Here is a 56,127-nt window from a genome sequence, read left to right on the forward strand (position 1 = left end):
GGCTTCGTCCTTCGTTCGTGGGTCGGTGCGCCGTGCCCGGCCCACCGACCCACGAACGAAGGACGAAGCCACCTGTGGCCGATCACTACGAAGTGCTGGGCGTCGACCGTGACGCCTCCGCCGACGAGATCAAGAAGGCGTACCGCCGACTCGCCCGCGAGCTGCACCCCGACGTTAACCCGAGCGCGGACGCCTCCGAGCGCTTCAAGCTCGTCACGCACGCCTACGACGTCCTGAGCGACGCCCAGCAGCGGGCGCAGTACGACCGCGGGCCCCAGGAGGGCTTCGGCGGCGGCGCCCAGGGCTTCGGCGGGTTCGGCGACATCTTCGAGACCTTCTTCGGGCAGGGCGCGCAGGGCTCGTCCCGCGGGCCGCGCTCCCGCCGCGAGCGCGGCCAGGACGCCCTGCTGCGCGTGGAGGTCTCGCTCGACGAGGTCATCTTCGGCACCCACCGCGACCTCGAGGTCGACACGGCGGTGCTCTGCGAGACGTGCCAGGGCTCGTGCTGCCAGCCCGGCACCTCGCCGGTGACCTGCGACATCTGCCACGGCTCCGGCCAGATCCAGCGCACGGTCCGCTCGCTCCTGGGCAACGTGATGACGGCGAGCCCCTGCGGCACCTGCCGCGGCTACGGCACCGTCATCGCGACCCCCTGCTCCACCTGCCAGGGCCAGGGACGCGTCCGCGCCCGCCGCACCATCCCCGTCGACGTCCCCGCGGGAGTCGACACGGGCCTGCGCCTGCAGATGCCCGGCAGCGGCGAGGTCGGCCCGGCCGGCGGCCCCAACGGCGACCTGTACCTCGAGATCAAGGTCAAGCACCACGACGTCTTCAGCCGCAACGGCGACGACCTGCTCTGCACCCTCGAGGTGCAGATGACGGACGCGATCCTCGGCTCCACGGCGTCGCTCAAGGCGCTCGACGGCGACATCGAGATCGAGATCAAGCCGGGCACGCAGAGCACCGAGATCGTCACGATCAAGGGACGCGGAGTCACGCGCCTGCGGGGCAGCGGACGCGGCGACCTCCGCATCGGCATCCAGGTCGTCACCCCGACGAAGCTGGGCCACCGCGAGCGGGAGCTGGTCCAGGAGCTCGCGAAGCACTACAAGCCGCAGAAGCCCGCGCTGACCCACTTCCAGCAGGGCCTCTTCTCGAAGCTCCGCGACCGCTTCCTGGGCTGAGCCCGTGGCGCACCACTACATCGACGAGTCGCTGAACTCTGAGGGCTTCGTCGTCGGGGGCCGGCTCGCGCTCACCGGCGCGGAGGCACGGCACGCCTCGACCGTCAGCCGGATCCGCGCGGGCGAGAGCGTCCGGGTCGGCGACGGGCGCGGACTCGTCGCGACCGCGGTCGTCGAGAGCGCGGAGCCGGCGCGAGTGGTGCTCGTCGTGGAGTCGGTGCAGGAGTCCCCGGTTCCGTCCCCGCGCCTTGTCCTCGTCCAGGCCCTCGCGAAGGGCGACCGCGACGAGCTCGCCGTGCAGGCGGCGACCGAGCTCGGGGTGGACGAGGTCGTCCCGTGGCAGGCCGTGCGGTCGATCTCGCGGTGGTCCGGCCCGAAGGAGGAGAAGGGGCGCGAGCGCTGGCGCGCCATCGTGCGCGAGGCGAGCAAGCAGTCGCTGCGCCCCCGGGTGCCCGAGGTCGCGCCGCTCGAGCAGGTGCGCGGTCTCGTCGCGCGCGCCGCGACGTCCCGGGTGCTGGTCCTCGAGCCCTCGGCGCAGGCGCGGCTCTCCCAGGTGGTCCCGGACGGACGCGACCTGGTGCTCGTCGTCGGGCCCGAGGGCGGCATCGCTCCGGAGGAGCTGCGGCTGCTCGCGGAGGCGGGCGCCGAGGCCGTCGCGCTCGGCGACTCCGTCCTGCGCACCTCGACCGCAGGTCCCGCTGCCATCGCCGTCCTTTCGGCCCGCCTGGGCCGCTGGTGACGCTCCTCCACAGCCGACTCGGGGCTCCGGAGCAGGGTGCCGTGGGCGAACGCGCCGCCCGTCGCGCACGGGCCCCGTTTAAGATGGGTGCATGAGCGAACCCACCGTCTTCACGCGCATCGTCCAGGGCGAGATCCCGGCCGATGTGGTGTTCGAGAACGAGCGCATCCTCGCGATCACCGACATCGAGCCGAAGGCGCCCGTCCACCTCCTCGTCTTCCCGAAGACCCAGGAGCACGCCACGGTCGCCGCCCTCGCCGCCGCCGATCCCGCCCTGCTCGCCGAGATGGTGCAGGTCGCCCAGTCGCTCGCCGACGCCCACAGCAACGGTCAGTTCCGCCTCGTCTTCAACTCCGGCGAAGAGGCGGGCCAGACCGTGTTCCACGTCCACGCCCACGTCCTGGGCGGCCACCAGACGGAAGGCTCCCTTGCCACCGGTTGAGAACACGGGCGCGAGCCCCGACGAGCGTCCCGCCCCCGGCGCGGACGCGTCCGAGACGACGCGGCGCGTCGTCGCCGTCGACGGAGTCGCGATGGTGCGCCTCCTCGGACCTCAGGACCGCCTCATCCGGGCGGTCGAAGGACGATTCCCCGACGTCCGGGTGCACGTGCGCGGCAACGAGGTGACGCTCGACGGCGAGCGCGAGCCCGTCGCCGCTGCGACGCGCCTGGTGGAAGAACTGGTGCGCATGACCGCGAGCGGGCACGATCTCGACCCGGAGGGCGTGCGCGAGTCCGCCCGCATCCTGCAGAACGGCGGGCCGGTGAGCCCGGCCGAGGCGTTCGGCCAGGCCATCCTCACGGCGCGGGGACGGAGCGTGAGGCCCAAGACGCTCGGGCAGCGCGAGTACGTCGACGCGGTCGATCAGAACACCATCGTCTTCGGCATCGGCCCGGCCGGAACCGGCAAGACCTACCTGGCGATGGCGAAGGCCGTGCAGTCGCTGCAGCGCAAGGAGGTCGAGCGGATCATCCTGACCCGCCCGGCGGTCGAGGCGGGGGAGCGGCTGGGCTACCTGCCCGGCTCGCTCACCGACAAGATCGACCCGTACCTGCGCCCGCTCTACGACGCGCTGAACGAGATGATGGACCCCGAGATCGTCCCGAAGCTGCTCGCGGCCGGCACGATCGAGGTCGCTCCGCTCGCCTACATGCGCGGGCGCACGCTCAACAACTCGTTCGTCGTGCTCGACGAGGCGCAGAACACGACGCCCGAGCAGATGAAGATGTTCCTCACCCGCCTCGGCTTCGGCTCCAAGATGGTCGTCACCGGCGACATCACCCAGGTCGACCTGCCGACCGGCGCGAGCGGACTCCGCCTCGTGACGCGCGTGCTCGACGGCATCGACGACATCCACTTCTCGCGCCTGACCAGCGAGGACGTGGTGCGCCACAGCCTGGTCGGCCGCATCGTGGACGCGTACACCGAGTACGACCAGCAGAAGCAGGCGCAGCACTTCGAGCGCGAGCAGGCCCGGGAGTTCGCGAACCGCGCCGAGCGCCGCGGCCAGGCCGCCCGCCCGCCCGGCGACCGCCAGCCTCCGCGCGGCTGAGCCCGCCCGCCCCTCCCGAACCGAAGGAAGACCCGCCCCCGTGAGCATCGAGATCAACAACGAGTCGAGCGTCCCCGTCGACGAGGCCGCCCTGCTGCGCCTCGCCGGCTACGCGCTCGACTCGCTCCACGTGCACCCCGACGCCGAGCTCGCGATCGTGCTGGTCGACGAGGGCGCGATGGAGCAGCTGCACGTGCAGTGGATGGACGAGCCGGGGCCGACCGACGTGCTCAGCTTCCCGATGGACGAGCTGCGTCCCGGGACCGAGGACGAGCAGACCCCCGCGGGGCTCCTCGGCGACATCGTGCTCTGCCCGCAGGTCGCGCAGTCCCAGGCCGAGTCGGCCGGCCACTCCGTGCTCGACGAGCTGCAGCTGCTGACCGCCCACGGGCTCCTGCACCTGCTCGGCTTCGATCACGCCGAGCCGGAGGAGGAGCGCGAGATGTTCGGCATCCAGCGCGACATCCTGGTCGGCTTCCACATCAGCGAGCGACGCCGCTAGAGCGCGCCGTGCCCACTCTCCAGCTCCTCATCGCCGCCCTCGCGCTCGTCGCCGTCGGCGGCTGGTTCGCCGCGACCGACGCCGCACTCGGCGTCCTCTCGCGCAGCGACCTGCTCGACATGGCCCAGCACTCCCGCAGCGCCCGCGCTCTCCGCGCGATCGCGGGCGACATGAGCGCCCACGTCAACGTCGTCAACTTCTCGCGGATCGCGGCCGAGACGACGGCCGCGGTGTTCGTCACCACGGTGCTGGTCGTCGAGGTCCCGCAGCTCTGGCTCGCGCTCCTGCTGGCGGTCCTGATCATGGCGGCGGTCTCGTTCGTCCTGGTCGGCTCCAGCCCCCGCAGCGTCGGGCGCGCCAACGCCCGCGCGGTCCTGTCCACCAGCGCCTCGCTCGTGCACGTGCTCCGGCTCGCGCTGGGTCCGGTCGCGCACGGGCTCGTGGCCCTCGGCAACCGGGTGACCCCGGGAACCGGGCGCTCGGCGGGGTTCTCCTCCGAGGAGCAGCTGCTCAGCATGGTCGACGAGGCGACCGAGCAGGACGTGCTCGAGCAGGACGACCGCGAGCTGATCCACTCGATCTTCGAGTTCAACGACACCTTCGTCCGCGAGGTGATGGTGCCCCGCACCGACATGGTGACGATCGAGGCGACCTCCTCCGTCGGCGCCGGCATGGGGCTCCTGCTGAGCCGCGGCATCTCCCGGCTCCCCGTCATCGGCGACGGCGTCGACGACGTCCTCGGCGTGCTCTACCTGCGCGACGTGGCCCGGCACACCTACGAGCGGCCGGACGACGACGACACGGTCGCCGATCTCGCGCGCCCGGCGCTGTTCGTGCCCGAGTCGAAGAAGGCCGACGAGCTGCTCCGCCAGATGCAGCTCGAGTCCAACCACCTCGCGATGGTGGTCGACGAGTACGGCGGCATCGCGGGCCTGGTGACGCTGGAGGACCTTATCGAGGAGCTCGTCGGCGACATCTCCGACGAGTACGACCGCGAGGTCGACCTCTTCGAGGAGACGGCGCCCGGGGTCTACCGCGTCTCGGCGCGCCTGCCGGTGGACGAGCTCGGCGAGCTGTTCGAGCTCGACCTCGAGGACGACGACGTCGACTCGGTCGGCGGACTGCTGACCAAGGCCTACGGGCGCCTCCCCGAGCGCGGCGCGACGGCGCGGATCGGCGGAGTGCTGCTCGAGGCCGAGCAGGCGGACCCGCGCCGTGGGACCATCTCCACGGTGATCGTCCGCCGCGATCCCGATCTGGACACCGCCGGCGAGCCCGGCACCGGCCCCGTCGCGATCATCGCGGACGGCGGCACCACCACCCCCAGCCCGAGCACGGCTCCCACCCGCGGAGCCACGGGCGATCAGCACGAGGACGCACGATGACCGACACCACTCCCGCCGCCGCTCCCTACCGGGCGGGCTTCGTGTCCTTCGTCGGCCGCCCGAACGTGGGCAAGTCGACGCTCACGAACGCCCTCGTCGGCGAGAAGATCGCCATCACGAGCTCGAAGCCCCAGACCACGCGGCGCGCGATCCGCGGCGTGGTGCACCGCACCGACGGCCAGCTGATCGTCGTCGACACCCCGGGCATCCACCGGCCGCGCACGCTTCTCGGCGAGCGGCTGAACTCGCTCGTCACCTCGACCCTCGGCGACGTCGACGTCATCGGGATGCTGTTCCCGGCGGACGAGCCGATCGGCCCCGGAGACCGCTTCATCAACGAGCAGCTCGACTCCTTCCCGCGCGCCCGGAAGGTCGCGATCGTCTCGAAGGTCGACCTCTCCTCGAAGAAGTCCGTGGCGAAGCAGCTGCTCGCCGTCTCGGAGCTGCGCGAGTGGGACACGATCGTGCCGATCTCGGCCGTGACCGAGGAGCAGCTGGACGTCCTGGCCGTCGAGCTCCTGCGCCTGATGCCCGTCTCGCCCGCCCTCTACCCGGAGGAGGCGGTGACCGACGAGGACCTGTCCTCGCGGATCGCCGAGTTCATCCGCGAGGCCGCCCTCGAGGGCGTCTCGGACGAGCTGCCGCACTCCCTCGCCGTGACGCTCGACGACATGGTCGAGCGCGAGGACGGCTCGCTGATCGACATCTACGCCAACGTCTTCGTGGAGCGCGACAGCCAGAAGGGCATCATCATCGGCAAGGGCGGCCAGCGCCTGCGCGAGGTGGGAGCCGTCTCCCGCGAGCAGATCGAGCGCCTGCTGGGCCGTCGCGTGTTCCTCTCCATCCGGGTGAAGGTCGCCAAGGAGTGGCAGCGCGACCCGAAGCTGCTCGGGCGCCTGGGCTTCTGACGCCGGAGGGACGACGGCGGTCACCCTCGCGGACGACGCCCCCGGGCGCGCGGACCCGTAGCGTGGTCCTCATGCGCGCCCTCCTCGACCGACCGGCGGCACTGCCGATCGCCGGGGCGCTGCTCGCCGCCCTCCATCTGCTGCTCGGGCTCACCGGGGTCACTCCGACCGAGCGGATCGCCGGCGGCCTCGTGCTCGCGCTGGCCCTCGCCGTCGCGGGATTCCTGCCCGCGCTCGCCCCCTCGCTCGTCGCGGTCGGCGCGCTCGCCGACGGAGGCGTCCTGCTCGGCGGCGTCCCCGTCGACGGGGTGCTCGTCGGCCTGGTCGTCCTCTGGCAGACGACCCGCCGGGTGGGCCCCTGGACCCGTGCCCTGGCGCTCGCGGGCGGCCTGATCCTCGCCGGGATCGGCGGCGTCACCGTCGCGCTCGGCCTCTCCGGCCCGCTCGATCCGTCCGGGCTCCCGGCGCGCGTGGAGTTCGTGGTCCTCGCCCTGGTCGCCCTCGCGGTCGCCTCCGTGCTCGGTGCGGCGAAGGTCCTCGTGTACCTCAACGCGCTGCGGGCGCCGGTCCTCGCGGGCGATCGGATCGACGCGCTGCTGACCCGGGTCGCCGGGCCGCAGGACCCCTTCGCGGTGGGGGTCGCCGGTGGTCAGGCGCTGGTGCTCCTCCTCGTCGCCGGCCTCCCGTTCGCCGGGGTGGAGGGCGCGATGCAGCTGCTGGTCGCGGGCGTGCTCGCGGTCGCGCTGGTGCTGCACCGGCGGTCCCCGGTCCTCGCCCTCTCGATCGCCTGGGCCGGTGCCGCCCTGCAGATGAGCGCGAGCCTCGCTCCCGGACCCGCGGATCTGGCCATCCTGGCCGTCCTCTTCGGCGCCGGCGCGTCGGAGTCGCGGCGGGTGCGTATCGCGGGCGCGGTGTCGGCCGTCCTCGGCGCCGTGATCGCCGTCGTCTACCTCGTCCTCGTCTTCGACCTCGTCGCGAGCGCCTACGACGGCCTCCTGTCGGCCGGAGCCACCTTCGGCGGGATCCTCGCGACGCTCGGCCTCTCCTGGACCATCGGACTGCTCTCCCGCTCGGTCCGCCGGGCGCGTGAGGGCCAGACCCTGCGCGCGCAGGCCGAGCAGGAGCGCGCCCGGGCGCAGCGCGAGCTCGACACCGTGGAGGAGCGCAACCGGATCGCCCGCGACATGCACGACGTCGTCGCCCACTCCCTCGCCGTCGTGATCGCGCAGGCGGACGGCGCGCGCTACCTCGGCGCCACCAGCCCCGAGCAGACCGACGCCGCGCTGCTGACCATCTCCTCCGTCGCCCGGGACGCCCTCGGCGACGTGCGCGTGCTCCTCGCCCAGCTGCGGCACTCGCAGAGCGACGGCCCGCAGCCCGGCGCGCGCGACCTGCCGGCCCTCCTCGACAGCGTGGGCGGAGCCGGAGCCCCCGTCCGCGCCGAGCTCGCCGTCGACCTGGAGGCGGTGCCGCGCGCCGTCGGTCTGGCCCTGTACCGCATCGCCCAGGAGGCGACCACGAACGCTCTCCGCCACGGCCGCCCGGGCTCGCCGCTCGACATCGCCCTGCGCCAGGACGGCGGCGAGCTCGCCCTGACCGTGCGCAACGCCCGGTGCGCCGACGTCGAGCGCGACTCCCTGCCGGGCGAGGGCCACGGCCTGGTCGGCATGCGCGAGCGCGCCGCGCTCGTCGGGGGAGTGCTCGCCGCCGGCCCGGTCGGGGACGACTTCGTCGTCGACGCGCGCCTGCCCTCCTCCCCGTCCCTCGCCCGCACCGCCCCACCCCTCGCCTCCGGAGGCAGCCCCACATGACCGACACCATCCGCCTCGTCCTCGTCGACGACCAGGCCCTCTTCCGCGCCGGCATCCGCATGCTGCTCGGCTCGCAGCCCGACCTCGAGGTGGTCGGGGAGGCCTCGGACGGGGCGGAGGGCGCGGAGCTGGTCGCGCGGCTGGCCCCCGACGTCGTGCTGATGGACATCCGGATGCCGGGCGTCGACGGGATCGAGTCGACCCGGCGGATCCTCGCGGACGCGCAGGAGCGGCGGGTCGAGCCTCCGCGCATCCTCGTGCTGACCACCTTCGACCTCGACGAGGCGGCCGCGCGCGCCATCCGGGCGGGCGCGAGCGGCTTCCTCCTGAAGGACACGGAGCCCGGCTTCCTCCTCGCCTCCGTCCGCACCGTGCACGCGGGGACCGCCGTGGTCGCCGCCTCCGCGACCCGCGAGCTCTTCGAGCACTTCGGAGCGGCGGGCAGCGGACGCGAGACCCCGCCCGCCTTCGCGACCCTCACCGACCGCGAGCGCGAGATCTTCCACCTGGCCGCGCGGGGGATGAGCAACACCGAGATCGCGCGCGCCGAGTTCCTGAGCGAGGCGACGGTGAAGACGCACATCAGCCGCACCCTCGGCAAGCTCGGCCTGCGCGACCGCGTGCAGCTGGTGGTCTACGCCTACGAGAACGGCCTGGTCTCCTAGAGCGGGGCGCCGGGGTGACGCGCCGCGGGGGCGGTGCTACCCTGACCGGGTGCGCTTCGGACAGCTCCTCCTTCTCCGCCGCGACGAGATCTGATCCTCAGGCCATCCTCGTCGCGGAGTCCGTCGTCGGCTGAACCATCCCTCGCCCGCGAGGTCGATCCGCATCCGGATCCCCGCGAGACCGCCCGACCGGCACCGCCCACCAGCGGAGCCGCACGCGAGCGGGATCGGTCACGAGCGAGAACAGACACGTGCGCACCACTGCGCCGGGAGAGCACCTCATGCTGAACAACCAGAAGCCGTCGCCCATGCCGATCGGCAAGTACCGTCCCTTCCACGAGCTGATCGCCGTGGACCTGCCCGACCGCACCTGGCCGTCGAAGCGCATCACCGCCGCGCCCCGCTGGTGCGCCGTGGACCTCCGCGACGGCAACCAGGCGCTCATCGACCCGATGAGCCCCGAGCGCAAGCGCATCATGTTCGATCTGCTGGTCCGGATGGGCTACAAGGAGATCGAGGTCGGGTTCCCGAGCGCGAGCCAGACCGACTTCGACTTCGTGCGCAGCCTCATCGAGGAGGGCGCGATCCCCGAGGACGTCACCATCCAGGTGCTGACCCAGGCCCGCGACCACCTGATCGAGCGCACCTACGAGTCGATCCGCGGCGCGCGCCAGGCGATCGTGCACCTCTACAACTCCACGAGCGTGCTGCAGCGCGAGGTCGTGTTCCGCAAGGACCGTCAGGGCATCATCGACATCGCGCTGGCCGGCGCCCGCAAGTGCCGCGAGATGGAGTCGACCGTCCCCGGCACGGCCGTCTACTACGAGTACTCGCCCGAGAGCTACACCGGCACCGAGCTCGATTTCGCCCGCGAGATCTGCGATCGCGTCGTCGAGGTCTTCGAGCCGACTCCCGAGCGCAAGGTCATCCTGAACCTGCCCGCCACCGTCGAGATGGCCACCCCGAACGTCTACGCCGACTCGATCGAGTGGATGAGCCGCAACCTCGCGCAGCGCGAGAACATCGTGCTGTCGCTGCACCCCCACAACGACCGCGGCACGGCCGTGGCGGCCGCCGAGCTGGGCTACCTGGCCGGCGCGGACCGGATCGAGGGCTGCCTCTTCGGCAACGGCGAGCGCACCGGCAACGTCGATCTGGTCGCGCTGGGCGTGAACCTGTTCACCCAGGGGATCGACCCGCAGATCGACTTCAGCGACATGGACGGCATCAAGCGCACCGCCGAGTACTGCAACCAGCTGCCCGTGCCCGAGCGCAGCCCCTGGGCGGGCGACCTGGTCTTCACCGCCTTCAGCGGCTCGCACCAGGACGCCATCAAGAAGGGCTTCGAGGCGATGCAGGCCGAGGCCGAGCGGACCGGCCGCAGCGTCGACGAGCTCACCTGGGCCGTGCCCTACCTGCCGGTGGACCCGAAGGACCTGGGCCGCTCCTACGAGGCGGTCATCCGCGTCAACTCGCAGTCCGGCAAGGGCGGAGTCGCGTACCTGCTGAAGACGGACCACGCGCTCGACCTGCCGCGCCGACTGCAGATCGAGTTCTCGGGCGTCGTGCAGGCCAAGACCGACGCCGAGGGCGGCGAGGTCACGAGCGAGCAGATCTGGACGGTGTTCCAGGACGAGTACCTGCCCGCGCCCGCCGAGCGCGCCGACGAGAAGTGGGGCCGCTTCGAGCTGCTGCGCACGAACACGTCGAGCGATCTGGGCGGCAGCATCGCGCTGGACGCGGTCCTCCGGGTGGGCGACGAGCGCGTCTCGGCCAGCTCGCGGGGCAACGGCCCGATCAACGCCTTCGAGGCCGTGCTGGAGCAGCAGGGCGTCGAGGTCCGGGTCCTCGACTACGTCGAGCACGCGCTCAGCGCCGGCGGCGACGCGCTGGCCGCCTCGTACGTCGAGTGCACGGTGAACGGCCGCACCCTGTGGGGCGTGGGCGTGGACGCCGACATCTCGACCGCCTCCCTCAAGGCCATCGTCTCGGCCGTCAACCGCGCCCTGCGCGAGGAGGTCCCGGTCCGCGAGCTGGCCGGCGCCTCCGCCTGATCGGGCCCGATCCCCGCCGGGGGAGCCGTGATGCGTCGCGGCTCCCCCGGCGTTCCCGTGCGCGGACCGCGCGGGACTCCGCTCCCTGCGTCCGGGTCGGCCGCCGCTAGGTCCGGCGGCGCCAGCGCAGGCGCGGCACCCCGCTGAGCGCGCGCTGCTCGGGCAGGCTCCAGCCGTAGCGGACCGCGAGCAGGCGGATGACCGTGGTCACGCCCACCGCGAGCGGCGCGGCGAAGTCGATCGTCACTCCGAAGCGCAGCGTGAGGACCAGGACGCCGGTGCCCACCGAGGCGGCGACCGCGTAGAGCGAGCCGACGTGCATCAGCGCGATCGGCCGGTTCAGCAGGATGTCGCGGACGACGGATCCGCCGACGGCCGAGACGGTGCCGACGAACACGGCCGGCACCTCCGGCACGCCGAGCGACAGGGCCTTCGTGGTGCCGATCGCGCCGAAGAGCCCGAGGGTCAGCGCGTCGAGGGCGGTGATCGTCCCGTCGACCCGGTTCAGCAGGTGCTGGAGCAGCATCCCGAGCAGGGAGGCGGTCACCGCGACGATCAGGTACGCGTCGGTGTGCAGGGCCACCAGGGGCGTCTGGAGCAGCAGATCGCGGAGCACGCCGCCGCCGAGGCCGGTGGCCGTGCCGATGATCGTGACGCCGAGCAGGTCGATCCGGCGGTCGCGGAACTCGCCCGCGAACATCGCGCCCTGGAGGCAGCCGATGGCGATCGCGAGCAGGTCGGCCCAGGCCGGGATCTCGAAGAGGGAGGCTGCCACCCGGACATCGTTCCACGGCGCGGGCCCTGCTCCGGCCGGGCTGCCAGCCGGGTGTCGGGGGTCGGGGGGATAATCGGAGGATGCCCACCTATCGCGACGAAGCCGTGGTGCTCCGCACGCACAAGCTGGGCGAGGCCGACCGCATCGTGACGCTGCTCTCGCGCAGCCACGGCAAGATCCGCGCGGTGGCGAAGGGCGTTCGCAAGACCGGCTCCAAGTTCGGCTCGCGGCTCGAGCCGTTCATGGTCGCCGACCTGCAGCTCTACGAGGGCCGGAGCCTCGACATCGTCACGCAGGCCGAGTCGCTCGGCGCCTACGGTGCGCTGATCGCCGCCGACTACGACAGCTACACGGCGGCGAGCGCGATGGTCGAGACGGCGGACCGCCTCACCGACGCGGACGCCTCCCTGCAGCAGTACCTGCTGCTCGTCGGGGCCCTGCGCTCGCTCTCGAAGCACGAGCACGAGCCGGTGCTGACGCTCGACTCCTACCTCCTGCGGGCGCTCTCGATCGCGGGCTGGGCGCCCAGCTTCGAGGACTGCGCGCGCTGCGGCGCTCCCGGGCCCCACGGCGCGGTCGTGGTGCAGCTCGGAGGCGTCGTCTGCGCCGACTGCACGCCGCCCGGCGCACCGCGGGTCGCTCCGGAGGTCGTGGTCCTGCTGGGCGCACTGCTCACGGGAGACTGGGCCCACGCCGAGACCACCGAGCCGACCACGCGGTCGCGGGCGAGCGGAGTGGTCGCCGCCTACACGCAGTTCCACCTCGAACGCGGTCTGAGATCCCTGGAGCACGTCACCCGATGAAGCCCTTCACTCACAAGGACGCCGAGCCGTACCGCCCCCTCGACTGGACCGGGATCCACCCGCCCGCGATCCCGCGGAAGGCCGTTCCAGGGCACGTCGCCATCGTGATGGACGGGAACGGCCGCTGGGCGAACTCCCGCGGCCTGACGAGGATCGAGGGGCACAAGCGCGGCGAGACGGCGCTGCTGGACGTCGTGGCCGGAGCGATCCAGATCGGCGTCAAGCACCTCAGCGTCTACGCGTTCTCGACCGAGAACTGGAAGCGCTCGCCCGAGGAGGTGCGCTTCCTGATGGGCTTCAACCGCGATGTGCTGCACCGCCGCCGCGATCAGCTCAACGAGTGGGGCGTGCGCATCCGCTGGGCCGGCCGGAAGCCGCGCCTGTGGGCGTCGGTGATCAACGAGCTGCAGTTCGCCGAGCGGATGACCGCGGACAACGACGTGCTGACGCTCACCATGTGCGTCAACTACGGCGGGCGCACCGAGATCGCCGACGCGGTGCAGCGGCTCGCCGCCGAGGTCCAGGCGGGGCGGCTCAAGCCCTCCGGCATCTCCGAGAAGACGATCGCCAAGGCGCTGTACGTGCCGGAGATGCCGGACGTCGACCTCTTCGTGCGCTCCTCCGGCGAGCAGCGCACCAGCAACTTCCTGCTCTGGCAGAGCGCCTACGCCGAGATGGTGTTCCTCGACCGGCTCTGGCCGGACTTCACGCGGACCGACCTCTGGGACGCGATCGAGCACTACTCCGGCCGCTCCCGCCGCTTCGGCGGCGCGGTCGACGTCCCGGGGGCCTCCTCGTGATCCGGGCCGGAATCGTCGGCTTCGGGCTCGCGGGCAGCGTCTTCCACGGTCCGTTCCTCGCGGCGGATCCCGCTTTCGAGGTCGTCGCCGTCTCCACCCGCGACGCCGGTCGGAGGGCCGCGGCCTCCGCCGCGCATCCCGAGGCCCGGATCGTGCCCGACCTCGACGCGGTGCTCGCCGAGCGGCCGGAGCTGGTCGTGCTCGCCTCGCCGCCGTCAGTGCACCGGGAGCAGGCCGTCCGAGTGCTCGAGGCCGGAGTCGCCGTCGTGATCGACAAGCCCTTCGCACCGAGCACGGCCGACGCGGACGCGATCATCGCCGCTTCCGAGCGGAGCGGTGCGCCCGTCTTCGTCTTCCAGAACCGGCGCTGGGACGCCGATCTGCTCACCCTCCGCCGCCTCCTGGGCGAAGGGGTCCTCGGCGAGGTCCTCCGCTTCGAGTCGACCTTCGAGCGCTGGAGCGCGCCGAAGACGGGCCGGTGGCAGAGCGAGACGGGTCCGGCCGAGGGTGGCGGGATCCTCTTCGATCTCGGCAGCCACCTGGTCGACCAGGCGCTGCTGCTGTTCGGCCCGGCGGTCGTCACGGCGGCCGAGACCCGGACCGTCCACGAGGGCTCCGCGAGCGAGGACGACGCGTTCGTCTCGCTCCTGCATCACAGCGGCGTCCGCTCCCACCTCACCATGAGCCGCGTCGCCCGGGCGACCGGCCCCCGCTTCCGCGTGCTCGGCACCCGCGCCGCCTTCAGCGTCGACGGTCTCGATCCGCAGGAGACCGCGCTCCGCACCGGCGGCGCCCGACCGGACGACGACGGCTTCGGCGAGGTCGCGCCGGAGGGATGGGGCGTCCTCGTCGACGACTCCGGCGCACACCCCGTGCCGAGTGAGCGGGGACGATACGCCGCGTTCCTCGAGCAGGTCGCGCGGTCCCTCCAGGACGGCGCTCCCTCGCCGGTCGACGTCCGCGAGGCCCGCGAGGTCGTCGCCGTGCTCGAGCAGGCGCACGCCCTCGCCGCCCGCTGACCGGGCCCGCCGCCGGCGCGCCCGGTCGCTCCCCGGTCTTGGCGATCCGGCTCCGGAGCGTCATCCTCGAGAGGTGAGCACCGCACTGCCGAACTCCGCCGACCTGCGCGCGCGCTTCGCCGGTGCCCGCGGCTACCACAACGCCTGCACCCTCGGCCTGCCGCCGCGGCAGACCGTCGAGGCGCTGCGGGCGGACCTCGACGGCTGGTCGTCCGGGGAGAGCACGGCCGCCGCCTACGGCGCTGTCGCCGAGCGCGCGCGTGCCTCGTTCGCCGCGATCGCCGGCGTCCCGGTCGACCGTGTCGCGATCGGCTCGCAGACCTCCGCCATGGCCGCCGTGCTCGCCGCCTCGCTGCCCGACGGGGCCCGCGTGCTCTGCGTGGACGGCGACTTCTCCTCCATCGTGTTCCCCTTCCTCGCCCAGGCGCACCGCGGAGTGACCGTGCGCTCCGTCGCGCTCGAGGCGCTGTCCGACTCCGTCGAGGACGGGGACGACCTCGTCGTCTTCTCCGCCGTGCAGTCCAGCAGCGGAGCGCTCGCCGATCTCGACGCCGTCCTCGAGGCGGCCGCGCGCCACCGAGTGCGGACCGCGTGCGACCTGACGCAGGCGGCCGGCGTCCTGCCGGTCGACGCCTCCCGCTTCGACGCGACCCTCACCCACGCCTACAAATGGCTGTGCTCGCCGCGCGGAGTGGCGTTCCTCACCGTCTCGCCCGCCTACGCGGCCGAGCTCGTCCCCGTGCAGGCGGGCTGGTACTCGGGGGAGGACGTGTGGTCGTCCTGCTACGGACCGGCCATGCACCTGGCCGAGAACGCCCGCCGCTTCGACGTCTCGCCGGCCTGGCAGGCGTTCGCCGGCGCCGAGGCGTCGCTCGCTCTGTTCCGCTCGCTCGACCTCGACGCGGTCTGGGCGCACGCCTCCGGCCTCGGCGACCTGCTGTGCGAGCGGCTTGACCGGGAGCCTCAGCACCGGGCGCTCGTGTCCTGGCCGGACGAGGGGGGAGCGGACCTGGAGCTGCTGCAGGCCGCGGGTCTGCGCGTCTCGGGCCGCGGCGGCCGGCTCCGCATCGCCTTCCACCTCTGGAACGACGAGTCCGACGTGGACGAGCTCGTCCGCGTGCTGCGGGAATAGCGGGGCGCCCCCTCCGTTGTCCTGGGGGTGAGTGCTGAGCCGAGCCCCCTGTCCGTCGACGTCTGGTCCGACATCGCCTGCCCCTGGTGCTACATCGGGAAGCGCCGGTTCGAGCGCGGGCTCGAGGCCTTCCGCGCCGCGCACCCCGAGGCTCCGGAGGTCGTCGTGGAGTACCGCAGCTTCGAGCTCTCGCCGGACACGCCGGAGGACTACCGCGGGGGAGAGGCGGCGTTCCTCGCCGAGCACAAGGGCATCCCGGAGGCGCAGGCGCAGCAGATGCTCGACTCCGTCACGGCGGTCGCGGCGGGCGTCGGCCTCGACTACCACTTCGAGTCGGTGCGCCACGTCAAGACGGTCACCGCCCACCAGGCGCTCCACCACGCCAAGGAGAACGGACTGCAGCTCGAGCTCGTCGAGCGTCTCCTGAGCGCGTACTTCGTCGAGGGCCGCGACCTGGCCGATCCGGAGGTGCTCGCCTCGCTCGCCGGCGAGGTCGGGCTCGACCCGGCGGAGACGCGCCGCGCTCTCGAGGACCGGCGCTACCTCGGGCGGGTGCAGTCCGACATCGCCCAGGCCCGCGAGTACGGGATCTCGGGGGTGCCGTTCTTCGTCCTCGACGGGCGCTTCGGCGTCTCCGGCGCCCAGGAGCCGGCGGCGTTCACCGAGGTCCTCGAGCACGTGCTGAAGCAGCGGGCGGCCGTCGCGTGAGCGGGCCGTTCGAGATGCTCGGCGACTCCGGCGGGCCGCTGTGCGAGGACGGCGTCTGCGCCGTGCCGCAGGCCGCGGAAGCGCAGGCCGAGGTGCCGCCGATCACCGCGGAGGCTCCTCCACGGTGATGTCGGCGACGGTCGCGCCGTAGGCGGCCACGAGGGCGTCCGCGTCGACGAAGGCGCTGCGCCCGTCGGCGCCGGCTCCCATCGCGACGCGGCGGCCGAGGATCCGCTCGTCGGCGTAGACCGGCCAGGCCGTCGTGGACCCGATCGGGGTGATGGTGCCGCGCCGGTAGCCGGTCGCCTCGAGGGCGGCCGTCTCGTCCGGGAGGCGGAGCTTGTTCACTCCGACCACCGCGCGCAGCTTCGGCCACGCGATCTGCCGCCCGCCGGGGACCAGGGCGAACAGGTAGCCGCCGTCGTGGCGCTTCACCACGAGCGACTTCACGATGTCGCCGGGCTCGATGCCGAGCAGCGCGGCCGCCTCGTGCAGGCTGCCGGCAGCGGGCCTCTCCACGATCTCGACCGCAAGGCCGCGGGCGGACGCGTCCGCCTCCAGCCGCTGCGAACCGTCCTCCACAGGTGTGCTCCCGTTCATCTCTCCACCTCTCCGCTCGTCACTCCGCCTTCCCCAACACAGGATCTGGGAGAATCGATACCGATGTCCTCCACTCTCACGGCCGCCCCGCCCGCGCGCACCGCGCCGGCGCTCCGGATCGGCCCCCTCGAACTCGACGCGCCGGTGGTGCTCGCCCCCATGGCGGGCATCACCAACACGGCGTTCCGCCGCCTCTGCCGCGAGTTCGGCAACGGCCTCTACGTGAGCGAGATGATCACCTCCCGCGCGCTCGTCGAGCGCACGCCGGAATCGATGCGCCTCATCCGCCACCACCCCAGCGAGTCGGTGCGCTCGATCCAGCTCTACGGAGTGGACCCGGTCACCGTCGCCGAGGCGGTCACCATGCTCGTCGCCGAGGACCGGGCCGACCACATCGACCTCAACTTCGGCTGCCCCGTGCCCAAGGTCACCCGGAAGGGCGGGGGAGCGGCCCTGCCGTGGAAGCTCCCGCTGTTCCGGCAGATCGTCGAGGGCGCCGTGAAGGCCGCCGGCGACGTCCCGCTCACCGTCAAGATGCGCAAGGGCATCGACCCGGACCACCTCACCTACCTCGAGGCCGCCCGTGCCGCCGAGGGCGCCGGGGTCGCGTCGATCGCGCTGCACGCGCGCACCGCCTCCGAGTTCTACAGCGGGCACGCCGACTGGTCGGCGATCGCCACGCTCAAGGAGACGGTCATGAGCGTGCCCGTGCTGGGCAACGGCGACATCTGGTCGGCCGAGGACGCGCTGCGGATGATGGCCGAGACGGGCTGCGACGGAGTCGTCGTCGGTCGCGGCTGCCTCGGGCGCCCCTGGCTCTTCGGCGACCTCGCCGCCGCGTTCGCCGGCTCCGACGAGCGGTTCCGCCCTTCGCTCGGACAGGTCGCCGAGGCGTTCCGCCGCCACGCGGAGCTGCTCGTCGACTTCTTCGAGAGCGAGGAGCGCGGCTGCCGCGACATCCGCAAGCACGTCGCCTGGTACTTCAAGGGCTACGCCGTCGGCGGCGACCTCCGCGCTCGCCTGGCCACCGTCGAGTCGCTCGCGCAGCTCGACGAGCTCCTGGCGACGCTCGACTGGACGCAGCCCTATCCAGGCGAGGCGGCCGAGGGGCAGCGGGGCCGCGCCGGCTCGCCCAAGGTCCCCTCCCTCCCGGACCGCTGGCTCGAGTCCCGCGAGCTCGACGCCGGGCAGCGCGACGCGGTCTCGGCCGCCGAGATCCACAACAGCGGTGGATGACCGCGCGCTCTGGGGATACTCGCTCGTCGACACCGAGCGATTCCTGCCGGAGGACCACTCGACTCGCCGCTCCGACTTCGCCCGCGACCGCGCCCGGCTCTTCCACTCCAGCGCGCTCCGCCGCCTGGCCGCGAAGACCCAGGTGCTCAGCCCCACGGCGGGCGTCGACTTCGCGCGCAACCGCCTGACCCACTCGCTCGAGGTGGCGCAGATCGGCCGGGAGCTCGCCACGAGCCTCGACCTCGACCCCGACGTCGTCGACACGGCCTGCCTCGCGCACGACATCGGGCATCCGCCGTTCGGGCACAACGGCGAGCGCGCGCTCAACACCTGGGCCGAGGGAATCGGCGGCTTCGAAGGCAACGCGCAGACCTTCCGGCTGCTCACGCGGCTCGAGCCGAAGGTGTTCGGCGACGACGCCCGCCCCTACGGGCTGAACCTCACCCGCGCCAGCATCGACGCGAGCTGCAAGTACCCCTGGCCCGACACGCGCTCGGTCGCGGACCCGTCGGGGCGCGCCAAGTTCGGGTTCTACGCCGACGACGCTCCCGCGTTCGCCTGGATGCGCGAGGGCGCCCCCGAGGGGGTGCGCTGCATCGAGGCCGAGGTGATGGACCTCTCGGACGACATCGCGTACTCCGTGCACGACTTCGAGGACGCGGTGGTCTCCGGCTACATCGACGTCGAAGCACTCGGCTCCCGCGCCGACCACGAGGACCTCGTGCAGTCGATGCACTCCTGGGTCGGCGGGGAGGTCGGACACGACGAGCTCGTCGCCGCCTTCGACCGTCTCGACTCGCTCGACGTGTGGGTCTCCTCCTGGGACGGCTCCCGCCGCGACCAGGCCCGGCTCAAGAACCTCACCAGCCAGCTCATCGGCCGCTTCGCCGCCGCCGCCACCGAGGCCACCCGCGAGGCGTACCAGCACCCCGACCTCGTCCGCTTCGGCGGCCACGTCGTCGTCCCCCGCGAGCAGCAGGCCGAGATCGCCGTGCTCAAGGGGATCGTCGCGACGTTCGTGATGTCGCGGAACACCCGCCAGCCCATCTACGCCCAGCAGCGCGAAGTCCTCACCCGCCTCGCCGACACCCTCCTCGACCGCGGCCCGGGAACCCTCGAGCCCGGCTTCGCCGAGGACTGGCACGCCGCCCCCGACGACGACGCCCGCCGCCGCGTCGTCGTCGACCAGGTCGCCAACCTCACCGACCAGAGCGCCCTCGCCTGGTTCGAGAGGCTGTGCTGATGCGCTGAGCCGGGCGGCGCCCGGCTCAGCAGTGCCGCCGGTCCCTGCCCGGCGTCACCGCGGCTGGCTTGTCGAGGTGGTGCGTTCCAGGGAGCGGGGTGCGTCCGCCTAGGGCGATCCGCTGGTACGCGGATCACCCGTTCGGCTGTGCTCGATTGCACGCCGGTCCTCGCCCGGCGTGGCGCGGTCGGCTTCTCGGGGTGGTGCGTTCGTGGAGCGGGGTGCGTCCGCCTAGGGCGATCCGCTGGCACGCGGATCGGCCGTTCGGCGGTGCCGGTGGCACGCCGGTCCCTGCCCGGCGTGGCGCGGTCGGCTTGTCGAGGTGGTGCGTTCCAGGAAGCGGGGTGCGTCCGCCTAGGGCGATCCGCTGGTACGCGGATCACCCGTTCGGCGGTGCCGGTGGCACGCCGGTCCTCGGCCGGCGTGCCGCGGTCGGCTTGGCGACGTGGTGCGATTCGTGGAGCGGGGTGCGTCCGCCTGGGGCGATCCGCTGGCACGCGGATCGGCCGTTCAGCGGTGCCGGGGCACGCCGGTCACCGCCAGGCGTCACCGCGGTCGGCTTGTCGGGGTGGTGGGTTCCAGGGAGCCGGGTGCGTCGTCTGAGGCGATGTGCTGGTGTGCGGGTCGGCCGGTCGGCTCGCGGGGAGGGCACCGCACCGCGAGGCGCGGGGGGCGCGGGGCGGCGGGTACGGTGAGGGCGTGGGAGCGGAGCGGACACGGCAGCGGATCCTCGAGGCGGCGACGGAGGAGTTCGCGGCGCACGGGCTGGCGGGAGCGCGGGTCGACCGCATCGCGGCACGGTCGGGGATGAGCAAGCCGATGCTGTACTCGCACCGGCCGACGGCGCGCGAGGCCGTCGCCGCTGTCGTCCGCGTCAGTGCGGAGGGGTACTCCGCGCCCGGCACTCCTGCCGGCTGCTTCGTGCTGAGCGAGCCGCGGCTCGAGGCCCGTCGCCGTGAGATGGAGGCGCTCGTCGCCGCACGAGTCGAGCGCGGGATCGAGGAGGGCGACGTGCCGCCGGAGACGGACGCCGGATCCGTCGCCGCCTTCGTCGTCGCCGTGCTCAGCGGGATGTCGACGCAGGCCCGCGACGGAGCACCGGCGGACCGCATCGCGGTCATCGGCGAGCTCGCACTCGGCGCGCTGCCGGCGGCCACGGGCGTGCGAGCCGCAGGGCGCACGCCGGGAGCTCCCGGATGAGACTGCGTCGGCCGCGTCTCGGCCTCCTCGCCCTGGTCGTCGCGGGGCTGCTGCTGGTCCAGCCCGCCGCGGCCTCGGCGGCACCGCTGCTCCCTCCCGCGAACGGCGTCCTCGACTACCAGCTGGGAGGCGCCTACGCTCCGGCGTCGAGCGTCACCATCGTCGACCGCGACCGCACGGACGCGCCCGCCGCCGGCCGCTACAGCATCTGCTACGTGAACGCCTTCCAGACCCAGCCCGGCGAGAGCGCCGCCTTCGCGAAGCGGCACCCCGAGCTCCTGGTGAGGCGAGCGGACGGGAAGCCCCTCGCCGATCCGGGCTGGCCGGACGAGTACCTCTTCGACGTCTCGACCGCCGCGAAGCGGACCGCTCTGCTCGCGATCGTCGGCGCCTGGATCGACGGCTGCGCCGAGGACGGCTTCGACGCCGTCGAGGCCGATAATCTGGACAGCTACACCCGCTCGGGCGGGAGGCTGACGAAGTCGCAGGCGCTGGCGTTCGCCACCCTCCTGACGGCGCGCGCTCACCGCTCCGGCCTGGCGATCGGCCAGAAGAACGGAGCCGATCTCGCCGCTGCCGGGAAGAGGACGGTCGGCTTCGACTTCGCCGTCGTCGAGGAGTGCCAGGTCTACGACGAGTGCGCGGCGTACACGGACGTCTACGGGCGCCAGGTCTACGAGATCGAGTACACCGACAACGGCCGGTCCGCCTACTCCGAGGCCTGCGCCGCGCAGGGCCGGAGCATCTCGGTCACCCTCCGCGACCGCGACGTCGTTCCCCGTGGCGCACCGGGCTACGTGAACCGGCACTGCTGACGCCGGGCGGACGCTACCGCAGGGCTCCCAGCACGACGGCTGCGGCTCGGGCGACCAGCGCGTCGTCGTAGTCCGCCTCGGGGTCGTTGCGCGACGAGAGGATCGACAGCACGACCGCGTCCCGCCCGGGAGGCGTCACCACGGCGACGTCGTTGCGGATCCCGCCGGCGCCCCCGGACTTGTCCGCAACGCTCCAGCCGGCCGGAGCGCCCGCCCGGACGAGAGTGTCGCCGGTCGCGTTGCCGCTCATCCAGTCGAGCAGGAGCGCCCGGTCCTCCGCGGACAGCACGTCACCTGTGGCGACCGCGGCGAGGTCCGCCGTGAACGCGGCCGGGGTGGTGGTGTCGTCGATGCTGCCGGGCTCGATCGTGTTCAGAGCGGGCTCCTCGTTCACCACCTCGGTGGTGGTGTCGCCGAGAGCCTCGAGTCCACGGTCGAGGGCGGAGGGTCCGCCGAGGCGCCGGAGGACGAGATTCAGCGCTGTGCTGTCGCTCCGGCGGACGGCCGCCTCGGCGAGCTGCGACAGCGGCAGGCCGGTGGCGGTGCTCTCCTCCGTGACGGGGGAGTAGCCCGCCGCCTCGACGTCGGCCACGGTCCAGGTGACCACCTCGTCCCGCTCGGCGGCGGGGACGGTGCGCAGGAACTCCGCCGCGGCGAGGGCTTTGAGGCTCGAGGCGAAGCCGAAGCGCTCGTCGGCCCGGTGATCGACCCGGCGACCCGAGCCGGTGTCGACGGCGCTGACGCCGATCCGGGCGTCGAACTCGTTCTCGAGCGCGGCCAGCTCGGCGGAGACGTCGATCGGAGGAGGGGTGGCGGAGGACGCCGACGACGGCACGGAGGCGGACGACGGCGGCGCGACCGGGGCGTCCGCGGTGGTGGTGCACCCGGCGAGGGCCAGAAGGAGGGCGGAACCCGCGAGCGCGCGGAGGGTCCGCGACGACCCTCTCGAACGCTTCACAGCGCGGAGTAGACGACGAAGAAGGCGACGGCGGCCGCCGCGGTGACGCCGAGCGCCGCGAGCGAGACGAGTGCGCGCGGCCTCCTCCGCACGACGGCCAGGACGAGGAAGCCCGCGCCCAGGACGATCTGGAGCCACCAGTACACCGGACTCGTGGTGTCGGCGACCGCGCCCAGCGCCCAGACGCCCTCGCCGATCAGCACGCCCGAGAGCGGCGCGACAGCCAGGACGCGCCACGTCCTCGAGCCGTGGAGGGTGAGTGCGGCGGCGGCGCCCAGGATCGGCCCGGCAGGGACGGCGAGCAGCCAGAAGACGTCCGTGAAGGGAGGCGAGTAGCCGAAGCCGCGCGCCGCGGTCACCAGGTCGTAGCCCTCGAGCAGCGCCCAGAAGCTCAGCAGGCCGAGCACGGCCGCCGCCGCCGGTCGGGCGCCGCCGAGGCGCACGAGCGCGAACACGAGCATGGACCAGCCCCCGGAGGAGTTGGCGAACGAGCTCACCGACGGCGGGAGGGAGCCCTGCAGCAGGCTGGTGAGCCCGCCCAGGACGAGACCGCCGAGCAGGGCGACGAGCAGAGCACGCAGGAGAGGCGGGCGGGAGGCGGCAGGGGGCATGGGTCGATTCTCGGAGACGGCGGGCGGGTGCGGATCAGGGATGACCCTGATCTCGGGGTGCGGGGCCGATCACAGGTCTCCGGGGTGATCCGCGCCGCCCTGGTGCAGTTCTCCCCACCCCGGCTCGGCGGCTCCGGCGGCCGATACGATGGACCCCATGCCTCGGATCCGACAGTCAGATGTCGAGGAGGTCAAGGCGCGGGTGAACATCGGCGACGTGATCGGCGAGTACGTCACGCTGAAGTCGGCCGGCATCGGCTCGCTGAAGGGCCTCTGCCCCTTCCACGACGAGCGCAGCCCCAGCTTCCACGTCCGCCCGCAGGCCGGCTTCTACCACTGCTTCGGCTGCCAGGAGTCGGGCGACGTCTACAGCTTCATCATGAAGATGGACCACAGCTCGTTCAGCGAGACCGTCGAGCGCCTCGCCGGGCGGATCGGCTTCCCGCTGCAGTACGAGGACGGCGACGGCCGCGCGCCCGAGACCGGCGGGCGAGCGCGCCTCCTCGCCGCGAACGACGCCGCGGAGGAGTACTTCCGCGAGCAGCTCGCGACCCCGGGCGCCGACGTCGGTCGGCGCTTCCTCGGCGAGCGGGGCTTCGACCGCGCCGCCGCCGACCGCTTCGGCGTCGGCTTCGCACCCGACGGCTGGGACGGGCTCACGACCGCGCTCAAGCGCCGCGGCTTCTCGGAAGAGGAGTTGACCACGGCCGGCCTGGTCAGCAGCAACAACCGCGGCGGCGTCTACGACCGCTTCCGCGGCCGCCTCGTCTGGCCGATCCGCGACGTGACCGGCCAGACCGTCGGCTTCGGCGCCCGCCGCCTCCTCGAGGAGGACAAGGGCCCCAAGTACCTCAACACCCCCGAGACGCCCGTCTACCACAAGTCCCAGGTGCTCTACGGGCTCGACCTCGCCAAGCGGGACATCTCCCGCGGGCACCGGGTGGTCGTCGTCGAGGGCTACACGGACGTCATGGCCTGCCACCTCGCCGGCGTCACCACCGCGGTCGCCACCTGCGGCACCTCCTTCGGCGTCGACCACATCAAGGTGCTGCGCCGGGTGCTGGGCGACGACAGCGGCGTCGGCGAGGTCGTCTTCACCTTCGACCCCGACGCGGCGGGCCAGAAGGCGGCGATGCGCGCGTTCCAGGAGGAGCACCGCTTCGCCGCGCAGACCTTCGTCGCCGTCGCGCCCGAGGGCCTGGACCCCTGCGACCTCCGCCTGAACCGCGGAGACGACGCCGTCCGCCGCCTCATCGACGACAAGAAGCCGATGTTCGAGTTCGTGATCCGGCAGCTGCTGGACCGCTACGACCTCGAGACGGTCGAGGGCCGGATCGCGGCCCTGCGCGCGGCCGCCCCGGTCGTCGCCGAGATCCGCGACCCGGCGCTGCGGCCCGGCTACTCCCGCGAGCTCGCCCGGATGCTCGGCCTGGACATGGCCGAGGTCAACTCCGCCGTGCGCTCCGCCGGATCCCGGCCCCGCTCCTCCGGACCCGAGGGCCGCGACCAGCAGGGCGGGCGGGGCGGCGGCGAATCGTCCGCGGCCGAGGCGCCCCTCGGCGCGCGCATCGCCGACCTCCCCGTCGACGTCGTCACGCGCATCGAGCGCGAGGCGCTGATGGCGATGCTCCAGCTTCCGCAGGCGATGGGTCCGGAGCTCCTGGCCCGGGCGGCGCACGCGGCGGTCACCAACGAGACCCTCCGCGTGGTCCGCGACGCCGTGGTCGCGAACCTCGAGCGGGCGGAGGACCGCGACTGGGTCGAGCACGTCGCCGACGACGTCCCCGGCCCCTTCGCCTCGCTGGTGCGCCAGCTCGCGGTGGCGCCGATCCCGGCCGCCGACGAGGAGGGGCTCGCCCGCTACTCCCGCGACGTGGCGATCTCGCTCATCGAGCGCGACCTGCTCCGCGAGATCGCCGAGCTGCGCGGGGCGCTCCAGCGCGCGTCCGCCGATCCGGTGATGGCGCGCGCGGTGCAGGTGCGACTGGTCGAGCTCGAGCGCGAGAAGCGGGCGCTGCGCACGGAGTGAGCGTGTTGCGGTCGTGTGAAGAAATCGGCCGCACGCCCGTGCCGGTTCGGAGAGCGCTTCCAACTGTGTTACCTATGAGGAACAGCAATGCGGGCGTCCAGTGTCGTGACGCCACAGCCCACAGGAGATCTGTGTGCCGAGAGTCCGCGCGCCCGGAGCGCGCCCGCATCCCATCCTTGACAGGAAGAGGCAGACGGAGATGAATTCCGCATCCACTCGCGGCACCCGTGCACTGGCCGCCGCCGCAGGCTTCGCCGCGGTCGCGCTCGTGCTGACGGGCTGCGCCGCCGGCGGGAACGACTCGTCCGGCGGCAGTGCCGGAGGGGCCCTGACCATCGGCACCACCGACAAGATCACGACGCTCGACCCCGCGGGCTCCTACGACAACGGCTCGTTCGCCGTGATGAACCAGGTGTTCCCGTTCCTGATGAACACCCCCTACGGCAGCCCGGACGTCGAGCCCGACATCGCCGAGTCGGCGGAGTTCACCGCTCCCACGGAGTACACCGTGAAGCTGAAGGAGGGACTGAAGTGGGCCAACGGCCACGACCTCACCTCCTCCGACGTGAAGTTCTCCTTCGACCGCCAGGTCGGCATCGCGGCCGAGAACGGCCCGTCCTCGCTCCTGGCGAACCTCGACAGCGTCGCGGCTCCGGACGACACGACCGTGGTCTTCACGCTCAAGTCCGAGAACGACCAGACCTTCCCGCAGATCCTCTCGAGCCCCGCCGGCCCGATCGTGGACGAGGAGGTCTTCTCGGCCGACGAGCTGACCGCGGACGCCGACATCGTCTCGGGCGACGCCTTCGCCGGCCAGTACACGATCGCGAACTACGACGTGAACAACCTCATCCAGTACAAGGCGTACCCGGACTACCAGGGCGTTCTCGGCGAGGCGAAGACGGACACCGTCAACGTCAAGTACTACGCGGACTCGTCCAACCTCAAGCTGGACATCCAGGAGGGGAACATCGACGTCGCGTTCCGCAGCCTCTCGGCGACGGACATCGACGACCTCCGCGGCAACGACACGGTCAAGGTCGTGGACGGCCCCGGCGGCGAGATCCGCTACATCGTCTTCAACTTCGACACCCAGCCCTTCGGCGCGACGACCGGTGAGGCCGACAGCGCCAAGGCCCTCGCCGTGCGCCAGGCCGTCGCCGACCTGATCGACCGCGACGAGATCGCCGACCAGGTCTACAAGGGCACCTACACCCCCCTCTACTCCTACGTCCCCGCCGGCCTGACCGGCGCGGTCGAGCCGCTCAAGTCGCTCTACGGCGACGGCAACGGCGCGCCCGACGCGGACAAGGCGAAGGCGACCCTCGAGGCCGCCGGCGTCACCGCTCCGGTCACCCTGAACCTGCAGTACTCGAACGACCACTACGGTCCGTCCTCGGGCGACGAGTACGCGCTGATCAAGGACCAGCTGGAGTCGACCGGCCTCTTCACCGTGAACCTGCAGACCACGGAGTGGGTGCAGTACTCGAAGGACCGCTCGAGCGACGTCTACCCGGCGTACCAGCTCGGCTGGTTCCCCGACTACTCCGACGCCGACAACTACCTCTCGCCGTTCTTCATCAAGGAGAACTTCCTCGCGAACCACTTCGACGACGCCGAGGTGCAGAGCCTGATCGCGCAGCAGGTCTCGACCACCGACGCCGACGCGCGCACCGCGCTGATCGAGCAGATCCAGGAGAAGGTCGCGGCGCAGCTCTCGACCGTCCCCTACCTGCAGGGCTCGCAGGTCGCGGTCGTCGGCAGCACCGTGAGCGGAGCCGAGGACACCCTCGACGCCTCGTTCAAGTTCCGCTACGCGGCACTCAGCAAGGGCTGATCCACCCCCCTCGCGGCCGGCGCCTCCACGACAGGAGGCGCCGGCCGTTCTCCACGAAAGGCATCACGTGACGACAGCCACGACGGCTGCGGCGACGGCGCCCACCCGGCGACCGCGCGGCTCCGGGGGCGGACTCGGGCGCTACCTGCTCGTCCGCTTCCTGCTCATCATCCCCACCGTCTTCATCCTCGTGACGCTGGTGTTCCTCCTCATGCGCAGCACGGGCGACCCGATCACGGCGGCCCTCGGCGGCCGCCTGACCGCGGACCAGCTCGCCGAGCGCGTAGCCGCCGCCGGCTACGACCGGCCGCTGATCGTGCAGTACCTCGAGTACCTCGGCAAGCTGCTGACCGGCGACTTCGGCACCACCCTGAGCGACAACCGCCCCGTCACCGAGGTGCTCCTCACCTACGGCGCCGCGACGGTCGAGCTCGCCTTCTACGCCCTGATCGTGGCGTTCCTGGTCGGCATCCCGCTCGGGATGCTCGCCGCCTACCACCGCGACCGCACGCCCGACGCGGTGCTGCGCATCTTCGCGATCCTCTGCTACGCGACCCCGGTGTTCTTCGCGGGCCTGCTGCTGAAGCTGGTGTTCTCCGTCTGGCTGAAGTGGTTCCCCGTCGCCGGGCGCGCCTCGACGAGCACCGAGCTCTCGCTCCAGTTCCTCGAGAACAAGACCGGCATCTACCTGATCGACGCGATCCAGACCGGCGACCCGGCCGCGATCTCGGACGTGCTCTCGCACGCGGTGCTCCCCGCCGTCGCGCTGGGCCTGCTCACCGCGGGCATCTTCCTGCGCCTGGTGCGCACCAATGTGATCGGCACGCTCGGCACCGATTACGTGGACGCGGCGCGCTCGCGCGGCGTCAGCGAGTTCCGGCTCGTCCGCACCCACGCCTACCGGCCGGCGCTCATCCCGATCATCACCGTGATCGGCCTGCAGATCGCCCTGCTGCTCGGTGGCGCCGTCCTCACCGAGACCACCTTCGAGTGGAAGGGCCTCGGCTTCCAGCTCGCCGAGTACCTCCAGGCCCGCGACTTCGTGGCCGTGCAGGGCATCGTCGCCCTGCTCGCCGTCATCGTGGCGCTGACCAACTTCATCGTCGACGTCATCGCGGCGCTCATCGACCCGCGAGTGAGGTACTGAGCATGAGCACCACCTCCCCGGCGCGTCCGCGCCGCCGCCTCGTCGACCGCCTGCCGGTCGTCCACCAGCTCCGGCAGAGCGTCGGCCTCCAGCGGGGGATGCTCGTCACCGGCCTGATCATCACCGGCGCGTTCCTGCTGGTGGCCCTGTTCGCGCCCCTGATCGCGCCCTACGGCTACTCGCAGCTGCGCGCGGGCGGCGAGTCGTTCGGCGCGCAGGAGCCGCCGAGCGCGGAGCACCTGCTCGGCACCACCGTCGGCGGCTACGACGTCCTCTCGCGAGTGATCTGGGGAGCGCAGACCGCGTTCCTCGTGATCGTCGTCGCCGTGGTCCTGTCGATCTTCCTCGGCGTCTTCCTCGGCCTCGTCTCCGGCTACCTCGGCGGCTGGCTCGACCGCGTGCTCGTCGTGATCTGCGACGCGATCTACGCGTTCCCGACCCTGCTGCTGGCGATCGTGATGTCGATCGTCATCTCCGGCGGGCAGTCGAACCTCTGGGCCGGCATCTTCGCCGCAGCGGTCTCGATCACCGTGGTCTACATCCCCCAGTACTTCCGCGTGATCCGGGCCGAGACCGTGCGGATCAAGGGCGACGCCTTCGTCGAGTCGGCGAAGGTCATCGGAGCGTCGACGCCGCGGATCATGTTCCGCCACGTCCTGCGGAACGCGACGCGCACGCTGCCGCTGATCTTCACGCTGAACTCCTCCGAGGCGATCCTGACCCTCGCGGGCCTGGGCTTCCTCGGCTTCGGCATCGAGCCGACGTCGGCCGCGGAGTGGGGCTACGACCTCAACAAGGCGCTGTCGGACGTCACGAGCGGCATCTGGTGGACCTCGGTCTTCCCGGGCCTGGCGATCGTGCTCGTGGTGCTGGGCATCACCCTCGTGGGCGAGAGCCTGAACGACCTCGCCGACCCGCGCCTGCGCGGTCGGCGCGCGGTGGCCGCCGGTGCCGGCGACGTCGCCGCGACGTCCGTCGTGCCGGGCGGCGTCCTCGCCGCCGACGGCCTGGAGACGCCGGGGCACGACCCCGTCGCCGGAGTGGAGGAGACGCGATGAGCGACCAGCGCATCGTCCGGGACGCCTCAGCGCGTCCGATCGTGGACATCACCGACCTCGAGGTCGCCTTCGCGAGCGACCGCGGCGCCGTCCGCGCCGTCGCCGGGGTGAGCCTGCGCGTCGAGCGCGGCGAGGTCCTGGCGATCGTCGGCGAGTCCGGCAGCGGCAAGACCGTGACCGCGAAGACCATCCTCGGCCTGCTGCCCGAGACGGCCAGCGCCTCCGGAGTGGTCCTGCTCTCGAAGAAGGACGGCAGCGCGGCGACCGACGTCGTCTCCGTGCCCAAGGCCCGCCTCCGGGAGCTGCGCGGCACCGACGTCGCCATGGTCTTCCAGGAGCCGGGAACCGCCCTCAACCCGGTCTTCACGGTGGGCTGGCAGATCGCAGAGGGACTGCGCGCCCACGGCTCCGTCTCGAAGAAGGAGGCGCGCAAGCGCGCGATCGACGTCCTCCGCACCGTCGGCATCCCGGAGCCGGAGAAGCGGGTCGACTACTACCCGCACCAGTTCTCGGGCGGCCAGAAGCAGCGCGTCGTCATCGCGATGGCCCTGGTCCTGGATCCCGGCCTGATCGTCGCGGACGAGCCGACCACCGCGCTCGACGTGACCGTGCAGGCCGAGATCCTCGACCTGCTCCGCCGGTGCCGCGACGAGTTCGGCACCTCGATCGTGCTGATCACCCACAACATGGGCGTCGTCGCCGATCTGGCCGACCGCGTCGCCGTGATGTACCAGGGCGAGCTGGTCGAGGAGGCGACGGTCTCCGAGCTGTTCTCGGCGCCGAAGGCCGAGTACACGAGGAAGCTCCTCGCCGCCGTCCCGCACGTGGGCCAGGGCGTCGAGCGCGCCCGCGTCCGCGCCGTCGAGCGCGCCGAGGCCCCCGAGGCCGAGACGCTCGTCGCCGCCGAGGGCCTGCGGATCCAGTACCCCGGCCGGCTCGGCCGTCCCGGCTTCGTCGCGGTCGACGGCGTCTCGCTGCGCATCCGAGCGGGCGAGGTGCTGGGCCTCGTCGGCGAGAGCGGCTCGGGCAAGACCACCATCGGGCGCGCCATCGCGGGCCTGACGCCGGTGACCGGCGGGTCGCTGAAGGTCCTCGGCAAGGAGATGCGCGGCATCCGCGAGCGCGCCTTCCGGCCGGTCCGCGGCGACATCGGCTTCGTGTTCCAGGACCCGGCGTCGAGCTTCAACCCGCTGCTCACCATCGCGGAGTGCGTGGCCGAGCCGCTGATCGTGCACGGGCGGGCCGGCGACGCCGCCGGGGCGCGCTCGCGCGTCGACGAGCTCCTGGAGGCGGTGCAGCTGCCGCGCTCCTATGGCGACCGCTACCCGCACGAGCTCTCCGGCGGCCAGCGCCAGCGCGCCAGCCTCGCCCGGGCCCTCGCCCTCGAGCCGAAGCTGCTGATCGCCGACGAGCCGACCTCGGCGCTCGACGTGTCGGTGCAGGCCCGCGTGCTCGAGCTGTTCGCCGAGCTGCAGCGCGAGTTCGGCTTCGCCTCCCTGTTCATCAGCCACGACCTCGCCGTGGTCGACCTGCTCGCCGACCGCATCGCGGTGCTCTACCGCGGCGAGCTGGTCGAGGAGGGGACGGGGGCGGAGGTGCTCGCTGCGCCGAAGCACCCCTACACGCAGCGCCTGCTCGCCTCCCTGCCCGTGCCCGACCCGGTCGAGCAGGCCTCGAGGCGCGAGCTCCTGCGCAGCATCGTCGAGGCGGAGCGCCGGGCGTGAGCCGGACCGCCGGGGATCCGGCCCCCATCGTCGTCGACGACCTCAGCGTCGAGTACCCGCCGCGCGGCATCAGCCGCCGGTGGACGGCGCTGCGGGGAGTGAGCCTCCGCGTGGAGCCGGGGGAGGTGCTCGGGATCCTCGGCGGCAGCGGCTCGGGCAAGTCCACGCTCGCGCGCGTGCTCGGCGGCGACGGCCTGGGGCACGACGGCGGCCGCACGCGCCCGGTGATCATCGGAGGGGACGCGACGGTCGCGGGGCACCGCCTCCGCTCGCTCCCCGCCTGCGAGCTCAAGCGCTTCACCGTCGACGTCGCGCATCTCGCGCAGGACGCCGGTGCGGCCCTCCGCCCCGAGCTGACCGTCTCGGAGCTGATCGCCGAGCCGATCTTCCTCCGCGACCGCCACTACGACCCGAAGGCCGCGGCGGTGCGGGTGGCGACGCTGCTCGACTCCGTGCACCTGCCGCTGTTCCTGCTCGACCGCTACCCCTACGAGCTCTCCAGCGGCCAGCGCCAGCGCGTGGCCGTGGCCCGCTCGCTCGTGCTCGGGCCGAAGGTGCTGATCGCCGACGAGCCGACCTCGGGCATCGACGCGACGGTGCGCGAGTCGATCGTGGACCTCCTCGCCGACCTGCGGCGCCGGGAGGGCTTCGCGGCCGTCGTGGTCAGCCACGACATCGACGTGCTGAGCCGGGCGACCGACCGGATCGCAGTGCTGGTCGGCGGCGAGGTCGTCGCGTACGGGCCCCTGTTGGAGGTTCTGATCGAGGCCCGGCACCCCTACGTGCGCGAGCTCGGAGCGGCCTTCGCCGAGTACGAGCGCTTCGACGCCTCCCGAGCGCAGCGCGTCGAGGCGGCCGACCAGTGACCGTCCCGCGCGTCGCGGTGCTCCCGCGGCCGAAGCCGGTGTTCGCCGAGGCGGTCGAGTCGGGCGGGGGAGTGGTCGTCGGACTCGACGAGAGTCCGGACGCGCTGCTCTGGCTGTCCTACGGCCGCACGGACGAGCTGGCCGCGGTGCTGGAGGAGCACCCGTCGATCCGCTGGGTGCAGCTGCCCTGGGCCGGCGTCGACGTCTTCGCGCCCGTGCTCGCCGCGTCCCGCGCGGACGTCGTCTGGACCAGCGCCAAGGGCGCCTACGCGGAGCCGGTGGCCGAGCACGCGCTCGCGCTGGTGCTCGCCCTCCTGCGCTCGCTGCCGGAGCGGGCGCGCGCCGCGTCGTGGGGGCCGAAGAAGGCGGTCACGCTGCACCGCGCCTCCGTGGTGATCTTCGGAGCAGGAGGGATCGCTCGCGAGCTCCTGCGGCTGCTCGCCGTCTTCGACTGCCGGGTGACGATCGTCCGCCGCGGAGACGAGCCGGTGGAGGGCGCGGCCCGCACCCTGCCGGCGTCGCGGCTCGCCGAGGCCGCGGCGGACGCCGACGTGCTGGTCCTGGCCGCCGCCGCCACCGCGGGCACGGAGCGGATGGTCGACGCGGGTCTGCTCGCGCGGCTCCCCGCCCACGCCGTGCTCGTCAACGTCGCCCGGGGGAGCCTCGTCGACACGGACGCGCTCGTCGCGGCCCTCGCCCAAGGCCGTCTCGCGGGCGCCGCGCTCGACGTGACGGACCCCGAGCCGCTGCCGGACGGGCATCCGCTCTGGAGCGAGCCCCGGTGCCTGATCACGCCCCACAGCGCGGACACTCCCGAGATCACCGCGCCGCTCCTGGCCGAGCGCGTGCGCGCCAACGTGGCCGCCTGTGCCGCCGGCGGGCCGTTCGTCGGCCGCGTCGACCCGGGCTCCGGCTACTGAGTGCGCGCCCGATTTTGCGTTCGCGGAGAGTTTGCTAAAGTAGTACCGCGCTGATCGCCTCCGGGTGGTCGGATGATCCTCGATAGCTCAATTGGCAGAGCAATCGGCTGTTAACCGGTAGGTTCTTGGTTCGAGTCCAAGTCGGGGAGCGAAGGGTCCGGGACTCCACTCTCGGGCCCTTTTTTCGTGCCCGCGAGCGGTCGCCCTCGAGGGCCCACCCGCTCGGACCGACGATCGGAGGGGCGATGCGCGAGGACGTGATCGCTTTCCTGCGCCGCCGCCCCGACGTCGAGGCGCCGGATCTCGTCGCCGTCGACGCCAGTGACCGTCTGCTGCTCGACCTCGCCGCCGATCGCGGCCGCCTCGCCGTGATCGGGGACGCCTACGGGGCACTGAGCCTCGGCCTCGCCGCCGACGGCCGTGCCGTGCGGGTCGTGCAGGACTCGATCACCGCCGAGCGCGCTCTCGCGCAGAACCTCGAGACGGTGCGCGGGTCGGGCGTCGACCTCGCGCCGATCGAGATCGTCGACTCCGTCGCGGAGGCCGTCCGCGACGCCGACGCGGTGCTCCTGCGCCTGCCGCGCTCGCTCGACGCCCTGGCCGCCGTCGCGGCCGGGACCGCACTCGCGAACCCGGCGGCCACCCTGATCGGCGCAGGCCGCATCAAGCACATGACGCGCACGATGAACGACGTGCTCGCCGTGCGCTACGAGCGGATCGACGTCTCCCTCGCGCGTCAGAAGTCGCGCGCCCTGCTCGCGAGCGGCGCGCTCCCCGACCAGCCGCCCGCGCCCGGGCCCGAGCGGCGCCGTCTGGACGAGCTCGACCTCGAGGTCGTCGCGCTGCCGGGAGCCTTCGCCGGGGCGCGACTGGACCTCGGCACCCGCGCCCTCCTCGCCGCCCTCGATGTCGACTCCCTTCCCGCGGGCACCGCACTCGACCTCGGCTGCGGAACCGGCGTCCTGGCCGCCGTGGTGGCCCGGGCCCGCCCCGACCTCGCCGTGACCGCGACGGACACCTCGCGTGCCGCGGTCGAGTCCGCCCGGGCGACCGCGGCGGCCAATGGGCTCGCCGTCCGCGTCCTCCGCGACGACAACGCCTCGACGCTGGAGGCGTCCTCCGTCGACGTCGTGCTCTGCAATCCGCCGTTCCACTCCGACGGTGCCGTCACCGACCTCGTCGCCCGGCGCATGCTGCGCGCGGCCGGCCGCGTGCTGCGCCCCGGAGGCGTGCTGTGGACGGTCTTCAACTCCCACCTCGCGCATCCGGCCGAGCTGCGCCGCGCGGTCGGGCCGACCACGGTGGTAGCGCGCGACCGCCGCTTCACCGTCACCCGCTCCGTGCGCTCCGACGGCTGAGTACGGCTCCGCAACCCCCTCCGCGGCCTCAGGTCCGCTGTCCGCGGCGCGGGTACGATCTCTCTCCGGCGCTCCTGTGCCGAACCCGTCCCGTCCCCCCGGAGGCCGTCGTGCTCGAAGTCGTCCTCGTCCTCGCCCTGATCGCCCTGGTCGCGGTCGTCGTGCTGTGGCGCCGCGCCGTCGGCGCCGAGCGCCGTGCCGCCGAGAGCCGTGCGGAGGAGGCGGCGCGCGTCGTCCGCCTCGAGCTGGCGGTCGGCGAGCAGGAGGCGAGGCTCCGCATCGTCGGCGAGCTCGAGCAGCTCGCGGTCCGCAGCGCCGCGCACGTCGTCGAGGAGGCCGAGAGCGTCCGGCTCACGATCGACCGCGACCCCGCCGCAGCCGCACGGTCGGCGCAGCGTGCCGTGCGGGCGGCCGAGGCCTCGCTGGCGCAGCTGCGCCGCATCGCGACCGTCGCCTCCGTCGATCCGGGGGAGCTGCCGCGCACCGGCGGCTCCGTCCCCCTGATCGAGGGCGCCCGCGAGCGAGGCCTGAGCGTCCGCGAGGAGTCGTTCGGCGAGCCGTTCCCGCTGCAGGACGGCGCCGAGGTGGCTGTGCTCCGGGTGCTCGAGTACGCCTTCGACTCGGCGCTGGAGACCGGCGGCGCGGGGACCGAGGTCCGCATCAGCTCCCGATGGACGACCACGGGCCTCCGGGTGGAGGTCGACGACGACCGCGAGCAGCACGGCGCGGCGGAGCAGGACGCCACGGCTCTCGAGGCGGACCTGCGCTCGCTCACCGAGCGCATCGACAGCCCCGCGCTCGCCGAGCTGCGCGAGCGGGCCGCCCTCTTCGGCGGTGACGTGACCGAGAAGCGGACGCCCGGCGTCGGCCGGAGCGTCAACGCCTCGTTCCCCGCGATCCGCCACCACAACGGCGTGCACGGGGTCGACCTGGCCTGAGTCAGTCCTCGAGGTGCTCCACGCCGGGCAGCCACGAGACGCCGGGGCCGCCCCAGCCGCGCTTGCGGGTGATCTTCGCGACCGGCTTGTGGTAGTCGTGCTCGAGGCGGTCGATGTAGAGCACGCCGTCGAGGTGGTCGAACTCGTGCTGGAACACGCGGGCGAACCAGCCGTCCGCGACGATCTCGAACGGCTCCTGCTCGAGGTCGACCGCGCGGAGGATCGCGCGCTCGGAGCGGCGGAGCGGGAAGCGCTCGCCGGGGAAGGAGAGGCACCCCTCCGACTCCGTGTCCTCGTCCGCCTCGCCGAGCGGGGTCGGCGTGACGAACAGCTCGGGGTTGATCGCGACGCCGCGGCGGGGGGTGCCGTCGTCGTCGGCGTAGTCGTAGACGAACAGGCGCAGCGGGACGCCGACCTGCGGGCCGGCGAGGCCGACTCCGGGGGCGGTGTCCATCGTCTCGAACATGTCGGCGACGAGGGTGCGCAGCGCATCGTCGAACTCGGTGACGGGGGCGGCGGGGGAGTGCAGGACGGGGTCGCCGGCGATGCGGATGGGGAGGACGGCCATGGGGGACAGGGTACCGCGGGGCCGTCGACCGGGTCCGCGAGGATCATCCGCTGGGCTCAGCCCCTCACCCGTGCGTCGGAGGACTCCCGGAGGCGTTCTGGGTAGGGTCGACCCCATGCCCGCCGATCTCGCCGAACTCCTCAACGACCCGGCGAAGTTCATCGGCATCCCGATCGCTCTCGTGGGCGCGGTGTTCCTCTCCCTCGGCGCGCAGTTCCAGCACCGGGGAGTGGCGAAGGTGGAGCGGTTCTCGAAGCGCTCCGGCTCCTCCGGGCTCAGCGGCGGCCAGCTGGTCGCGCTGCTCTCGCGCCCCTCGTGGGTGATCGGCACCCTGCTCCTCGGCCTCGCGATCGTCTTCCAGCTGACGAGCCTCGGCTTCTCCCCGCTCATCGTGGTGCAGCCGCTCGGAGCGGTGGCGCTCGTGATCACCGCGGTCGTCAACGCGCGGGTCAGCCGGGTGCGCTTGAACGCGGCGTCGATCCGGGCGATCGTGCTCTGCGTCGGAGGCGTCGGCACGTTCGTCCTCGTGGCGGCGTTCAACGCGGTCGACAAGTCCATCCAGACGCCCGAGCTCATCACGATCCTCGTGATCCTCGCCGTGGTGCTCACGGTCTTCGTCATCGCCTTCCGCGTCTTCCGCCGCGGAGCGAAGGCGATCTTCTACATCGTGGGCGCCGGAGTGGTCTACGGCTTCGTCGCGACTCTCGCGAAGGTCGTGCTCAACCGCATCAAGTACGGCGAGTTCGACCCGCTGACGGTGGTCTGCATCGTGGCGCTCCTGGCCGCGACCGCGCTCGGCGGGTACTTCGTGCAGAACGCCTACTCCTCCGGCCCGCCGGACCTCGTCGTCGCGGGCCTCACCGTCATCGACCCGCTGGTCGCCGTCGCGATCGGCATCGTCGTGCTCGGGGAGGCGCAGTACGCGGCCCCGTGGGCGATCCCGCTCTTCATCGCGGCCGGTGCCGTCGCCATCTACGGCGTCTTCCTCCTCGCCAAGCACCACCCGCAGGCGCGCTGACGGCGCGGGATCCCGAGTGGTGAGGACTCCTCTGCCTACAATGGCTCCGCGCCGAGAGCCACGAAACCGACCGACCTCCGCCGATCGCTCCCTTCTCTCCCCGAGCGGCACGACACCGATAGGACCTCCCGTGTCAGATCCCCGCGACGCGTCCCGACCGGGATCGCCCGACTCCCGACCGCTGACGGTCGTGATCGGCTGCGACACCTTCGCTCCCGACGTGAACGGAGCCGCGAAGTTCGCCGAGCGCCTCGCCGCCGGTCTCGCGCAGCGCGGCCACGAGGTCCACGTCGTCGCCCCCTCTGCCGACGGCTGGAGCGGCACCCGGGTCGAGACGCACGAGGGTCAGCGGATCATCGTGCACCGGCTCTACAGCTGGCGCTGGTACCCGCACGACTGGCTGCGCTTCGCGATGCCGTGGCGCATCCGGCAGAACAGCGCGCGCATCCTCGACGAGGTGAAGCCCGACGTCGTGCACTTCCAGTCGCACATCATCGTCGGCCGCGGCCTCGGGATCGAGGCGGCCAAGCGCGGCATCCGCATCGTCGGCACGAACCACTTCATGCCCGAGAACATGCTCGAGTTCACCCTCCTGCCGAAGGCCGTGCAGGCCAAGGCCGTGGCGATGGCGTGGCGGGCCGCGCGCCGCACCTTCGGCCGGGCGGAGGCGGTCACCACGCCGACCCGCAAGGCCGCGCAGTTCCTCGAGAAGTACACGGGCCTCCGGGGCGTCCACGCCATCTCCTGCGGCATCGACGCCGACAACTACACGCCCGACTTCACGGCGCGCGCCGGCGACTCGATCCTCTTCGTCGGCCGCGTGACCGGCGAGAAGCACATCGACGTCCTGCTCCGCGCCGTCGCCCTGCTCGATCCGGCGCTCGACGCGAAGCTCGAGATCGTCGGCGGCGGCGACCAGATGCGCAACCTCCAGCAGCTCGCCGCGACCCTCGGCATCGCCGACCGCGTGCGCTTCACCGGCTACGTCTCGGACGCCGAGCTCAAGGAGGCGTACACGCGCGCCACCGTGTTCGCCATGCCGTCCATCGCCGAGCTGCAGAGCATCGCGACGATGGAGGCGATGGCCTCGGCCCTCCCCGTCGTCGCCGCCGACGCGATGGCCCTCCCGCACCTCGTCCACGACGGCGAGAACGGCTACCTTTTCGCGCCGGGCAGCGCCGAGGCCCTCGCCGACCGCCTCACCGCCGTGCTCACGGCCGACCAGGAGGACCTCGAGGCGATGAAGCGCGCCTCCCTCCAAATCGTCGCCGCGCACGACATCAACCGCACGATCAGCACCTTCGAGAGCCTGTATCGTGGGGAGCCGGTGGCCGATCCGGCCTCCGACGCAGCGTCCGCACCCGCCGCCACCTGACGGCCGCTCGGACGGCCGCCGCGGGGCGTTAGCTCAGCCGGTCAGAGCAGCGGACTCATAATCCGTCGGTCACGGGTTCAAGTCCCGTACGCCCTACTCCGCTCCACCCGCGGTGGTTCCTCCTCTCCAGCGCCGGGTCGGGCCTCCACCTGATGTCGTTCTCGTCGGAGCGGACGGTCCGGCCCCGTCAGGCCGGCGGGCCGTGCCTCAGGACGGCGCCGACGCGGTCCTCGCCGGCACGCCGACCGCGGACGAGTCGGAGGCGACGTCGCGGACGACGACGGCGCCGACTCCGACCCGCACACGGTCGCCGACGGTCACGTCCCCGACGATCGTCGCGCGGGCGCCGATGTAGACGTCGTCGCCGATGACGGGCGTCCGACCCTTCGACTCGCCGATGGTGACGCCTTGGTAGATGAACGCGTTCCTTCCGATCACCGTGCGCGGGTGCAGGATCACGCCGCGGCCCCAGTGGGGGAGACGCAGGCCGGGCCCGACCTGAGCGGCCGGCGGCAGCTCGGCTCCGACGATCATGCGGGTCCAGACGAGATCGACCAGGCGGTAGACGAGGTGGAGGGGGAGCCGGGTCCTCCGAGAGCTCGAGTACTGCCCGAGCCGGAGGACGAGGACGGTGAGCCGGTCGGAGGCGTGGCCCTTGGCGGCCAGGTCCGCGCGGACGACGGCGCGGAGGTCAGCGAGATCCATGCTCCCAGTCTGAGTGGGAGCCTCGAGGGTGAGGCCGGGCCGTCGGAGATCGTCCGGGGCGTGGCGAGCATCCGCGAGCGGACGACACGGTGGCGCGATGCGCTAGCACGTCCCGACGCGCCGCGCCCGTACTGGCCGCTCTCCGCTCGACGTGATTGCCTGAACCCGTGCCTGATCTTCCGATGTTCCCGCTCGGCTCCGTGCTCCTGCCGCACATGCCGCTCCCGCTCCGGCTGTTCGAGCCGCGGTACCTGCGGATGCTCGGCGACGTCCTCGAGGACGAGACCCTCGCGTTCGGCGTCGTGCTCATCGAGCGCGGCCAGGAGGTGGGCGGCGGCGACCAGCGGTTCGCGGTCGGCGCCCGCGCGCGCATCCTGAACATCGACGGGGCGGAGTCGTTCGTCACGCTCGACTCCGTGGGCGAGGAGCGCTTCGAGGTCGTCCGCTGGTACGAGGACGACCCGTACCCGCGCGCCGAGGTCCGCCTGCTGCCCGATCTGGAGTGGGACGAGAAGCACGCCCCCGCGCTGGCTGCGGCGGAGTCGGCGGTCCGCACGGCACTGGCGGTCGCGAGCGAGTTCGTCGAGCAGCGCTACGGCGCGGTCGTCGAGCTCGCCGAGGATCCGGCCGCGCACGCCTGGCAGCTCGCCGGCGTCGCACCGGTCACCGAGCTCGACCGCCTCGCGTTCCTCCGCAGCTCCACCATGGAGGAGCTGCTGGAGTCGGTCCGGGAGCGCTCCGCCGAGGCGACCGAGTCGTTCCGCGCCGGCTGGGCCTGAGCCCGGTCCCGGCGTCCCCCGACGAGCCCGTCAGTCCTCGAGACTGACGCCGCGCTCCTCCGCCAGCTTGACCAGGTCGTCGACGACCACGAGCGCCATCCGCACCGAGCGGTCGCGGCGGTACTCCTCGTCGTCCGGGTCGATCCGCGAGGTGCGGTCGAGGGTCTCCTCGATCGACTGCGCGAGCTCGCGCCACGCGTCCTGACGGGCGTCGTCGACGAGCGTCGCGAGGTACTCCTCGTCCTGCGCCCGCCTGTGGAGGGAGTCGGCGACCAGGAGCGAGAGCCGCTCGCGGTGGTCGAGGTTGTCGACGTCGGCCGAGCGGTAGTCGTGCACGTGGTCGGAGCGGCCGCCCACCGAGGTCACGTCGGCGGCGATGCCGCGCAGGCGCTCGGCGGCTGCCTCGGACTCGCGCGCCAGCTTCTCGAGCTCCTCCGCGGCGACGACGGAGTAGCGGCCCGAGTCGAAGGGGACGTCAGCACCGAGGCCGTCCATCAGCACACGGTTCTTCACGGCCATCCGGCTCGCGTACTGCGCGAGCATCAGGCCCTCCTCGGCGGCCTCCTCGACGGAGGCGGGCTCGCGCGACGGGTTCTCATCGGGGTCGTACGGCTCCATCTTGAACCTGCGTCGACGCCGGAACCACACGTGCGTCACCTACATCCCGGAGCAGGCGCCCCGCCCGCCGGAGCACCTCTTCGAGAGTACCCGGCGGGCGGGCGCCGTGGTCGGCGGCTCAGGCCTCGCGCCAGTCGTCCTGCCGGAGGTGGGAGCCGGCCTGCGGCCCCATCTGCAGCATCCCGCCGTCCACGACGTACGAGGATCCGGTGATGTAGGAGGCGGCGGGAGAGGCCAGGAAGGCGACCACCGCCGCGATCTCGCGGGCGTCGCCGGGGCGGCCGAGGGGGATGCCGGGGCGGTCGATCGTGACGGGGTCCACGTCCTCGGCGTCGTTCATCGGCGTGGCGATCTCTCCGGGGGCGACGGCGTTGACGGTGATGCCGAGGGAGCCGAGCTCGAGTGCGGCGACCTTCAGCAGGCCGCCCAGCCCGTGCTTGGCGGCGGTGTAGGCGACGGAGCCGACCCGCGGCTGGTGCTCGTGGACGCTGGTGACCGCGATGATCCTGCCGCCCGTGCCCTGGGCCGCCATGCGCCGCGCGGCGCGCTGGAGGCAGACGAACGCTCCGTCGAGGTTCAGGGCGACGGTCGAGCGCCAGCTGTCGAGGCTCTGCTCGAGGAAGGGCTCGCCTCCGCCTCCGCCCGCATTGCTGACGGCGACGTCGAGCCCGCCCAGTCGATCCGCGAGGTCGTCGATCACGTCGCCCGCGCCCTCCAGATCCGTCGTGTCGAGGCGCGCGATCTCGGCGCGCCGGCCGAGGGAGCGCACCTCCTCCGCCGTGCCCTGCGCGCCCTCCTCGTCGCTGTGCCAGGTGATGCCGACGTCCATGCCCGCCTCGGCCAGTGCCACCGCGGTCGCCCGGCCGATGCCGGAGTCAGAAGCGGTCACCAGTGCACGGGTGGGCCGGAAGTCTCGAGGTCCCTGGGTCATGTCGTCTCCTGTCTCGATCGGGCCGCCGATCCGGCGGACACGGGTCGATCCCATCAGGGGATCCGACGCGCTCGGGAGCCGGTTGACAGGTCCGGGCTCGCGCGAGACGCGTGGCGGTGTCCCCGCTTAGCGCCCCGATCGCGTTGACTGGGCGGATGGATCACCGGCGCATCTCGGTCGTCGTCCCCGTGAAGGACGACGCCCGCCACCTCGAGCAGCTGCTCGAGCTCCTCCGCGAGCAGACGCTCGCTCCGTTCGAGATCGTCGTCGTCGACGACGGGAGCACCGACGACAGCGCCGCCGTCGCGCGAGCGGCGGGCGCGCGGGTGGTGCGGCACGACGGAGCCGGGATCCCGGCGAGCACGGCGCACGGCTTCGACGAGGCGCACGGCGACGTCCTCGCACGGCTCGACGCCGACTCCCGCCCGGGACCCGACTGGCTGGCGCGCCTGGCCGGCCACTTCGCCGATCCCGAGGTCGGAGCGGTGACCGGTCCCGGACGCTTCGACGAGCTCGGCCCGATCGCCCGGGTGATCGCGCGGGTCGCCTACATGGACGCCTACTTCGTGCTGATGGGGTCGGCGCTGGCCAACTGGCCGCTCTTCGGCTCCAACTGCGCCGTCCGCCGGTCGGCGTGGGAGGAGATCGCGGAGGAGATGCACCGGCACGACGCCTACGTGCACGACGACGTCGAGATCAGCGTGCACCTGGGACTCCGGCACCGGATCGTGCTCGACCGCCACCTCGAGGTCGGCATCTCGGCCCGCCCCTTCGGCGCCTTCGCCGACATGCTCCGCCGGTTCGACCGCGCTCTGCACACGCTGGCGCGGCACCCCGGGATGGGGTCGTCCCTGCAGCGCTGGACGCACCGGGTGCGCCGCACCCGCCGCGATCGCCTGCGAGCGACGGCCGCGGCGCGCCGCTCCGGCTGACGACGAGAACCGACGGCGCCGCCTGACGGCTAGGGCTGGGCCGCGTCCGGCCGGGCCGCGTCGGGCTCGGCCTCCGCCGCCCGATCCTCTCCGGGCGCGGGGCGCCCCTCCTTCGGCATCGCCCAGACCGCGGCGAGCATGCCCACGGCGAGGACCGTGAGCGCGATGCAGACGAAGCGGGTGCCCTCGGCGAGGTCCGCCGGTGCGGGGACGCCGCCGCCCGCCTTCGCGTTCACGATCGCGCCGAACACGGCCACGGCGACGGCGCTGCCGATGTTGCGGGCGAAGAAGTTGGTCGAGGAGACCACTCCGCGCTCGTTCCAGTCGACGCTCGACTGCGCCCGGATCAGCGTCGGAGTCGCCACGAGCCCCATGCCGGCGCCGATCAGCACGCAGAAGCCGGCGATCTCCCACAGCGTCGAGGAGGCGCCGAGCAGGATGGTCAGCGCCGTGCCGATCACGACGAGCCCCGCTCCGAGGAAGCCCGTGTTGCGGAAGCCGATGCGCAGGTAGAGCCGGCCCGACAGGCTCGCCGCGACCGGCCAGCCGAGCGTCATCGCCGCGACGGCGAAGCCCGCGCCGAGGGCGGAGCTGCCGAGCACGCCCTGCGCGAAGGTCGGGAAGTACGAGGTGACGCCGAGCGTGATCGCGCCGACGGTCACCGAGACCAGGCTGGTCGAGATCAGCACGCGCCGCGTGAGGACCCAGAGGGGGAGCACCGGGGCGGCAGCTCGCCGCTCGATCGCGACGAAGCCGGCGAACGCGAGGGCCGAGACGACGAACACGCCGACTCCGGCGGGGGAGAGCCACGGCCAGGCGCTGCCGCCCTCGAGCAGCCCGAGGATGAGCAGCGCGGTGCCCACGGCGAGCACGGAGGCGCCCGCCACGTCGATCCGCTGCTTCTCGCCCCGCGTGGTCTCGCGGAAGCTGCGGATCAGGAGGAACGCCGCCAGGAGGCACAGGGGGATGTTGACGAGGAAGATGCCGCGCCAGGCGCCCAGGTCCGAGAGCACGCCGCCGAGGGTCGGCCCGACGACAGAGGAGATGCCCCAGACGCTCGCGAGGTAGCCCTGGGTCTTCGCACGCTCGGCGACCGTGTAGATGTCGCCGGCGATGGTGATGCCCATCGGCTGGATCGCTCCGGCCCCCAGGCCCTGCAGGGCTCGGAACGCGATCAGCGCGGGCATGCTCCAGGCGAGGCCGCACAGGAGCGAGCCGACCAGGAACAGGGCGATGCCGATCAGCATGATGGGCTTGCGCCCGATCACGTCGGCGAGCTTGCCGTAGAGGGGGACCGAGACCGCCTGGGCCAGCAGGTAGATCGAGAACAGCCAGGGGAACTGCTCGAAGCCCCCCAGGTCGGCGACGATGGACGGCACGGCCGTCGAGAGGATCGTGGCGTCGAGGGCGACCAGAGCGGTCGAGATCATCAGGGACAGCAGGATCGGGCCGCGCTCCGAGCGCAGTCCGACACTCGCGCGGGTGGGGGCGTCGGTCACTCTGCCCAGGCTATTCCATAGCCGGGGGATGGAAGCGGGGCGGAGAGGATCCGCTCCGGGGCTCGGTAGACTGGCGGCATGGAACTCGCTCTCTGGCTCGTCGTGTCCGCCATCGCCGGTGTCGGCCTCGTCTCCGGAGTCGCGGCTCTCATCGCCATGACGCGGGCGCCCTGGTCGGCCGACAAGTAGCCGCCCGGCCGGCCTCGCGCCGGCACTACTCGTAGATCCGCACCACGCTCCACTGCTGCTCCGTCGACGCGACCACGTCGAGCACGAACGCTCCGCCGGTCGCGAGGTCCGTCGCCTGGAAGCGCCAGCCGCCGATGCTCACCGGTGTGCGCCCGAACGTCGGCGGGAACCCCTCGAGGGGCGCCCACCACTCGCTCGTGCAGGTCCACACCGTCGGCCGGTCGGTCACCCGGTAGCTCCCGCCCCGCCACTCGAGCGCGATCGGCACTCCCTCGCCGTCGGTCGAGACCAGCGCCGTCTCGTCGATCACCGCCATCGTCGTGCTCCCGTTCACTCGCCGGACCCGGTTGGCCGTTCGAACATGTGTTCGATAGTCTGCGAGTGTACGCCGCGGCGCTCGTGCTCGCCACGGCCGCGGATCGACCGGTGGGAGGCGCGATGATCGAGTGGAGTCCGCTCCAGATGCTGCGCAGCAGCGGGCAGGACGAGTGGGTGATGGTCGACGCCCTGCGCACCGGCCGGATCGGCCTGGTGCGGCGCATCGAGACCGGCCCGTACCGCGAGACCTGGTTCCGCGCGGTGACCTGGGCGGCCGAGCCGGAGAGGCGGACGCTCGTGGGCTACTCCCGCTCGATGGACACCATCGCGGCCGCCCTGTGGGCCCATCAGCCGCCGACGGCGCAGGAGAAGCCCTTCCCCGGCTACCCGCCCTCGCGGCCGTCGCCGTGACTCCTTCAGCGAGAGGGGGCCCTGCCGTCCCCGCGACGGCGGCCTCCGTGTCCGCCACAGGGGAGAATGGCCCGATGCTCCTCGCACTCGTCGGCGGCCCCACGGGGGCGTGGCGGGCGGTCGACCCCGTCGGCGGCGCCGAGGCCGGGAGCGGCAGGGGACCGGCCGAGCTGGCGGCGTTCGTCCGGGAGCGGGAGCCGGAGCGCCCGCGCTGGGTCTGGGACGACACCGCGCGCTGGTACCCCGCACTGCTGTCGGCCGGGGTGGTCGTCGCCCGGTGCCACGACCTCCGGCTGGCCCGCGCGATCCTCCGCCGCTCGGTCTCCGCCGCCGCATCGGCTCTCGCGCGCTCGCCCCTCGACCCGTGGGACGCGGGAGCCGCGGCCCCCGCCGCGCAGGACACGCTGATCGGGTTCGAGGAGGCGGCGGGCGGCTCCGACGAGCTCGACCCCGTCCTCGAGCTGGCCCGGCAGGAGGAGGCGCTCTCCGGCGCCGCCGAGGCCGGCCGGCTCCGCCTGCTGCTCGCCGCCGAGTCCGTCGGCGCCCTGATCGCTCGCGAGATCGCCCACGCGGGGCTGCCGTGGCGCGCCGATGTGCACGACCGGGTGCTCACCGGGATGCTCGGCCCCCGCCCGCTCTTCGGCGGCCGCCCGGCCCTGCTGGAGGCGCTGGCCGTCCGTCTGCGCGACGAGCTCGGCGCGCCCGAGCTCAATCCCGACTCGCCGGCCGAGCTCCTCAAGGCGCTGCGGCGCGCGGGGCTGCCGGTCGAGTCGACGCGCTCCTGGGAGCTGCAGTCCCTCGAGCACCCCGCGGTGCCGCCCCTCCTGGAGTACAAGAAGCTCTCCCGGCTGCTCACCGCCAACGGCTGGGCCTGGCTCGACGCGTGGGTGCGCGACGGCCGGTTCCGGCCGGAGTACGTGGTGGGCGGCGTCGTCACCGGCCGCTGGGCGACCTCGGGCGGAGGGGCGCTGCAGCTGCCGCGGCAGATCCGCGCCGCGGTCACCGCGGATCCGGGCTGGAGCCTCGTGGTCGCGGATGCCGCGCAGCTCGAGCCGCGCATCCTCGCCGCGCTCTCGGGCGACTCGGCCATGGCCGCCGCCGGGCGGGGCCGCGACCTCTACCAGGGCATCGTCGACGCCGGCGTGGTCCCCGATCGGCCGCGGGCGAAGGTCGCGATGCTGGGGGCGATGTACGGGGCGACGAGCGGCGAGTCCGGGCGGCTGCTCCCGAGGCTCGCCCGTGCCTACCCGCGCTCGGTCGCGCACGTCGAGGCGGCGGCTCGGGCGGGGGAGCGCGGCGAGAGCGTCTCGACGTGGCTCGGGCGCAGCTCGCCTCCCGGACCCGAGGGGCTTTCGGCGGATGCGGCGCGAGCGCGCGAGTGGGGACGCTTCACCCGCAACTTCGTGGTGCAGGGCACCGCGGCCGAGTGGGCGCTCTGCTGGATGGGCGAGCTGCGGGCGCGACTGCGCGCCGAGGGCGGCGCGGTCGGCCGGGCGCACCTCGTCTACTTCCTGCACGACGAGGTGATCGTGCACGCTCCCGCCGACGTCGGCGAGCGGGTCGCCGCGATCGTCCGCGAGGCGGCGGTGCGCGCCGGACGCTCGCTCTTCGGAGAGGGCGAGGTCGACTTCCCGGTCACCGTCGCCGTCGTCGACTCCTACGACCAGGCGAAGTGAGACGCGGGATCAGTACCAGTGCGGCGAGCGGTTGTTCCAGCTCGACCACGCGTTGCAGGGCGAGCCGTAGGCGCTCTTGATGTACGAGAGCCCCCAGTCGACCTGCGTCGCCGCGTTCGTCTGGTAGTCGGCTCCCGAGTTGGCCATCTTGCTCGCCGGGAGGGCCTGCGGGATTCCGTAGGCGCCGGAGGAGCGGTTCAGCGCGTTCCAGCGCCACCCCGACTCGCCGTTCCACAGTGGGATGAGGCACCGGTCGACCTGGTCGGCGCCCCAGCCGAAGCGGCCGACAGCGGTGCGGGCGTAGGCCTGGGCCTGCGCGGGGGAGAGGCCGTCCGTGCGTCCGGCGTAGGTGCCGAGGGCGGCGATGGTCTTGGCGGAGCTGTTGCGCGCGCCGGTCGGGTCGTCGTCGCCGAGTTCGACCGGGCCGCCTCCGCCGCCTCCGCTGTTAGAGGGCGCTGCCGGAGCCGCGACCGCGGCGGGAGCCGACGCGGCGCGCTGGCGGGCGGCCTCGGCCTCGGCGGCGAGGCGGGAGAGGCGCTGCTGCTCCTCGAACGCCGACTTCGCGTCCTGGCCGTCGGCGTACTCCCGCTCGATCTCGGCGGTGGTGTTCTTGAGCGAGGCGAGCTGGGTGTAGAGCTCCTGGCTGTACTTCTCCTGGTCGGCGACCTTGGCGTCGGCCTCGGCCTGAGCGGAGCGGGCGACCGAGAGCGCGTCGGCCGCGGCGGTGGCGAGGGAGACGCGCTCGCCCCGGGCCTGCTCGGCCTGAGCGGCGAGGGAGACGGCCTGGTTCTCGGTCGACTGCGCCGCGGTCTGGAGCCGGCTGGTCTGCTGGGTGAGCTGCGTCATGGTGCCGAGGCGGTAGAGCAGCTCGCTCGACTCGTCGCCGCCGATGAGGAGGTTGAGCGTCGCATCGGTCCCGCCGTTGCGGTAGAGCTGGGCGGCGAGACGGCCGGCCTGCTCCTTCGCGGCGTCGGCGTCCGACCGGGCGGCGGAGGCGCGCTCCTCCAGGGCGCTCACGCGCTGAGTCGCCTCGTCGAGAGCGCTCTGCGCGGCGTCCGCCTCGGCGGCCCGGCTGATGGCGGCGTCGGTGAGGGCGGCGGCCTGGTCGCGCAGGTCGGCGAGGAAGGCGGTGATGCGGTCGACCTCGGCGGCGGTGGCGCTCTCGCTCGACTTCGCGGCCTCCACATCGGACCACGAGGGGTAGTCGGACGGGTCGTAGGCGGCGGACGCGGAGAGCGGAGCGGCGAGGGCGGCGCACAGGACGAGGACCGTGCCCGCTCCGGCGGCGACGAGGCGCCGGCGCGCCCGGGAGGGGACGCGGAGACCGAGGGGGGTGCGGGACATGCGAACCACCCTAGGCGACGGCACCCGCGCCTGTCTCGTCCTAGCTCGAGGCTCGACGGCCCCGACGGGGACGCTCGAGAGCGTATCCGCGGACGCCCCGTCCCGGCCCGTCGCCCGTGAGCTCGTCGCGGGCCGCCTCGAGGAGGCGCCGCAGGGCCTCCTCCCGCACGCCGGCGGCGATCGCGGCGAGGCGGCGCTGCGGGTGCGCGTCCTCCTCCTCCGCCTGCTCTTCGGCGGTGGCGGGCAGCGAGCTCTCGTACGCGTCGAGGACGGCGGCGAGGTCGGCGCCGGACAGGCTCGAGGCCAGCAGCACCCGGTCGAGGACGTCGTCCCAGTCCTCCTCCGGGGACGCTCCGTCACCCGTCAGCCAGGCGGCCGCCTCCGCGCGGCCCTCGCGGGTGAGCGCGTGCAGGGGGAGGCCGTCGTCGGTGGACCCGGCCGAGACGACGAGGCCCCGCTCGCGCAGGCGCTCGAGCGTCGAGTAGATCTGGCCGACGTTGACCCGGGGCCGGTGCGCGGCACGGTCGAGGAGCTCGGCGTGCAGCTGGAGGCCGTAGGCGGGGCCGAGCGTGAGCAGGGCGAGCAGGCCGTCGCGGACGGACACGGTGCTCCTCCCGGCGGGCGTCTGGCGGTGTGCGGCGTCCGGCGGCGCGGACGACCTGAGTATAGGCAGGAGCCGCCCACGGCCGGTCGAGCAGGCGCGGCGAGCCGCCTTGACGGAGGTCCGCCGCTCCTGCATGATCGGGCGTGGTGGCACGTCCACCGTCATAATCAAAGAAGGCGCACCGCAGAGTGTTCCGTGGTCCGGGTCGTTGGGGAAGACGCACCGGGACGAACGGAGGACACCATGGTGGCGCAGCAGACTCGGGGTGTGCTCTTCGTGCACTCCGCCCCCCGCGCGCTCTGCCCCCACCTCGAGTGGGGGACAGGTCGCGCCCTTGGTCGTGCCGTGAACTTCGCCTGGATCGAGCAGCCCGTGCTCCGCAGCACACTGCGCGCCGAGTTCGCCTGGGAGGGCCCGGTCGGAACCGGTGCCGTCATCGCGTCCGCTCTCCGCGGCTGGGCCGACGTCCGCTACGAGGTCACCGAGGAGCCCTCGCCCGGCGTCGACGGAGGCCGCTGGATGCACACGCCCGAGCTCGGCATCTTCTACGCGCAGACCGACAGCGCGGGCAACACCGTCGTGCCCGAGGACCGCATCCGCTCCGCCATGGAGCTCGCCGGCGCCGATCCCATCGAGCTGCACCGCGAGCTGCGCCTCGCCCTCGGCCAGGCCTGGGAGGACGAGCTCGAGCCCTTCCGCTACGGCGGCGACTTCGCGCCCGTCGTCTGGATGCACGGGGTCGGCTGAGTTCATTCGACGCCGCTCCTCGCGCGGCGTCGCGCAGTCGGCTCGGTCGGGTGGTCGGGTTCCGTGGAGCGGCTTGCGTCCGGCGACGCCGATCCGCTGGCACGCGGATCGGCGGATACGCCTCGCGGGGGCCGCTCGCTCCCGCCTCCCTGAACCAGGCGGCCAGCGGACCCTCGTTCCGGCAGAGGCCCGCCTCGAAGTCGCGTCGTCACCTCTAGGTTGCCGCTCGCTGGCACGTCGACCAGACGGTCGGCGGAGCACCGCGTTCCGGCGGAGGGCGTCGGAAGACTCGCGGAGCCGCCCGCACCTCTGTCGCGCACGACGCCGACGGCTCGAGTAATGGCGAGTCGCACGCTCCCCACGAGCGCAGCCGCCCTGATCCGAGCATCCGACCCGAGTCGCGGCGAAGCCCGCGCTCCCACCCGGACAGCTTCGTTGATCCGAGCATCCGACCCGAGCCGCGGCGAAGCCCGCGCTCCCCACCAGCACGGCGTGCTCACCAGCCCGCACCAGACGGCGGCGCAGATCCCTCGCGGCACGAGGCGTATCCGGGGATCCGCGTTCCAGCGGATCACCGTCGCCGCACCGCACCGGTCCTCGGAAACCCCGCCCCCCTCCCCAGCGGACGCGCCTGCGCCGCGCAAGGAGCGGCGCAGCCCGCTTTCCGCACGGTGGAGCGGGGCTAGGCCCCGCTACACCGTCCGGAAAGCGGCAACAGCATTGTGCCCCCCGAACCCGAAAGAGTTCGAGATGGCGACCAACGGTCCGTCGCCGAGGGCGCGGGGGCTGGTGACGACGTCGAGGGGGATCTGGGGGTCCTGCTCGAAGAGGTTGATGGTGGGGGGTGCGGTGCGCTCGTGGAGGGCGAGCACGGTGAAGATGGCCTCGAGCGCGCCGGTGCCGCCGAGGAGGTGGCCGGTGGACGCCTTGGTCGCGGAGACGGCGATGTTCGGGAGGTGGTCGCCGAAGACGCGCAGCAGGGCGCGGTACTCGGCGATGTCGCCGACCGGGGTGCTCGTCGCGTGGGCGTTGACGTGGGTGACGTCGGTGAGCGCGGCTCCGGCCTGCTCGAGGGCGCCGATCATGGCGCGGGCGGCGGCGGAGCCCTCGGGGTCCGGCGCCGTGATGTGGTACGAGTCGCTGGTGACGGCGCCGCCGGCGAGCTCCGCGTAGATGCGGGCTCCGCGGGCGAGGGCGTGCTCCTCGGTCTCGAGGATGAGCGTCGCGGCGCCTTCTCCGAGGACGAAGCCGTCGCGGGAGACGTCGTAGGGGCGCGAGGCGGTCGCCGGGTCGTCGTTGCGGCGCGAGAGGGCCTGCATCGACGCGAAGGCGGCGATCGGGAGCGGGTGGACGACCGACTCCGTGCCGCCGGCGACGACCACGTCGGCGAGGCCGAGCTGCATGTGCTCGTAGGCGTTCGCGAGGGCCTCGGTGCTGGAGGCGCAGGCCGACACGTCGGTGCGGGCGTAGGCGCGGGAGGGGATGGCCATGCTGATCGCGGCGGCGGCCGCGTTGGGCATGAGCATCGGGATGGTCATCGGGAGGACCCGGCGGGGACCGCGCTCGCGGAGGGTGTCCCACGCGTCGACGAGGGTCCAGAGGCCGCCGATGCCGGTCGAGTAGTCGACGCCCACGCGGAGCGGGTCGACGTCGGTGATGCCGGAGTCGGCCCAGGCCTCGCGGGCCGAGATGAGCGCGAACTGGCTGGAGGGGTCGAGGCGCTTCGCCTCCGGGCGGGAGAGCACCTCCTCCGGGCGGACCTTGGCCTGGGCGGCGAAGGTGACCGGGATGTCGTACTGGGCGACCCAGTCCTGCTCGAGGGAGCGGACGCCTGATTCGCCGGCGAGGAGTGCGTTCCAGGACTCCCGGGCGGTCCCGCCGAGGGGAGTGCTGGCACCGATTCCGGTGACGACGATCTTCTTGGTCATGACGAGCTTCTCTGTTCCGTGTGGGTGGGTGCCGGGCTCACCCCGGCCGACGATCGCCGGCCGGGGTGTCCGCCACGAGGACGGGGTGCGCGGGCGACGACTACTCGGACGCCTTGACGATGAAGCGGACCGCGTCGCCGACCGTCTTGAGGTTCTTGACCTCGTCGTCGGGGATCTTCACGTCGAACTTCTCCTCGGCGTTGACGACGATGGTCATCATCGAGATGGAGTCGATGTCGAGGTCGTCGGTGAACGACTTGTCCATCTCGACGGAGTCGGTGGCGATGCCCGTCTCGTCGTTGACAAGCTCGGCCAGGCCGGCGAGGACTTCTTCGTTGGACAGTGCCATGGTTCTCTCCTTGGGGGTTCTTCGGGTGTTCGTCAGTGACCGTAGGTCAGTTTAGGGGTGGGGTCGCGCCGGTCACGGGAGCACCACGACCTGCGCGCCGAACACCAGTCCGGCGCCGAAGCCGATCTGCAGCGCGAGTCCGCCGTGCAGCTCCGGGTGCTCCTCGAGCAGGCGGTGGGTGGCGAGCGGGATCGACGCGGCGGAGGTGTTGCCGGTGGTCTCGATGTCGCGGCCGATAGCGACGGTCTCGGGGAGCTTCAGCTGCTTCGCGAGCTCGTCGATGATGCGCATGTTCGCCTGGTGGGGGATGAACGCGGCGAGGTCCTCGGGCTGGACGCCCGCCTCCGCGAGCGCCTGCTTGGCGACCTTGGCCATCTCCCAGACCGCCCAGCGGAAGACCGACGGGCCGTCCTGGCGGAGGGTGGGCCATTCGGCGGTGCCGTCGCGGTAGGCCGCGAGCGGGTTGTCCATGCCGACGGTGTCCCATTTGGAGCCGTCGGATCCCCACACGGTCTTCGAGATGCCGGCGGTGTCGCTGGGGCCGACGACCGCGGCGCCCGCGCCGTCGCCGAGGAGGAAGGAGATGCTGCGGTCGGTCGACTTGACCAGCTCGGACAGCTTCTCGGCTCCGACGACGAGCACGTACTCGGCCAGGCCGGAGCGGATGAAGGAGTCGGCCTGGGCGATGCCGTAGGTGTAGCCGGCGCAGGCGGCCGAGATGTCGTACGCCGGGGCGGGGTTCGCGCCGATGCGGTCCGCGAGGAGCGCGGCCAGCGACGGGGTCTGCACGGTGTTGCTGATCGTGGAGACGAGCACGACGCCGATCTGGTCCGGGCGGATGCCCGCCTTCTCGATCGCCTCGAGGGAGGCGATGGTCGCGAGGTCGACCGCGTGGATGTCGGCGGAGGCGCGGCGGCGCTCGATGATGCCGGTGCGCTGGCGGATCCACTCGTCGGAGGAGTTGATCGGCTCGATCAGGTCGTCGTTCGGGACGACGAGGTCGCCGCGTGCCGCGCCGACGCCGAGGATCCGGGTGTACGCGCTGCCGCTGGACTGGGTGAGGGAAGGGGTCGTCATGGGGTCTCTCCTGCTAGGCGGCGTGCTCGTCGAGGAAGGCGCGGGCGGCGTCCACGTCGTCGGGGGTCGTGATGGCGATGCTCGGCACGCCCTTGAGGCCGCGCTTGGCGAGGCCGACCAGCGCGCCGGCGGGTGCCAGCTCGATGATCCCGGTGACGCCCGCGTCGGCGAAGGCCGCCATGCAGAGGTCCCAGCGGACGGGGGAGGCGACCTGGCCGACGAGCAGCTCGAGGAACGCGGCACCGGAGTCGACGACCGACCCGTCGCGGTTCGTCCAGAGCCGGAGCGTCGGGTCGGAGGGGGTCAGCCCGGCGGCGACGCCGGCGAGGGAGTCGCGGGCGGGCGCCATGTAGCGGGTGTGGAAGGCGCCGGCCACCTGCAGGGGGATCACGCGGGTCCCGCGGAGCGGCTCCGCCTTGAGTGCCTCGAGCGCGTCGACCGCGCCGGCGACGACGATCTGCCCGCCGCCGTTGTAGTTGGCCGGCTCGAGGCCGAGCTCGTCGAGACGGGCGATCAGGGCCTGCTCGTCGCCGCCGAGGACCGCGCTCATCGCGGTCGGCTCGGCGGCGGCCGCAGCGGCCATGGCACGGGCGCGCTCGCGGACGAACACCAGCGCGTCGGCCTCGGTGAGGACCCCGGCTCCGGCAGCCGCGGTGATCTCGCCGACGGAGTGGCCGGCGATGCCCGCGATGCGCTCGCGCCGTCCGCCCTCGAGGAGGGCGGCGAGGCTCACGAGTCCCGCGGAGACGATCAGGGGCTGGGCGACCGCGGTGTCGCGGATGGTGTCCGCGTCCGAGACGGTGCCGTGCGCGGCGAGGTCGATGCCGACCGCCTCCGAGTGCGCGGCGACCTGCTCGGCCACAGAGGGGATCTCGAGCCAGGGGGCGAGGAATCCGGGGGTCTGGGAGCCCTGACCCGGGGCGACGACGACGATCACGGTATCCAGTCTTCCGATCTGCGCTCGCACGTGCGGCGCGTGGAGCCACTGACAAAGCACAAAGAGCTTGTCGCGGGTCTACAAGTGTTCAGGGGCGGGAGGGGTTCGGCGAGCGGAGGGCCTCAGCGGCGGGACGGCTTCCGGCGGACGGCGCCGTCCGGGTCGCTCATGGAGCCGAGGATGAGGGCGGACTGGAGGATGAGCGCCTCGCGGGCGCCCGTCGCGTCCCAGCCGATCACCTCGGCGACCCGCTTGAGGCGGTAGCGCACCGTGTTCGGGTGCACGAACAGCTCGCGAGCGGTCGCCTCGAGGGAGCGGCCGTTGTCGAGGTAGGCCCACAGCGTGGTCAGAAGCTCGGTCGAGTGCTTCTGCAGGGGCCGGTAGATCTGCGTGATGAGGCTCTGGCGGGCGAGCGGGTCGCCGGCGAGGGCGCGCTCGGGAAGGAGGTCGTCGGCGTTGACCGGTCGCGGCGCGTTCCGCCAGGAGCGGGCGACCGCGAAGCCGGCGAGGGCCGCGCGGGCGCTGCGGGACGCCTCGACCAGGGTCGGCACCTCGTGGCCGAGGACGAGGTGGCCCGTCCCGAAGCCGGGCTCGAGCGCCTCCGCGATCTCGAGGAACGCGACCGGCGGGCCGGTCTCCTCCGTGGCGTTCTCGCTCGGCTCGGCGCGGCCGATGACCAGGACGAGCCGGCTGCCCTGCACGCCGATCAGCACGTCGGCGTCCATGTGCCGCGCCGTGCGGCGCAGCTGGTCGACGTCGAGCACCTTGGGGGCGGTGCCCACCAGGACGGCGACCTCGCCGTGGCCGTGCCAGCCGAGGGCGGCGATCCGGCTGGGCAGCTCGTCGTCGGCCTCGCCCGTGAGGATCGAGTCGACGACCAACGCTTCCAGGCGCGCGTCCCAGAGACCTCGGGCCTCGGCGGCGCGCGCGTAGACGTCGGCCGCGGCGAAGGCGATCTCGCGCGAGTAGAGGAGGATCGCCTCGCGGAGGTCCTCCCCGCCGTTCTTGATCCGGTCCTCGACGACCTCGACCGTCACCTTGATCAGCTGCAGCGTCTGCGTCAGCGAGACGGAGCGCAGCAGCTCGCGGGGAGCGGCTCCGAACACGTCCGCCGCGATCCACGGCGTGGCCGACGGGTCGTCGAACCACGAGATGAACGAGGTGATGCCGGCCTGGGCGACGAGGCCGACCGCCGAGCGCCGACCGGGGGGCATGCTGCCGTACCAGGGCAGCGTGTCCTCGAGGCGCTTGATCGTCTGCGTCGAGAGCTCACCGGCGAGGGTGCGCAGCCAGGCGAGGGTCTGCTCCTTCGTGCGGGGAGCGCCCGGCCGGGTGGCCGGACGCTCCGCCGCAGGAGCAGGACCCCGCGCACTCGACGGTGCGGGTTCCTGCGAGAGCACGGACTCGTCCGTCAGCTCTCGCCGCCCGCGTTGCCGGTGGTGCCGGCGTTGACGTCGAGGAGGCGGTACTTCTCGATCGCCTGGACGGCGAGCGAGGGGTCGACCTCGCCGCGCTTGGCGAGCAGCTGCAGCGTCCGCACGACGACCGAGGGGCCGTCGATCTGGAAGTAGCGCCGCGCCGCCGCACGGGTGTCCGAGAACCCGAAGTCGTCCGCGCCGAGCGTCGCGAAGTCGCCCGGGATGAACTGGCGCAGCTGGTCGGGGACCTGGTGCGAGAAGTCCGAGACGGCGACGAAGGGACCCTTCGCGTCGGCCAGCTTCTGCGTCACGTACGGCACCTGCTCGGCGTCCTCGGGGTGGAGGAAGTTGTGCTGCTCGGCCTTGATGCCGTCGCGGCGCAGCTCGTTCCACGAGGTGACCGACCAGACGTCCGCCGAGACGCCCCAGTCCTCGGCGAGGAGCTTCTGCGCCTCGATCGCCCACGGCACGGCGACGCCCGAGGCGAGGAGCTGGGCCTTCGGCCCGTCCCACTGACCCCAGGAGATGCGGTGGATTCCGCGGACGATGCCCTCGACGTCGACGTCCTCCGGCTCCTTCGGCTGCACGATCGGCTCGTTGTAGACCGTGATGTAGTACATGACGTTCGGGTCGGTGTGCTTCCCGCCGTACATGCGCTCGAGACCGGACTGCACGATGTGCGCGATCTCGTACCCGTAGGCCGGGTCGTAGCTCACGACGGCGGGGTTGGTCGCCGCGAGGATCGGGGAGTGCCCGTCCGCGTGCTGGAGGCCCTCGCCGGTCAGCGTGGTGCGTCCTGCGGTGGCGCCGATCATGAAGCCGCGCGACATCATGTCGCCGGCCGCCCAGATCGCGTCGCCCGTGCGCTGGAACCCGAACATCGAGTAGAAGACGTAGACCGGGATGAGCGGCTCGCCCTGCGTCGAGTACGAGGTGCCGATCGCGGTGAACGCCGCGAGGGCGCCCGCCTCGTTGATGCCGACATGGAGGATCTGTCCCTGCGGGCTCTCCTTGTAGGCCAGGAGGAGCTCGCGGTCGACCGACGTGTAGTGCTGGCCGCGCGGGTTGTAGATCTTCGCGTTCGGGAAGAACGCGTCCATGCCGAAGGTGCGCGCCTCGTCCGGGATGATCGGGACGACGCGGTTGCCGAAGTCCTTCGAGCGGAGGATGTCCTTCAGGATGCGGACGAACGCCATGGTGGTGGCGATCTCCTGCGTCCCGGAGCCCTTCTTGCCGACCGCGTAGGCCGAGTCCTCGGGGAGGTTCAGCTGCGTGTACTTCGAGCGGCGCTCGGGGAGGTAACCGCCGAGCGCGCGGCGGCGCTCCTGCAGGTACTCGATCGCCTCGTCGTTCTGACCCGGGTGGTAGTACGGCGGGAGGTAGGGGTTCTCCTCGAGCTGCGCGTCCGTGATCGGGATGCGCATGGTGTCACGGAACGACTTGAGGTTGTCCAGCGTCATCTTCTTCATCTGGTGGGTCGCGTTGCGGCCCTCGAAGCTGCGGCCGAGACCGTAGCCCTTGATGGTGTGGGCGAGGATGACGGTGGGCTGGCCCTTGTGCTCCGTCGCGGCCTTCATGGCCGCGTAGATCTTGCGGTAGTCGTGGCCGCCGCGGCGCAGGCCCCAGATCTGCTCGTCGGAGTAGCCCTCGACGAGCTTCTTGGCGCGCGGGTCGCGGCCGAAGAAGTTCTCGCGGACGTAGGCGCCGTCCTCCGTCTTGTAGGTCTGGAAGTCGCCGTCGGGCGTCTTGTTCATCAGGTCGAGCAGCGCGCCCTCGGTGTCGCGGGCGAGCAGGTCGTCCCACTCGCGGCCCCAGATGAGCTTGATGACGTTCCAGCCCGCGCCGCGGAAGTACGACTCGAGCTCCTGCACGATCTTGCCGTTGCCGCGGACGGGTCCGTCGAGGCGCTGGAGGTTGCAGTTGACGATGAAGTTCAGGTTGTCGAGGCCGTCGTTCGCGGCGACCTGGAGCTGACCGCGCGACTCGACCTCGTCCATCTCGCCGTCGCCGAGGAACGCCCATACCTGCTGGTCGGAAGCGTCCTTGATGCCGCGGTTGGTGAGGTACTTGTTCGCCTGCGCCTGGTAGATCGCGTTGATCGGGCCGAGGCCCATCGACACGGTCGG

Annotated in this window: 53 protein-coding genes and 2 tRNA genes (1 of these 55 only partly in view); 37 read left to right on the plus strand and 18 right to left on the minus strand. The window is 72.8% G+C overall.

Translation table 11 applies throughout. The features are described from left to right. The first annotated feature begins 74 nt into the window (after positions 1 to 74). The 10 genes from dnaJ to leuA all read left to right on the plus strand — a co-directional run bounded on the left by dnaJ (position 75) and on the right by leuA (position 10,801). Positions 75 to 1,184, plus strand: coding sequence for a molecular chaperone DnaJ (gene dnaJ, locus C5C71_RS08840; RefSeq protein WP_104251191.1), 1,110 nt, complete (start codon positions 75 to 77; stop codon positions 1,182 to 1,184). Positions 1,185 to 1,188: 4 nt separating this feature from the next. After that, on the plus strand, positions 1,189 to 1,923 hold the full coding sequence (locus tag C5C71_RS08845; RefSeq protein ID WP_104337549.1) for a 16S rRNA (uracil(1498)-N(3))-methyltransferase: 735 nt from the start codon (positions 1,189 to 1,191) through the stop codon (positions 1,921 to 1,923). Positions 1,924 to 2,014: 91 nt separating this feature from the next. Next, complete coding sequence (locus C5C71_RS08850; protein WP_104225201.1) at positions 2,015 to 2,365, plus strand: HIT domain-containing protein; 351 nt, start codon at positions 2,015 to 2,017, stop codon at positions 2,363 to 2,365. A 91-nt stretch (positions 2,366 to 2,456) separates the two neighbouring features. Then, positions 2,457 to 3,476 carry a PhoH family protein gene (locus C5C71_RS08855; protein ID WP_104225204.1) on the plus strand — a complete coding sequence of 340 codons (1,020 nt, stop codon included), beginning with the start codon at positions 2,457 to 2,459 and terminating at the stop codon, positions 3,474 to 3,476. A gap of 40 nt (positions 3,477 to 3,516) precedes the next feature. After that, a complete protein-coding gene (gene ybeY, locus C5C71_RS08860; RefSeq protein ID WP_104223424.1) occupies positions 3,517 to 3,978 on the plus strand; it encodes an rRNA maturation RNase YbeY in 462 nt (153 codons plus the stop codon). An 8-nt stretch (positions 3,979 to 3,986) separates the two neighbouring features. Further along, positions 3,987 to 5,363 carry a hemolysin family protein gene (locus tag C5C71_RS08865; protein ID WP_104223425.1) on the plus strand — a complete coding sequence of 459 codons (1,377 nt, stop codon included), beginning with the start codon at positions 3,987 to 3,989 and terminating at the stop codon, positions 5,361 to 5,363. Then, positions 5,360 to 6,271, plus strand: a complete 912-nt coding sequence (era, locus tag C5C71_RS08870) for a GTPase Era (protein ID WP_104223426.1) — start codon at positions 5,360 to 5,362, stop codon at positions 6,269 to 6,271. Before C5C71_RS08865 ends, era begins: the two co-directional genes overlap by 4 nt. 71 nt (positions 6,272 to 6,342) lie before the next feature. Continuing rightward, positions 6,343 to 8,082, plus strand: a complete 1,740-nt coding sequence (locus C5C71_RS08875; protein WP_146084448.1) for a sensor histidine kinase — start codon at positions 6,343 to 6,345, stop codon at positions 8,080 to 8,082. Further along, positions 8,079 to 8,747 (plus strand): response regulator transcription factor, encoded by a 669-nt coding sequence (locus C5C71_RS08880; RefSeq protein ID WP_104234459.1) that lies wholly within the window; start codon positions 8,079 to 8,081, stop codon positions 8,745 to 8,747. The genes C5C71_RS08875 and C5C71_RS08880 overlap by 4 nt, the downstream gene beginning before the upstream one ends. A 281-nt stretch (positions 8,748 to 9,028) precedes the next feature. Then, entirely contained in the window at positions 9,029 to 10,801 is a 1,773-nt protein-coding gene (gene leuA / locus C5C71_RS08885; RefSeq protein ID WP_104226696.1) for a 2-isopropylmalate synthase, read from the plus strand. Between the two features lie 106 nt (positions 10,802 to 10,907). On the opposite strand, the gene C5C71_RS08890 is transcribed toward leuA, so the two are convergent. Continuing rightward, the gene (locus tag C5C71_RS08890) at positions 10,908 to 11,576 is read right to left on the minus strand and encodes a trimeric intracellular cation channel family protein (protein WP_104273600.1); all 669 of its coding nucleotides are present in this window, start codon (positions 11,574 to 11,576) and stop codon (positions 10,908 to 10,910) included. An 80-nt stretch (positions 11,577 to 11,656) separates the two neighbouring features. Between C5C71_RS08890 and recO the strand changes: the two genes are divergently transcribed. The 5 genes from recO (at position 11,657) to C5C71_RS08915 (ending at position 16,038) form a co-directional block, all read left to right on the plus strand. Further along, positions 11,657 to 12,379: a DNA repair protein RecO gene (gene recO / locus C5C71_RS08895; RefSeq protein WP_104223431.1), complete on the plus strand. Its 723-nt coding sequence runs from the start codon at positions 11,657 to 11,659 to the stop codon at positions 12,377 to 12,379. Then, positions 12,376 to 13,179 (plus strand): isoprenyl transferase, encoded by an 804-nt coding sequence (locus C5C71_RS08900; RefSeq protein WP_104234456.1) that lies wholly within the window; start codon positions 12,376 to 12,378, stop codon positions 13,177 to 13,179. Before recO ends, C5C71_RS08900 begins: the two co-directional genes overlap by 4 nt. After that, the gene (locus C5C71_RS08905; protein ID WP_104335068.1) at positions 13,176 to 14,198 is read left to right on the plus strand and encodes a Gfo/Idh/MocA family oxidoreductase; all 1,023 of its coding nucleotides are present in this window, start codon (positions 13,176 to 13,178) and stop codon (positions 14,196 to 14,198) included. The genes C5C71_RS08900 and C5C71_RS08905 overlap by 4 nt, the downstream gene beginning before the upstream one ends. A 73-nt stretch (positions 14,199 to 14,271) precedes the next feature. Next, on the plus strand, positions 14,272 to 15,330 hold the full coding sequence (locus C5C71_RS08910) for an aminotransferase class V-fold PLP-dependent enzyme (protein WP_104315348.1): 1,059 nt from the start codon (positions 14,272 to 14,274) through the stop codon (positions 15,328 to 15,330). 27 nt (positions 15,331 to 15,357) lie between these two features. After that, positions 15,358 to 16,038 (plus strand): DsbA family protein, encoded by a 681-nt coding sequence (locus C5C71_RS08915; RefSeq protein ID WP_104337551.1) that lies wholly within the window; start codon positions 15,358 to 15,360, stop codon positions 16,036 to 16,038. A gap of 102 nt (positions 16,039 to 16,140) precedes the next feature. On the opposite strand, the gene C5C71_RS08920 is transcribed toward C5C71_RS08915, so the two are convergent. Beyond that, positions 16,141 to 16,638 carry an aminoacyl-tRNA deacylase gene (locus tag C5C71_RS08920; RefSeq protein ID WP_104223436.1) on the minus strand — a complete coding sequence of 166 codons (498 nt, stop codon included), beginning with the start codon at positions 16,636 to 16,638 and terminating at the stop codon, positions 16,141 to 16,143. Positions 16,639 to 16,701: 63 nt separating this feature from the next. On the opposite strand from C5C71_RS08920, the gene dusB reads away from it, so the two are divergent. From dusB to C5C71_RS08940, 4 genes are all read left to right on the plus strand, one after another. Then, on the plus strand, positions 16,702 to 17,874 hold the full coding sequence (gene dusB, locus C5C71_RS08925) for a tRNA dihydrouridine synthase DusB (RefSeq protein WP_104337552.1): 1,173 nt from the start codon (positions 16,702 to 16,704) through the stop codon (positions 17,872 to 17,874). Next, a complete protein-coding gene (locus C5C71_RS08930) occupies positions 17,867 to 19,117 on the plus strand; it encodes a deoxyguanosinetriphosphate triphosphohydrolase (protein ID WP_104223438.1) in 1,251 nt (416 codons plus the stop codon). The genes dusB and C5C71_RS08930 overlap by 8 nt, the downstream gene beginning before the upstream one ends. A gap of 699 nt (positions 19,118 to 19,816) precedes the next feature. Further along, positions 19,817 to 20,317 (plus strand): TetR family transcriptional regulator, encoded by a 501-nt coding sequence (locus C5C71_RS17925; RefSeq protein ID WP_104226690.1) that lies wholly within the window; start codon positions 19,817 to 19,819, stop codon positions 20,315 to 20,317. Further along, positions 20,314 to 21,132 (plus strand): endo alpha-1,4 polygalactosaminidase, encoded by an 819-nt coding sequence (locus tag C5C71_RS08940; protein WP_104226689.1) that lies wholly within the window; start codon positions 20,314 to 20,316, stop codon positions 21,130 to 21,132. The genes C5C71_RS17925 and C5C71_RS08940 overlap by 4 nt, the downstream gene beginning before the upstream one ends. Positions 21,133 to 21,145: 13 nt before the next feature. Here the strand turns inward: C5C71_RS08940 and bla are convergent, their stop codons facing one another. Together bla and C5C71_RS08950 are read right to left on the minus strand one after the other, a co-directional pair. Further along, positions 21,146 to 22,090, minus strand: a complete 945-nt coding sequence (bla, locus tag C5C71_RS08945; protein WP_104337554.1) for a class A beta-lactamase — start codon at positions 22,088 to 22,090, stop codon at positions 21,146 to 21,148. Beyond that, positions 22,087 to 22,701, minus strand: coding sequence for a DUF6518 family protein (locus C5C71_RS08950; protein WP_181065679.1), 615 nt, complete (start codon positions 22,699 to 22,701; stop codon positions 22,087 to 22,089). The genes bla and C5C71_RS08950 overlap by 4 nt, the downstream gene beginning before the upstream one ends. Positions 22,702 to 22,858: 157 nt before the next feature. Between C5C71_RS08950 and dnaG the strand changes: the two genes are divergently transcribed. The 10 genes from dnaG (at position 22,859) to C5C71_RS09000 (ending at position 34,578) form a co-directional block, all read left to right on the plus strand. Further along, complete coding sequence (gene dnaG, locus C5C71_RS08955) at positions 22,859 to 24,730, plus strand: DNA primase (protein ID WP_104292601.1); 1,872 nt, start codon at positions 22,859 to 22,861, stop codon at positions 24,728 to 24,730. A 199-nt stretch (positions 24,731 to 24,929) separates the two neighbouring features. Further along, a complete protein-coding gene (locus C5C71_RS08960; protein WP_104223443.1) occupies positions 24,930 to 26,567 on the plus strand; it encodes an ABC transporter substrate-binding protein in 1,638 nt (545 codons plus the stop codon). Between the two features lie 67 nt (positions 26,568 to 26,634). Further along, positions 26,635 to 27,714, plus strand: coding sequence for an ABC transporter permease (locus C5C71_RS08965; RefSeq protein WP_104223444.1), 1,080 nt, complete (start codon positions 26,635 to 26,637; stop codon positions 27,712 to 27,714). A gap of 2 nt (positions 27,715 to 27,716) precedes the next feature. Then, positions 27,717 to 28,772: an ABC transporter permease gene (locus C5C71_RS08970; protein ID WP_104223445.1), complete on the plus strand. Its 1,056-nt coding sequence runs from the start codon at positions 27,717 to 27,719 to the stop codon at positions 28,770 to 28,772. Beyond that, positions 28,769 to 30,496, plus strand: a complete 1,728-nt coding sequence (locus C5C71_RS08975) for an ABC transporter ATP-binding protein (protein ID WP_104223446.1) — start codon at positions 28,769 to 28,771, stop codon at positions 30,494 to 30,496. The genes C5C71_RS08970 and C5C71_RS08975 overlap by 4 nt, the downstream gene beginning before the upstream one ends. After that, positions 30,493 to 31,362, plus strand: coding sequence for an ATP-binding cassette domain-containing protein (locus C5C71_RS08980; RefSeq protein ID WP_104337555.1), 870 nt, complete (start codon positions 30,493 to 30,495; stop codon positions 31,360 to 31,362). The genes C5C71_RS08975 and C5C71_RS08980 overlap by 4 nt, the downstream gene beginning before the upstream one ends. Further along, on the plus strand, positions 31,359 to 32,282 hold the full coding sequence (locus tag C5C71_RS08985) for an NAD(P)-dependent oxidoreductase (protein ID WP_258068696.1): 924 nt from the start codon (positions 31,359 to 31,361) through the stop codon (positions 32,280 to 32,282). Before C5C71_RS08980 ends, C5C71_RS08985 begins: the two co-directional genes overlap by 4 nt. Positions 32,283 to 32,358: 76 nt before the next feature. Next, positions 32,359 to 32,431: transfer RNA gene (locus C5C71_RS08990), tRNA-Asn, on the plus strand. Between the two features lie 96 nt (positions 32,432 to 32,527). After that, positions 32,528 to 33,640 carry a class I SAM-dependent methyltransferase gene (locus tag C5C71_RS08995; protein ID WP_104337556.1) on the plus strand — a complete coding sequence of 371 codons (1,113 nt, stop codon included), beginning with the start codon at positions 32,528 to 32,530 and terminating at the stop codon, positions 33,638 to 33,640. Between the two features lie 110 nt (positions 33,641 to 33,750). Beyond that, a complete protein-coding gene (locus C5C71_RS09000; RefSeq protein WP_104337557.1) occupies positions 33,751 to 34,578 on the plus strand; it encodes a hypothetical protein in 828 nt (275 codons plus the stop codon). 1 nt (position 34,579) lies between these two features. Here C5C71_RS09000 and def read toward each other — a convergent pair whose 3' ends face one another. Then, a complete protein-coding gene (def, locus tag C5C71_RS09005) occupies positions 34,580 to 35,146 on the minus strand; it encodes a peptide deformylase (RefSeq protein WP_104223450.1) in 567 nt (188 codons plus the stop codon). A 115-nt stretch (positions 35,147 to 35,261) separates the two neighbouring features. On the opposite strand from def, the gene C5C71_RS09010 reads away from it, so the two are divergent. From C5C71_RS09010 to C5C71_RS09020, 3 genes are all read left to right on the plus strand, one after another. Next, positions 35,262 to 36,164 carry a DMT family transporter gene (locus C5C71_RS09010; protein ID WP_104223451.1) on the plus strand — a complete coding sequence of 301 codons (903 nt, stop codon included), beginning with the start codon at positions 35,262 to 35,264 and terminating at the stop codon, positions 36,162 to 36,164. A gap of 130 nt (positions 36,165 to 36,294) precedes the next feature. Continuing rightward, positions 36,295 to 37,539 (plus strand): glycosyltransferase, encoded by a 1,245-nt coding sequence (locus C5C71_RS09015; protein WP_258059440.1) that lies wholly within the window; start codon positions 36,295 to 36,297, stop codon positions 37,537 to 37,539. Positions 37,540 to 37,561: 22 nt separating this feature from the next. Continuing rightward, positions 37,562 to 37,635 (plus strand) — tRNA-Ile (locus C5C71_RS09020). Between the two features lie 111 nt (positions 37,636 to 37,746). On the opposite strand, the gene C5C71_RS09025 is transcribed toward C5C71_RS09020, so the two are convergent. After that, entirely contained in the window at positions 37,747 to 38,244 is a 498-nt protein-coding gene (locus C5C71_RS09025) for a DapH/DapD/GlmU-related protein (protein ID WP_104337558.1), read from the minus strand. 167 nt (positions 38,245 to 38,411) lie between these two features. Here C5C71_RS09025 and C5C71_RS09030 point away from each other — a divergent pair, with 167 nt between their 5' ends. Then, the gene (locus C5C71_RS09030) at positions 38,412 to 39,023 is read left to right on the plus strand and encodes an LON peptidase substrate-binding domain-containing protein (protein WP_244229436.1); all 612 of its coding nucleotides are present in this window, start codon (positions 38,412 to 38,414) and stop codon (positions 39,021 to 39,023) included. Between the two features lie 30 nt (positions 39,024 to 39,053). On the opposite strand, the gene C5C71_RS09035 is transcribed toward C5C71_RS09030, so the two are convergent. Beyond that, positions 39,054 to 39,641, minus strand: coding sequence for a hypothetical protein (locus C5C71_RS09035; RefSeq protein WP_104223455.1), 588 nt, complete (start codon positions 39,639 to 39,641; stop codon positions 39,054 to 39,056). A 118-nt stretch (positions 39,642 to 39,759) separates the two neighbouring features. Further along, positions 39,760 to 40,572 carry an SDR family oxidoreductase gene (locus C5C71_RS09040; RefSeq protein WP_104226704.1) on the minus strand — a complete coding sequence of 271 codons (813 nt, stop codon included), beginning with the start codon at positions 40,570 to 40,572 and terminating at the stop codon, positions 39,760 to 39,762. 155 nt (positions 40,573 to 40,727) lie between these two features. Here C5C71_RS09040 and C5C71_RS09045 point away from each other — a divergent pair, with 155 nt between their 5' ends. Next, positions 40,728 to 41,504 (plus strand): glycosyltransferase family 2 protein, encoded by a 777-nt coding sequence (locus C5C71_RS09045; protein ID WP_104288491.1) that lies wholly within the window; start codon positions 40,728 to 40,730, stop codon positions 41,502 to 41,504. Between the two features lie 29 nt (positions 41,505 to 41,533). Here C5C71_RS09045 and C5C71_RS09050 read toward each other — a convergent pair whose 3' ends face one another. Next, positions 41,534 to 42,934: an MDR family MFS transporter gene (locus C5C71_RS09050; protein WP_104260996.1), complete on the minus strand. Its 1,401-nt coding sequence runs from the start codon at positions 42,932 to 42,934 to the stop codon at positions 41,534 to 41,536. 283 nt (positions 42,935 to 43,217) lie between these two features. Next, positions 43,218 to 43,526 (minus strand): hypothetical protein, encoded by a 309-nt coding sequence (locus C5C71_RS09055; RefSeq protein WP_146084449.1) that lies wholly within the window; start codon positions 43,524 to 43,526, stop codon positions 43,218 to 43,220. A gap of 47 nt (positions 43,527 to 43,573) precedes the next feature. Here C5C71_RS09055 and C5C71_RS09060 point away from each other — a divergent pair, with 47 nt between their 5' ends. Continuing rightward, on the plus strand, positions 43,574 to 43,921 hold the full coding sequence (locus tag C5C71_RS09060; protein WP_104223458.1) for a hypothetical protein: 348 nt from the start codon (positions 43,574 to 43,576) through the stop codon (positions 43,919 to 43,921). Between the two features lie 74 nt (positions 43,922 to 43,995). Continuing rightward, the gene (locus C5C71_RS09065) at positions 43,996 to 45,597 is read left to right on the plus strand and encodes a bifunctional 3'-5' exonuclease/DNA polymerase (protein ID WP_104337560.1); all 1,602 of its coding nucleotides are present in this window, start codon (positions 43,996 to 43,998) and stop codon (positions 45,595 to 45,597) included. A gap of 9 nt (positions 45,598 to 45,606) precedes the next feature. Here C5C71_RS09065 and C5C71_RS09070 read toward each other — a convergent pair whose 3' ends face one another. Together C5C71_RS09070 and C5C71_RS09075 are read right to left on the minus strand one after the other, a co-directional pair. Next, a complete protein-coding gene (locus C5C71_RS09070) occupies positions 45,607 to 46,941 on the minus strand; it encodes a hypothetical protein (protein WP_104337561.1) in 1,335 nt (444 codons plus the stop codon). Between the two features lie 40 nt (positions 46,942 to 46,981). Further along, positions 46,982 to 47,545 carry a PadR family transcriptional regulator gene (locus tag C5C71_RS09075; protein ID WP_181065680.1) on the minus strand — a complete coding sequence of 188 codons (564 nt, stop codon included), beginning with the start codon at positions 47,543 to 47,545 and terminating at the stop codon, positions 46,982 to 46,984. Between the two features lie 243 nt (positions 47,546 to 47,788). Between C5C71_RS09075 and C5C71_RS09080 the strand changes: the two genes are divergently transcribed. Continuing rightward, positions 47,789 to 48,292: a DUF3145 domain-containing protein gene (locus C5C71_RS09080; protein ID WP_104226674.1), complete on the plus strand. Its 504-nt coding sequence runs from the start codon at positions 47,789 to 47,791 to the stop codon at positions 48,290 to 48,292. A 692-nt stretch (positions 48,293 to 48,984) separates the two neighbouring features. Here C5C71_RS09080 and C5C71_RS09085 read toward each other — a convergent pair. The 6 genes from C5C71_RS09085 to aceE all read right to left on the minus strand — a co-directional run. Then, complete coding sequence (locus C5C71_RS09085; RefSeq protein WP_104226673.1) at positions 48,985 to 50,220, minus strand: beta-ketoacyl synthase; 1,236 nt, start codon at positions 50,218 to 50,220, stop codon at positions 48,985 to 48,987. Positions 50,221 to 50,320: 100 nt separating this feature from the next. Continuing rightward, positions 50,321 to 50,569 (minus strand): acyl carrier protein, encoded by a 249-nt coding sequence (locus C5C71_RS09090; RefSeq protein WP_104223463.1) that lies wholly within the window; start codon positions 50,567 to 50,569, stop codon positions 50,321 to 50,323. Between the two features lie 72 nt (positions 50,570 to 50,641). Beyond that, positions 50,642 to 51,646, minus strand: coding sequence for a beta-ketoacyl-ACP synthase III (locus C5C71_RS09095; protein ID WP_104337563.1), 1,005 nt, complete (start codon positions 51,644 to 51,646; stop codon positions 50,642 to 50,644). 13 nt (positions 51,647 to 51,659) lie between these two features. Further along, entirely contained in the window at positions 51,660 to 52,583 is a 924-nt protein-coding gene (locus C5C71_RS09100; protein ID WP_104226672.1) for an ACP S-malonyltransferase, read from the minus strand. 122 nt (positions 52,584 to 52,705) lie between these two features. Then, positions 52,706 to 53,872 (minus strand): CdaR family transcriptional regulator, encoded by a 1,167-nt coding sequence (locus tag C5C71_RS09105; protein WP_181065683.1) that lies wholly within the window; start codon positions 53,870 to 53,872, stop codon positions 52,706 to 52,708. A 122-nt stretch (positions 53,873 to 53,994) separates the two neighbouring features. Further along, positions 53,995 to 56,127, minus strand: the 3' portion of a protein-coding gene (gene aceE, locus C5C71_RS09110) for a pyruvate dehydrogenase (acetyl-transferring), homodimeric type (RefSeq protein WP_104247522.1). It continues 594 nt past the right edge of the window; only the last 2,133 of its 2,727 coding nucleotides appear in the window; its start codon lies off the right edge, out of view; its stop codon occupies positions 53,995 to 53,997.

It is taken from the genome of Rathayibacter sp. AY1C1 (genome assembly GCF_002932105.1).
Classification (GTDB): Bacteria; Actinomycetota; Actinomycetes; order Actinomycetales; family Microbacteriaceae; genus Rathayibacter.

What these genes read in the sequence shown, in the direction of transcription:
- C5C71_RS08850 (WP_104225201.1), top strand. Translation starts at nt 2,015, where the DNA reads ATGAGCGAACCCACCGTCTTCACGCGCATCGTCCAGGGCGAGATCCCG.
- C5C71_RS08855 (WP_104225204.1), top strand. Translation starts at nt 2,457, where the DNA reads ATGGTGCGCCTCCTCGGACCTCAGGACCGCCTCATCCGGGCGGTCGAA.
- era (WP_104223426.1), top strand. Translation starts at nt 5,360, where the DNA reads ATGACCGACACCACTCCCGCCGCCGCTCCCTACCGGGCGGGCTTCGTG.
- C5C71_RS08875 (WP_146084448.1), top strand. Translation starts at nt 6,343, where the DNA reads ATGCGCGCCCTCCTCGACCGACCGGCGGCACTGCCGATCGCCGGGGCG.
- C5C71_RS08880 (WP_104234459.1), top strand. Translation starts at nt 8,079, where the DNA reads ATGACCGACACCATCCGCCTCGTCCTCGTCGACGACCAGGCCCTCTTC.
- leuA (WP_104226696.1), top strand. Translation starts at nt 9,029, where the DNA reads ATGCTGAACAACCAGAAGCCGTCGCCCATGCCGATCGGCAAGTACCGT.
- recO (WP_104223431.1), top strand. Translation starts at nt 11,657, where the DNA reads ATGCCCACCTATCGCGACGAAGCCGTGGTGCTCCGCACGCACAAGCTG.
- C5C71_RS08900 (WP_104234456.1), top strand. Translation starts at nt 12,376, where the DNA reads ATGAAGCCCTTCACTCACAAGGACGCCGAGCCGTACCGCCCCCTCGAC.
- C5C71_RS08920 (WP_104223436.1), bottom strand. Translation starts at nt 16,638, where the DNA reads ATGAACGGGAGCACACCTGTGGAGGACGGTTCGCAGCGGCTGGAGGCG.
- dusB (WP_104337552.1), top strand. Translation starts at nt 16,702, where the DNA reads ATGTCCTCCACTCTCACGGCCGCCCCGCCCGCGCGCACCGCGCCGGCG.
- C5C71_RS08940 (WP_104226689.1), top strand. Translation starts at nt 20,314, where the DNA reads ATGAGACTGCGTCGGCCGCGTCTCGGCCTCCTCGCCCTGGTCGTCGCG.
- C5C71_RS08950 (WP_181065679.1), bottom strand. Translation starts at nt 22,701, where the DNA reads ATGCCCCCTGCCGCCTCCCGCCCGCCTCTCCTGCGTGCTCTGCTCGTC.
- dnaG (WP_104292601.1), top strand. Translation starts at nt 22,859, where the DNA reads ATGCCTCGGATCCGACAGTCAGATGTCGAGGAGGTCAAGGCGCGGGTG.
- C5C71_RS08960 (WP_104223443.1), top strand. Translation starts at nt 24,930, where the DNA reads ATGAATTCCGCATCCACTCGCGGCACCCGTGCACTGGCCGCCGCCGCA.
- C5C71_RS08970 (WP_104223445.1), top strand. Translation starts at nt 27,717, where the DNA reads ATGAGCACCACCTCCCCGGCGCGTCCGCGCCGCCGCCTCGTCGACCGC.
- C5C71_RS08975 (WP_104223446.1), top strand. Translation starts at nt 28,769, where the DNA reads ATGAGCGACCAGCGCATCGTCCGGGACGCCTCAGCGCGTCCGATCGTG.
- C5C71_RS08995 (WP_104337556.1), top strand. Translation starts at nt 32,528, where the DNA reads ATGCGCGAGGACGTGATCGCTTTCCTGCGCCGCCGCCCCGACGTCGAG.
- def (WP_104223450.1), bottom strand. Translation starts at nt 35,146, where the DNA reads ATGGCCGTCCTCCCCATCCGCATCGCCGGCGACCCCGTCCTGCACTCC.
- C5C71_RS09010 (WP_104223451.1), top strand. Translation starts at nt 35,262, where the DNA reads ATGCCCGCCGATCTCGCCGAACTCCTCAACGACCCGGCGAAGTTCATC.
- C5C71_RS09025 (WP_104337558.1), bottom strand. Translation starts at nt 38,244, where the DNA reads ATGGATCTCGCTGACCTCCGCGCCGTCGTCCGCGCGGACCTGGCCGCC.
- C5C71_RS09035 (WP_104223455.1), bottom strand. Translation starts at nt 39,641, where the DNA reads ATGGAGCCGTACGACCCCGATGAGAACCCGTCGCGCGAGCCCGCCTCC.
- C5C71_RS09040 (WP_104226704.1), bottom strand. Translation starts at nt 40,572, where the DNA reads ATGACCCAGGGACCTCGAGACTTCCGGCCCACCCGTGCACTGGTGACC.
- C5C71_RS09045 (WP_104288491.1), top strand. Translation starts at nt 40,728, where the DNA reads ATGGATCACCGGCGCATCTCGGTCGTCGTCCCCGTGAAGGACGACGCC.
- C5C71_RS09050 (WP_104260996.1), bottom strand. Translation starts at nt 42,934, where the DNA reads ATGATCTCGACCGCTCTGGTCGCCCTCGACGCCACGATCCTCTCGACG.
- C5C71_RS09065 (WP_104337560.1), top strand. Translation starts at nt 43,996, where the DNA reads ATGCTCCTCGCACTCGTCGGCGGCCCCACGGGGGCGTGGCGGGCGGTC.
- C5C71_RS09070 (WP_104337561.1), bottom strand. Translation starts at nt 46,941, where the DNA reads ATGTCCCGCACCCCCCTCGGTCTCCGCGTCCCCTCCCGGGCGCGCCGG.
- C5C71_RS09080 (WP_104226674.1), top strand. Translation starts at nt 47,789, where the DNA reads ATGGTGGCGCAGCAGACTCGGGGTGTGCTCTTCGTGCACTCCGCCCCC.
- C5C71_RS09085 (WP_104226673.1), bottom strand. Translation starts at nt 50,220, where the DNA reads ATGACCAAGAAGATCGTCGTCACCGGAATCGGTGCCAGCACTCCCCTC.
- C5C71_RS09090 (WP_104223463.1), bottom strand. Translation starts at nt 50,569, where the DNA reads ATGGCACTGTCCAACGAAGAAGTCCTCGCCGGCCTGGCCGAGCTTGTC.
- C5C71_RS09095 (WP_104337563.1), bottom strand. Translation starts at nt 51,646, where the DNA reads ATGACGACCCCTTCCCTCACCCAGTCCAGCGGCAGCGCGTACACCCGG.